The following is a 57,671-nucleotide window of genomic DNA, read 5'->3' as shown; positions in this document are numbered from 1 at the left end:
GATTACCCTCAAACTTTTACAAGAGCATGGAATGTTTGCAGAATATACACCGTTACAAGTCAAAAAAGCGTTGACGGGAAAAGCCAAAGCTGCCAAAGAGCAGGTAGCATTTATGGTAAAACAGATATTGGGGATAACGAAAGAGATTAAGCCTCTGGATATTACCGATGCAATGGCGGTAGCAATTACCCATGCGCAAAGGGTTAAATTAGAAATGAATCAAAAAAGTAAAACAAAAAAATGAATGAGCTTTCTGCTGAGGAAAACTTAGTGTTAACGTAGTCAAAGGGGCTTTGCTCCTTTGGCGTAATAAAATGAATAACATAGCGACCAACACACCAGGAGGGTCGCTAAGTCAGAAGTGTATCCAAAGAGTCTTAGAGATCCTTAATAATTTCAGATTGATGAAAGGCTTAAGCGTTTATCTCTGTTACCCCCCTAAAAAATTTCTGAATCCGAAAAAAAAAATCAAAATTTTTCAAAAATGTGTAATATTCACACTGTGAGCGTGTTGTGAATAAGTCATAGCCATTTTTACAAAAAAAGTGTTAAAAATCTTCATAATTTCAGAAATTTTTTATCTAAATATACCCTGAAATCATATTTCTTCAACCCACCTTAAACCCCCTATTTTAGGGGCCTATTACAATTTTGTCTGTATCAAAAATGAATAAAAACATTGTTATAAAAAGTTATTCACATCAATTGATAATTTTTTTCATTCAAAGCGTTGTAATTGCACTGTAACTCTAATGTAATCACATTGAAACAGATATCCCTTAATGTTTCAAAAATAAGAAACACGAATAAGTGTATTCCTTAATTAAAGGTGCATAAGATGGTTAGTACAGAATTTATTTTACGAAAAGAATACCCAAAAGTATTTCGATACCCTGCAATTATTAATAAAATGATAGTAGGAATGACACGGTTACTTCTTCATGAAAAATCGATTAATCGCTTTATGGAAATTCATCAAGAGAAAAGCGGATTGGTATTTATCGATGCGGTCCTTGAATATTTAAACGTATCGTATAAAACGATTCATCGCCAAATCGAAAATATTCCTACGATGGGTAAAGTGATTATTGTTGCGAATCATCCTTTGGGAGCATTAGACGCATTGTGTTTGATACAGATGGTCTGTTCGGTGCGTCAAGACAAAAAAGTGAAAATTGTAGCCAACCGCATGCTTGGTGAGATTACCCAGCTCAAAGAATATATGATTGGTGTGGATAACTTCAATGACAAACTCTCACGACATGCTCTTCGGCAAATTGATAATGCGCTCCAAGCTGAAGAAGCGGTCATCTTTTTCCCTTCCGGTGAAGTTTCTCGTGCGGGATTATTTGGGATAAAAGAGGGTTCATGGAAAGGGGGCTTTTTAAAGTTTGCCAAACGAAATGCTGCTCCGATTCTTCCGATCCATATTAAAGGAAAAAATAGTCTGTTGTTTTACGCTGCTTCATGGATCTATAAACCGTTGGGGGGGTTGCTTCTCAGTCATGAAATATTTGCGGCACGAAATCACGTATTTGATTTTACGATTGGAGAGATGGTGAGTGAAAAAGCACTGAGCGATTTTAACATCAGTGAAAAACGTCATGCAAAATTATTTCGTAAACATCTTCTCCGTATCGCTAAAGGAAAGCACGGTATCTATCCAACGGAGTGTTCTATCGCTCATCCTGTATCGCGTCAGGAGCTTCGAAGCGAACTCAGAAAAGGTGAACTGCTAGGGATGACAAGTGATAACAAAGAGATCTATTTGATCGAACATGAGAATGCCCCCAATATCATCAACGAAATAGGACGCTTACGTGAATACTCTTTTCGCAAAGTAGGAGAAGGGAGTGGTCATGCCCGTGACATCGACGAGTATGATCGCTATTATCATCATCTAGTGTTGTGGGATGATGAGGCGTTAGAGATCGCTGGAGCGTATCGTATCGGTGAGTGTGAGTGGATTCTTTCGTGGTTAGGCAAAGAGGGTCTTTATATGTCTGATTTGTGTGATATGAATGAACAGTTTGATGCAGTTTTGGAAGATGCCATTGAGCTTGGGCGGAGTTTTGTTCAGCCAAAATACTGGGGAAGTCGTGCACTCGATTATCTATGGCAAGGGATTGGGGCATATCTCAGCCATAATCCTCAGGTCAAATATATGATGGGGCCGGTAAGTATTTCGGGAAGTTTTCCAAAACATGCTCAAGAAGCTTTGGTCTATTTTTATACCCTTTATTTCGGTAGTGACCACACTATGGTTAGAGCAAAGTCGCCCTATAAACTCTCAGAATACGTCCAGAATGAGTTTAAAGCATTGTTTAGCGGCGAGAACTATACTGAGGACTTTAGAGTTTTAAAAGACTATCTAAAAGCATTGGACGTATCGGTTCCTACCCTCTATAAACAGTACAGTGAATTATGCGAAGAGGGTGGAGTGCAGTTTATGGATTTCGGGATTGATAGCGATTTTAACAACTGTATTGACGGGTATATTTTGGTGGATATTCGGAAAATTAAAGAGGTGAAACGACAGCGATATATTAGTAATTGTGCATAGAGTTTCGTTCGTGGTGAGCTTGTCGAACCATGAACGCACCCTTCGACAGGCTCAGGGTGAACGGATATTTTAATCAGATGTAATCCCCATCGCCTCAAAGCACTCTTGCACAAAATCTTTCTCAGATTCTATCTTATACACCTCATTCTCATACTCAAATTCAAGCGAATGTGCATGAAGAAGCAACCTCGTTGACCCCCCTATTTCTAACCGCTCTTCGGGTGACAACTCTTTTTTTATAAATCGTACTACGTCCTTTTCCTCTGGCCCATACACCGGATCACCGATTATCGGATGTTTCACGTGGAACAAATGAACTCGTATTTGGTGGGTACGTCCGGTCAATGGAGATGCCTCTACGAGCGTCATATTATGCTCAGGAAAGTAACGAATCGGTTTAATAATAGTATGGGCTGGTTTCCCTTTAGGGTCAACTTTAACCACCATACTGATAAGAAGATTCGGATGATCAATTCGAAATAGAGGTTCTTGTACATCGATAATCTCTTCTACATGACCTTTTACCATAGCAAGATATCGTTTATTTATAGCACGTGCAGAGAATAACTTTTTTAAAACAGTTTCACTTTTTTTATGTCGAGACACTAAAACCAAGCCACTCGTCTCTTGATCAATCCGGTGTGTTGCGTTAGCATCCTCACCAAACTGATGTTTGATCTCATCATTAAGGGTATACGGCGATAGACGGCTGTGCGGATGGACACTCAAACCGCTCGGTTTGTCGTAGATGGCAAAGTCGTTAGTGACAAACATCGGTTTGAATCCACGCGATAACGGCTCAAAACAGATGAACTCACAAGAGCCCTCAATGAACCCGAATTGATCGCACATGACAATGCCATTTTGAGATAAACGACCTCGGGCAATAAGACGTTGCCCTTCACTTCGCGAGAGATTTAGTTCTTCCATTAAAAATGCGAGAGCCATTTGACGAATAGGTGAATGAAGTTTTTTAGTGATGAAAGGCATATCAATTATTTCTTTTTCATCGCATCAAAACATTGAGAAATAAAATCTTCTTTTGAAATCACGTGGTAAGGAATATTGTCATAAATGAATTCAAGAGAATGGGCATGAAGTAAAAGTCGTGATGCACCCGTATTGATAAATCGCTCTTCTACGGACATCTCTCGGTCTAAAAAGCGGACGGCATCGTTTTCGTCCTGACCATAGATCGGATCACCGATGATTGGATGTTCCACGTGGAACAAATGAACCCGTATCTGATGTTGACGTCCGGTATAAGGTGAAGCCTCGACGAGAGTCGTATCGGTATCGGGAAAATACTCCAGAGGTTTTATAAAGGTACGAGACGGTTTTCCCTCAGGATGAACCCGTACGATCATGCGGATAATAGAGCTGGCATCTTCTCGACGCAGTAAAGGCTCCTCTATATCGAGCGGCTCTTTGAGATGACCTTTAACCATAGCGATATATTTCTTGGTAATTTGACGCTCTTCGAACATCATTTTTAAAGCACGTTCAGAACCTTTGTTCCGCGCCGTCAAAACCAAACCGCTTGTCTCTTGATCGATCCGATGGGTAATGTTGGCCTCATGTCCGAAACGGTGCTTGATCTCATCGTTGAGGCTATAGGGGGTGTGACGATTCTGCGGGTGGACGAGAAGACCGCTGGGTTTATCATAGACGGCAAATTCCTCTTCGACAAACGCAGGTTCTAACCCTAACGTCAAAGGTTCAAAACAAATGAAATCAAAAGTTCCTTCGATAAACCCCGCATTGTTCGCCATCACTTCACCGTTTTGAGAAAGCCTCCCTTTGGCAATTAAACGTTGTGCTTCGCTTTGGGTAATCCCTAACTCTTGCATTAAAAAACGAAATGCTTTTTGACGAGACGGGGCGTGAAGTTGCTTGGTGACAAAGGGCAATTTAATTCCTTTTTAGGGAGGGTTGGATAGACTTATATATACAGTAGAGAACGTCCCGTTCGTGGTGAGCTTGTCGAACCATGAACAGATCCTTCGACAAGCTCAGGGTGAACGGACATAAAAAAAGTCTAATTTAATTAGCGCATTTTAGCATAGAAGGAAGTTATAGCATGGTAGATCGTTACGCCAGAGAAGAGATGAAATCCAAATGGAGTATCCAAGCAAAGTATCAAGCATGGCTCGATGTTGAAAAAGCGGTAGTCGTTGCATGGAATAAATTGGGATTGATTCCTGATGAAGATGCCCAGAAGATTGTAAAAAATGCAGGATTCAGTGTTGAACGCATTGATGAGATCGAAGCGGTTACTCGCCACGATTTGATCGCGTTCACCACATCCGTTTCGGAAACACTCGGTGAAGAGAGTCGCTGGTTCCATTATGGTATGACATCATCCGATACGGTTGATACGGCTGTCGCTTTGCAAATGCGTGATTCACTGGCATTGATTATCGAAGACGTTAAAATGGTTATGGCATCGATCAAGGTTCGTGCAGAAGAACACAAGATGACATTGATGGTCGGACGCTCACACGGAATTCACGGTGAGCCGATTACGTTTGGTTTGGTGTTAGCGGTTTGGTACGATGAGATGGCACGTCATTTGACAAACTTGGAACAAACCATGGAAGTGATTTGCGTCGGTCAAGTCTCAGGCGCAATGGGGAATTTTGCTCATGCACCGTTAGAACTCGAAGAATATACCTGTGAAGCGTTAGGACTTAAATCGGCTCCTGCATCTAACCAGGTTATTCAGCGTGACCGTTATGCACGTTTAGCTTCGGCGCTTGCTTTGATGGCAAGCTCTATCGAGAAATTTGCAGTACAGGTTCGTCACTGGCAGCGTACCGAAGTGTATGAGTGTGAAGAGTTTTTTGCCAAAGGGCAAAAAGGCTCATCTGCAATGCCTCACAAACGTAATCCGATTTTGACTGAAAATATCACAGGGTTAGCCCGTATGGTTAGAGCGTATGTTATCCCTGCGATGGAAAACGTCGCGTTATGGCATGAGCGTGATATCTCTCACAGCTCTACCGAGCGTTTCTGGTTGCCGGATAGTTTTGTTACCTCAGATTTCATGCTTCACCGTTTTAACAGTGTTATCGCAAATCTCGTTGTGTATCCTGAAAACATGATGCGTAATCTCAACCTCACCGGCGGTTTGGTTTTCTCACAACGTGTTTTACTCGAACTTCCTCTCAAAGGGGTAAGCCGTGAAGATGCCTACCGTATCGTTCAACGCAACGCGATGAAAGTATGGGAAGGATTGCAGCAAGGAAACAGTGCCGTCAACGAAAAAGGGGAAAGCCTTTATTTACAATATCTATTAGCAGATGATGAGCTAAGAGAAAGTTTGAGTGAAGAGGCAATCCGCGAATGTTTTAACTTTGATTATTACACCAAAAATGTCGATAAAATTTTTGCACGGGTATTCAAATAATTATCATTAAAATAGTTTTTTTCAACATAAGAAACAATACAATATTGAGTGATTATAATACACCACATTGTCTGACTCGTTAAGAGGAAAGATCATCCAAAAGGGGGTAACCTTTTGGCATTTAAAATAGACGGATTATTAAGGGAGAGAGATGCTAACCATTGTTAAACGTAACGGACGCCGCGAACCGTTGGATATTACAAAAATTCAAAAATATACCTCTGCAGCTGTTAAAGGTCTTGTAAACGTATCGCAAAGTGAATTGGAAGTGGATGCACAAATCCAGTTTCGCGACGGTATTAACAGTAATGAGATTCAACACACACTTATTAAAACCGCAGTCGATAAGATCGATATCGATTCCCCTAATTGGACGTTTGTAGCATCTCGTCTCTTTTTATATGACCTTTATCACCGTGTAAACGGTTTTACCGGCTACGGCTCTTTACAGAGCTATTTTGAGCGTGGCGAAGCCGAAGGGCGTATCTTACTCGGTCTGAGAGATAAATTCGATTTGGCGGAGTTAGATACGTACATCGTTCCTGAACGTGATTTGGAATTTAACTACCTCGGCGTTAAAACATTGTATGACCGTTATTTGATCAAAGATCGCCAAGGCGATCCGATCGAGCTTCCTCAGCATATGTTTATGGCAGTTGCGATGTTCTTGGCACAAAATGAGAGCGATCGTCAGGGATGGGCGAAAAAGTTCTATGACATGATGTCCAAATTTGAAGTGATGATGGCAACCCCTACTCTCTCCAATGCCCGCACAAACCGTCATCAGCTTAGCTCATGTTACATCGGTTCTGCGCCGGATAATATCGAAGGTATTTTTGATGCCTATAAAGAGATGGCATTGCTTTCTAAATTCGGCGGAGGGATCGGCTGGGATTGGACGCAGGTTCGTGCTATGGGTTCATTCATCGACGGTCATAAAAATGCCGCCGGCGGAACCGTACCGTTCTTGAAAATTACCAACGACATCGCTATCGCAGTCGATCAGCTCGGAACGCGTAAAGGGGCTATCGCCGTTTATCTCGAGCCGTGGCACATGGACGTCAAAGATTTCCTCGATGTGAAGAAAAACTCAGGAGAAGAGCGCCGACGTGCTCATGACTTGTTCCCGGCGCTATGGATCAACGATATGTTTATGAAGCGTGTCGTCGAAGACGGTATCTGGACGATGTTCGATCCGTTTGATGTCAAAGAGCTCAGTGAGCTTTACGGTGATGCGTTTGAGAAGCGTTACCTCGAACTTGAACAAGATCCGAATGTGATTAAAGAGCATACCAAAGCGAAAGATCTTTGGAAAAAGATCTTGACCTCATATTTTGAGACAGGAAGTCCGTTCCTATGTTTCAAAGACAGTGCGAACCGTGCCAATCCGAATGATCATTTCGGAATTATCCGCAGTTCGAATCTTTGTACCGAAATTTTCCAAAATACGCAGCCGAATCACTATTTGATTAAAATTAAATATGAAGACGGCTCGTTTGTCACGTTCGAAGAAGATGAGATCGTTAAAGTGGACAGCGGGATCGAAAAACCGGCGAACAAAGTTACGGCACTTGATTCTCTCGGAGGACGTCCGATCTACATCGTCGAAAAAGAGAAAGTAGACGGTGCGACGGCGGTATGTAACCTCGCGTCGGTGAACCTCTCACGTGTTCACACCAAAGAGGATATCGACCGTATCGTTCCGGTTGCGATTCGTGCCCTCGATAATGTTATCGACCTGAACTTCTATCCGTTGGAAAAAGTCAAACGGACCAACCTTCGTAGCCGTGCGATCGGTTTGGGTGTTATGGGTGAAGCGCAGATGCTCGCGGAAAACCGCATCGTATGGGGGAGTCAGGAACACTTCGATAAAGTCGATGAAGTGATGGAAGCGGTGAGCTATAACGCGATTCTCGCTTCGTCGAACCTTGCGGTCGAAAAAGGGTCTTACGCCGAGTATGAGGGTTCCAAATGGAGCCGTGGAATCCTCCCGATGGATCATGCAACGGCAGAGGTGCAAAACCTCGTGGATCGCGGCGGATTGTTTGCACCGAACTATGAGTGGGACGAGCTTCGTGAAACGATTAAAAAACAGGGGATGCGTAATGGCTACCTGATGGCGATCGCTCCGACAAGCTCGATCTCGATCCTCACGGGGACAACGCAGACGATTGAGCCGATCTACAAACGCAAATGGTTTGAAGAGAATCTCTCAGGTCTTATTCCGGTCGTTGCACCGAAACTCAGTCCTGAGACGTGGGGATACTACACTCCGGCGTATGATCTCGATCAAACGATCCTCGTTAAAGCGGCGGCTATCCGTCAGAAATGGATCGATCAGGGGCAAAGTCTCAATATCTTTATTACCCTCGATCGTGCCAGCGGTAAATATCTCAACGATATCTACATGCTCGCATGGAAACTGGGTCTCAAATCGACCTACTATCTCCGCTCCCAATCACCGGAGCAAAAGCAAGATACGGCAGACCGCTCGATGGAGTGTGAAGGGTGCCAATAAAGCCCCTGAGCGCCTCAACGCTCAAAAACCTGCTCGATCGCATCGATAATGCCGCTCAGGGTGAAATTCGCTCTCTGACCCCACTCTCCCCTACTTCCATCGAAATTCGTTTCAGTGTTCAGGACATCGCACGCGGTTATGACTGGATTGATGTGCTGTTTCGTGTGGACGGCGTGAATAACGCCAAACTCGTGAGCGATAATGTTTTACGTGCTTTGGATATGAGCGAGGGGATAACGGTGGAGCTAACGCCTAACAGCGCTGCGTTAGCGATCGGCAGTTACAGCGGACGTTGTGATGAGGCGCCGTTTTATATCCTCGGAACCTCACTCGGATACGAAGAACTCCCCTTTAGCGGGTAATCACTAACGTTCGTGGTGAGCTTGTCGAACTATGAACGTTTACCCTTTGAGCGGCTCAGGGCGAACGGAATTCACTAATACATTCACACAACTCTCGATCATCGTATAAACATGCTCAAACCCTTCAAAACCGTTAAAAAAGTACGGATCGGGTACATCCGCCCCATTATGTCCATAATCGCCTAATTTCACCAAATTCTGACATCCTAATGCTTTGAGATCGCGATAGTTGGATGAATCGAGCGCGACGATCAGATCAAAGGCGTTGAAATCGGCTTTTTTCACCTGACGGGCACGAATAGGTGAAATATCGATACCGTGATTACGGGCGACGGTAACGGAGTGTTCACACGGTGCCTCTCCCACATGTGAACCCCCTGTCCCCGCTGAATCAACCGCTATAGTGTGAGCGCACTCTTCTATCAGCTTTCTCGCAACACCTTCTGCAATCGGTGAGCGGCAGATATTACCGAGACAGACGAAGAGGATCGATTTCACGCCAATTTCTCCAATAAACAGATAAAGAACCCATCAATCGTATCGGTCGGCAAAATACGGACGGCGTTTTGCATCCGTTCATCATAAATTTCTTTTCCCCAGCGCGTCAGGGGCTTTTGGACGTTATCGAAGGGCAATGTGAGGGGTATGGTCTTTAAACGGTCTCCATGGCGCTCTAAGAGGTGCTGAAGGGGGCTTTCATTCTCTTCGGGGGAAAACGAACAGGTACTATAGAGCAATTTGCCCCCCGGTTTGAGGGCATCGAACGCCGAGAGCAATAATCGGCGTTGGAGTTTGGAGGTCTCTTTGACTTTGTGGACACTCCAATAGCTCATCGATTTGGGTTCATGGGTTTTAAATCGTGCTTCGGAGGAACACGGCGCATCGAGCAAGATTCGGTCAAACATTTCAGGGCACTTTTTACCGACACTGCGGCCATCGGTCATGTAAGTGTGGGCGTTGGTTACCCCTTGGTGTTTGAGATTATCGCAGAGGCGGAAAAAACGCTCACGCTGAAGCTCTACGGCGGAGAGCCATCCGGTATTCTCCATCATACCTGCCAGCATCAGAGTTTTACCCCCGGGTGCGGCGGCGAGATCGAGGACGGTCTCTTCGGGCTTGGGTGCGAGCAACACAGGGGCGATCATCGACGAGAGGTTTTGGATGTAGAGACGCCCGTCATAAAAAGCAGAGGTTTGGGTGAGACGGAGTTTATCCTCCGGAGCGATGCGATAAACGCCCGATAAGATCTCCCACCCTACCCGCTCGTAAGGGATCCCTTCGTGTTCCAGCTCGGCTTCGAGTGCTTCAGGTGAGGTTTTTAGAGGGTTAAAACGAAACGTGACCCGCTTGGGTGCATCAAAGGTTTTGACGATCGTATCAAACCGTTCCTGCGGAACAATTTTCTCTAAACGCTCACGAAAGGCTTCCGGGAGACTCATTTGCGCACCACTCCGTTAAGTACCGGGACAAAATCGCACACTTCGAGGGTATCTTCATGGATGACACCGCCTTGCTTCGTGAAACGGGTAATCACCTGTTCGCGTCCTTTATCGATCGGAGCGATCAAGATTCCCCCCTCCGCTAACTGATGAAAGAGTTTTTGGGGGATGATGCGTGCGGATGCTGAGAACAAAATCCGGTCATAAGGTGCGTATTGTTCCCATCCGTTTTGACCATCATCGGTACGGGTGTGAATGTTTCCCAGACGCAAATGGCGAAAACGCTCTTTGGCTTCCAAAAGGAGCGATTCGATCCGCTCGATCGTAAAAACGCGGCGAAAAACGTGAGAAAGAACGGCCGCCTGATAGCCGCTTCCACATCCGATTTCGAGGACGCTGTCGCACCCTTCGGGGCTTAGATATTGGGTCATTTTTGCGACCGTCAGCGGTGAGGAGATGTACTGTTGTGCGCCGATCGGGAGCGCATCGAGACGGTAGGCGTTATGGCGCATCGCCAGTGGGACAAACTCTTCTCGATTCGTGTTGATAATAGCGGTTTTGATAACAGGGCGCAGAGGAAACTTTTTGGTAATCTCTTCAGCCATACGGGTTGTTTTAATTGCGGTTATTTTATCGATGCTCATTGTATTCCTATGTTGAGGTAGCGTCGCATGGACTCTACGGTACGGCTTTCATAATGGGATGTTAGTATTTCGGAGCCGTTATTGCGTATCTCTCCGCCAAAAGGGGTGATAATACCGCTCATGGCGCTGGTATCGGTATTATCTGCGTCAGAGGCGATAACGTAGCACTGGTTCATTACGGCGAGTGCGTTGGTAAGGATAACGAAATGCTCACTGCGCAGTTTTCCCCATTGAGCAGGGATGGCAATAATATCGCACCCTTCTAACTGTTGCCAAAGGCTCTTGAAACGGAGTTCAAAGCAGATGAGAATCCCGATTTTGATCCCCTCAAAGAGAAATGGGACGATCCCCTCTTCTCTTCCGGCTTCAAAATAGTTATGTTCGTTTCCCAGTGCGAAAAGTTTTGCTTTTGGTTGGGTGTAGAGAATTTGGGAGTTATGGAGGGCGTAGGCGATGTTGTAAAATTCCCCGCCCTTTTTGGTAATCGCGGTAAAGATCAAAAGACGATTGCCAACAGATGTGAGGAGTTTTTCGAGTGCCGTTTCGGTAAATTGTGCCGCTTCTTCAAATCGATCATACGCAAAACCGCTCAAGACTACTTCGGGAGCGACAATAACAGCATCTTGCGGGGATTGATCGATGAGTGATTCGAGACGCTCTAGATTTTTAGCAAAATCTTCACTCGTCTCAAAGCACAGCGAGACGATGGGACGGGTTTTAGAAGTCGTCAAAACTGAGACTTCCTTTGGAGTAGTTGGTTACTGTCCCCTCGAAGAAGTTGGTTTTTTGGTCGTTAAATTTAGAGAAATCATCGACCCATTTGATCGGGTTAGCAACGTTGTAGAGAGGTTTCATTCCCACAGCTGTAAGACGGTTATCGGCAAGATGTTGGATATATTGTTCCACGATTTCGTTTGTTAGCCCCAAAATTTGTCCTTGGGTAATGTATTGTCCCCATGCGACTTCCAGTGCTACTGCTTTGCGGAACATATCATAAACTTCTTCGAGCAATTCTTCCGTGAAGAGATCGCTACGCTCGCGTCGGAGGGTGTTGATGATGTTTTGGAATAAGACGAGATGGGTCACTTCATCGCGTTGGATAAAGCGGATCATCTGTGCGGAACCGAGCATTTTCCCTGAACGGGCGAGGGTGTAGATGTAGGTAAATCCGCTGTAAAAATAGATCCCTTCCAAAATCTGGTTTGCAAAACACGCTTTAACAAAAGCACTCTCTGATGGATCGTTAGCAAGATCGTTATAACGTGCGGCGATGGAGTCATTTTTGGTTTTGAGCATCATATCACGACGCCAGAGATCGTAAATCTCTTCAGAGTTTTGGCTGATCGAATCGACCATAACGGCGTAACTTTGAGAGTGAAGTGCCTCTTCAAAACTTTGGCGTACCAAAATGAGGTTTACTTCAGGGGCAGTGACGTAGGGATTCACGTTATCCATCAGGTTGTTGGTTTGGAGGCTGTCCATGAAAATGAGCTGGGAGAGAGCCTTGTCGTAGGCCGTTTTTTCCATTTCGGTGAGGTATTTGTAGTCTACCGCATCACGGGTCATGTCGACCTCTTTAGGGAACCATGTGTTGTTGAGCATCATCTCCCAGAGGTTATAGGCCCATTGATATTTGATATTATTGAGTTCGAAAATACCGGTAGGATTTCCGCCGAAAATCTGGCGATCGTTTACATGTTCGGTGGAGGTTGGATTGTAAATTTGTTTACGCTTCATTTCGGCTATCCCTGTGTACAGATAAAGTAGATGATTATGTCGAAAACTAGATTTAAGTAGGCTAAAAGTAGGGAAGATATTTTTGGAAAAACGTTTCAAGCCATTATCTGATGATATAGGTTTAGCCCTCGGTTGAAGTATTACCGCTGTTATTGACGTAAGCCGTAATGTTCTGAGAACGTTGAGCCTCTTTGGAAATGCTTTTATAATCTTGGAGTGAGAGGGCGGTAGCACTGTAACTCTCGTCGTTTTGATACATAGCGGATGATTTGATAAAAACATCTGTTTGCTCTTGTTCTGATTTGGCACCCACAATCTCAGTGCTATTTTTTTGTTGTTGATCGAGCTGTTCTTGGATATTTTGGGTTTGTTCTTTTATCATCGCAGGATCGGGGCGTCCTACTTGCATCGGTTGTGAATAAGGAGTTTGAAAGATATAGGAACTAACTTGCATCCTAAGCCTCCGTTTTTGGTCTATTTTCCACAACTTTACTCCCGAAAAACAAAAAAAATGATTAAGTTTTCGGGTTATTTTTTTCGATCCTAAAGGATTTGTTTTCTTAATCCGCTATCTTGAAAAAACATTTGTGATACAATAATTTATTATGATTTGAATGTATGATTTTTTTGGGAGAACAATATGGTTAAGCCGGCACTAAAATGGATCGGAGGAGTCGTTGCCCTATACGCTGTCATAGGGTTTTTCGCTGTTCCGTATGCAATCAAAAATATGGTTCCTGATAAGGTTTCAGAAGCTACAAAAGGGGGGATTTTTTCGGTCGAATCCGCCGCTTTCAACCCCTTTACCTTTCACCTAACGTTGAAAAATCTTGCCTTCAAAACCCCTCAAAAACATGACCTGTTCGCGCTTGGGTGTTTATCACTCAATGTAGACCCTCTCGCGTATCTTTGGCGTGGGGGATGGGTTGTTAATGAGGTTACGTTAAGTGAACCGCATATCGCGCTCCATCGTGATGAAAGAGGGGATTTTAATTTCAAATGGCTTACTGAACTGGGTAGCGATGAACCTAAAGCTGAAAAATCTTCTGAACCGATAGGGCTTATCATCAAGCACTTCGGATTAAAAAACGGGACGTTGAACTATCGCGATTATGCCGAAGGGAAAGCGTACACGCTCGATATGGGTCCTGTCGGATTTAATCTCGATAATATTGATTTACGAGATCTCTCCAGTGCGGAGGGGAAAATGCGCCTTTATGCGACAATCAATGAGGGGGGATTTATCGATCTAAGCGGTAAAGTCGATGCTCTGTCTCCGCTGAAAATCGGTGGAAGTATGGCGTTTGATTCAGGAAAACTCTATACGCCGTGGCGCTATTTTAAAGAGAAGTTTCCGATCGAAGTGGCGGATGGTTCCGCTGCATTCGGATTTGATTACCGATTTGACAGCAGTGATGTGAATGCGACCGAACTCTCAAAACTCCATTTTGAAATCGATAAACTCCGCATCATCCCCAAAGGGGAACAGCGTAATCTCTTTACCCTCTCAACGCTTCGGCTCAATGATGGGAACGTGCAGCCGCTTAAGAAGGTATTTAACGCACGTTCCCTCACACTGGGTGGAATCAATCTCTCGGCCGAGCGCTCCGGTGAGGGGAAAATCGATTGGCTGAGCTATCTTGAAGCCATTCAAAAAGCATTTCCAAAAGATGAAAACGAAACGGAGAGTGAGCCATGGACCTTTGCCCTTGGGGGTGTAGCCGTTGAAAATACCGTGGTGCAGTGGAGTGACAACGCTCCGAGAGAACCTTATCGGGCAGTGTTGAGTAATCTTCGTCTCCACAGCGGGAGTGTTTCGAGTGATACAAAAGCGCTTCTAAATCTCTCGCTTGCAACCGATGCGTTGCGGATAACCCGCCAGAGGGATGAGGCACTTGCGATGGGATTAGAGGCAATTGCAGTTGATGGGATCGAGCTTGATCGTGCCGGAAAATTTGCAACGGTTCAAAAACTCTCTCTTGACGGAGCCAGTGTCGCGCTGAAACGTCTCTCAGATGGTTCTATCGATCTTTCGCGATACGCGTATGCATCGTCCGCACCTGCAGAACGCTCGAGTGAGGCACCGTGGGGGTACCGGGTGGGTGAGATTGATCTAAGCAACGGATCGGTAGCGTTTATCGATGAGGTACCGAAACGTCGTGTCTCGCTGAATCTCGATCAACTCCATCTGAATCTCAAAGGATTTGAAAGTGACCCAACCCGTAAAAACGATCTGATTTTCTCCACCCGTATCAATCAAAAAAGCTCTTTGGAGCTTAGTGGGGGCTTGATACGCTCTTCCTTGAGCGCTCACGGGAAGGTGAACGTAAAAGCGCTGGACGTAACGTTGGTGGATCCGTATATCGAACCGAGCACCTATGCCTCCCTGCGTCGTGGAACACTCTCGGTAGCTGCTGATTATGATTATAATCCGTCTAAAACGGGTTTCAGAGGAAAAGTGGCATTGGAAGATTGGGTCGTCAATGATACCCGGGATGATTCGGTGCTGCTTGGATGGGAGAGCATCGGTGCCACACCGTTCGTCTATACTTACCCGGCCAATCAGCTGCGGATTAATCAACTGGCAATTGATGGGCTCTATACTAATGCGCTGATTGATGCGAAAAAAGTGTTGAACTACTCGACATTGAGTAAAAAGAGCGAATCGGAATCCAATGCAACGAAAACATCGGGGAATCCTTTTGGAATCGATATTGTCAAACTTCTTCTTCGCGGCAGTAGCGCCACCTTTAGCGATCTATCGCTCCCTTTGCCGTTTAAAACGTATATACACGATTTAGAAGGCTCAGTTCTTGGGATTTCAACCACAAAAGATGTCAGAACGTTTGTGAAACTGCGCGGAGGAGTCGATCAGTACGGATTAGCCAAGATCGATGGAAGTTTAAACACCAAAGCGCCCAAAAAATTCACCGATATCAAAGTAGCGTTTGATAATCTCGAACTCAAAGGGTACACTCCGTACTCGCTTGAATTTTTAGGTTACAAGATCGATGGAGGGAAACTCTTTTTGGATCTTGGGTATAAGATTGACGAAGGGAAACTAAACAGTGCCAATCGAGTTGTCATCAAACAAATCGAATTGGGAGCCGAAAAAGAGGGAGGATCGCCGTGGCCTCTGCGTTTTGTTGTGGCATTGCTCGAAGACAGTGAGGGTATCATTGATATCGATCTCCCCATCGAGGGGGATGTGAATAACCCTGACTTTAAATACGGCAAAGTAGTATGGCAGGTGATCGGAAATCTCTTTACCAAAGCGGTCACTTCACCGTTTAGACTCTTAGGCTCTATGATGGGAATCGAGAGCGATAAGCTCTCCTCTATCGATTTTGAAGCGGGTTCTGCGACTCTCTTGCCGCCGCAGGTTGAAAAACTCGATCAGATTATTACAATGCTTTCCAAACGTCCTAAATTGTCGCTCAATGTGTACGGCGGATGGGATGAGGTACAGGATACGCATGCCCTAAAAGCGAAAAAATTGGTTCAAGCGACGTTGAAACGCAATAAAGATCTGAAAATCGATTCGGTACAGGCAATCAGTCTTGAATTACTCGAAGATATGGCAGAGGAATCATTGGATAAAAAAGAGCTCAAAGCTCTCAGAGCTTCTCTCGAAGAGAAATATCCCGAAGAGGCGGCCTATGTTCGCCATTATTCTGCGGCACTCATCGAAAAGCTGATCCCTCTGCAGTCGTTGAGCTCACAAGAGCTTCAAGGTATAGCACAGCAGCGTGCACAGATAATCCGAGCTCATTTGATCAAAACTCCGGGGTTTGAAAAACGCCTATTTATCAAAGAGAGTGAAGGGATAAAAGGGGAGAATGCGGATGCCGTTCCGATACGTTTAGAGATCGTTGTTCCGTAAGATTTTGAGAATTTTGTGATTCATCCTATAATGTCATATTTACTTTAAAGAACTCTTCCGCATTAATGCGGAAAGCTTTAGGGATTGCAAGGGACATAAGTGTCCTTGCGACTTTGGCGGGCTTTGCCCGCTAACGTGTATTACTTACAGGAGTTATTATGCCGTTTTCACCCACAAAGCGAAAAGACACCCTAAGCGGTATTCTTTTTGTTGCAATATTTGCTGCTGCTGCGACGATGATCGCCGATTTGGCAGTTGTTAAAAATTTCGGGATATCCCCTCTTGTTGTGGGGATTGTTCTGGGGATATTTTTTGCCAATACCCTTCATAATCGTATCCCTTCCGTGTGGGAAGGGGGGATTACATTTTCGGGTAAAAAAATCCTCCGTTTCGCTATCGTTTTTTACGGATTCCGTATTACGTTTCAGCAAATCGCTGAAGTCGGGATGGAGGGGTTTATGGTGTCGCTTATCATGCTCGCTACTACCTTTATCCTCGGAACCTATTTGGGACAAAAGATTTTTAAAATGGATCGTGATACCTCTATGTTAACCGCTGCAGGAGCATCGGTGTGCGGTGCGGCGGCAGTTTTGGCAACCGAGCCGGTCCTCAAATCCGAAGAGCATAAAGCGGCAATTGCCGTATCGATGGTTGTACTGTTCGGAACAATCGCAATGTTTCTCTATCCTGCCCTCTACAGTGCGGGGGTGTTTGCGGGGATGGACGATAAGACGTTCGGTATCTTTGTCGGCGGGACAATCCATGAAGTGGCACAAGTTGTTGCGGTCGGTGGAGCGTATGGTAAAGATGCGGCAGATGCGGCGGTGATCGTTAAAATGACCCGTGTTATCATGATTGCACCGATGCTGATCGTACTGGGAATTTATCTCTCGTATGCCGCTAAAAAAAGCGGCAGTGTAGGGGGCGGCGTAAAGCTCGTGATTCCATGGTTCGCCGTTTATTTTGTCGGTATGGCTGGTGTCAACTCATTATTACAGCAATACTCTCTTGAGCATGTGGGAGAATCAATTGCAACATTTATCGCTTCTGCCGTTGAGAATATTAATCTGATTGATACATTCCTTTTAACCATGGCGATGACGGCGTTGGGTATGGGGACACGTTTTGCGAAATTTAAAGGGTTGGGGCTCGCTCCGCTTTATACGGCGGGAGCGATGTTCGGATGGCTTCTTGTCGGCGGATATTTTATTACGATGTGGGTAGTGGCTGCATTTTAATGAGCTTCTACTTTTCAAACAGATAATGATTGCGTAGAAGCTTTTCAATAGCTTCCGCCATCTTTTGGTAACCTTGCGCATTGGGATGGATGTAGTCACTTTTGTAGCGGTTGTCATGAAGAATATCAGCAAGAATATCCTCTTCAATTGCTAAGTGGTATGTTTCGGCTAGTTCGTCGTAAAGAGGGGGCGGTGTGAGTTGAAGAATCCCGAATTGCGGAACGGAGATTAAAATGACGTCGATATTCTGAGATTGCGCCAATCGGATCATTTGCTCCAGATTTGTACGCAGTTTTTGCATATCTTGTTTTTTAAGAATGTCATTTCCTCCGTGGCAGAGAAGCAAAATCTTTGGCTTATACTCTTGAAGTAGTGAAGGGAGCCGTTTGAGGCCCTCTCCGGAAGATTCACCCGAAATACCCCCGTTGATCACCTTACGCCCTAAAAGTTTTTCTAAACGTGCGGGGTAGCTCTCCGTGGGATCAGCTCCGTACCCGTAGGTGAGACTGTCTCCAAAAGCGAGCAGTACGGCTTCTTTTTCGATACGTTTGTTAGCTCCTTCAGGCGAACTATAATAGCGATTAAATAAGAAGCTCCCGATCAGTAATACGGCTACAATCGCATAGATTCTGTTTAATGTCATATTCAGCGCTTCCGATAGCTCAATGCTTCCAGTAAATGAGCTTTCTCTATATCTTTTTCTCCCTCTATATCGGCAATTGTCCGAGCCACTTTGAGAACACGACTCACCGCTCGAAACGATAATCCGAATCTCCCTATCGCCTGATCGATTAGCTGTTGCGTTTCATCGTTCAAAGGACAGTATCGGGCAATCTCCGCATCATTCAACGCACCGTTCAATCTCTCTTGCCCCCGCTCTTTTTGACGTAAAAAAGCTTGGCGTACTTGGGTGTGAAGCTGATGTGAGCTGATACTCGATTTATCCTCTGCACTTACGGCGTGCATTTGTACATACAGATCAATACGATCTAAAAAAGGGTCGGAGAGACGAGATTTGTAGCGGTTGATTTCGAGATCGCTGCATCGGCAGGCGGTAGTAGCGCTAAAGAGATTACCGCAAGGGCAGGGGTTCATAGCCGCTACAAAGAGGAAATTGGCATCATAAGTGACTTTGGTATTAACACGAGAGATACGGATATGACGGTCCTCTAGCGGCTCTCTGAGTGCTTCAAGGACGGTTTTCGAAAAGTGTGGAAGCTCATCGAAGAATAAAATGCCCCCATGAGCCAACCCTACCTCTCCAATCTGCGCTTTATGGGTTCCTCCGCCGAAGATACTCGCCCCTGTACTGGAGTGGTGAGGGGAGCGAAAGGGGCGTGAGGGGGTAAAGGACGGCTCTTTTCCCTCCAGTATTTCGAGTTTGGCACATTCGAGTATCTCGTTGTTATGGAGGGGTGGCATAATGTGTACGAGCCGTTTAGCGATCATTGATTTCCCGCTCCCCGGAGAACCCTCCAAGAGGAGATTATGCATTCCGGCCGCCGCTATCAGGGCAGAGCGTTTGGCGTGTTCTTGCCCTTTTATCTCTATAAAATCGAGGGGATAGTGTTGGTGAAAATAGTAGCTTTTTTCGTTGTGGATCAAGTGATCAAAATCGAAAGTACTCAGATGCGCTTTTGCTTCAGGGAGCGTGTCTGAACGCAACAGATTGAGGGTGTCGGTCAGGGTATCGACTCCGTAAAAGGTGATGTTAGGGATTTTAGAGAGTTTCGGAAGGCTCACATTGGGGACGATGGCGCGGGTGATGGCTCCTTGGTTGGCGAGGGAGAGGATGATGGGGTAGAGGAGGGTGTTTTCGGTGACACTACCATCCAGCCCGAGCTCTCCAAATACATACCATTCCGACAAATCTCCCTCAAAATTACCCAGTGCTATCAGTGCAGCGATAGGGAGATCGAAATGTGATCCCTCTTTGCGCAGATCGCTGGGGGCGAGGTTGATGGTGAGCCGTTTAGGGGGGAACGTAAAGTCATTGCTTAAAAGAGCTGATTTGACACGCTCTTTGGACTCAGTGATGGCGGTGTTTGCCATGCCGACGATACTAAAAGCAGGCAGCCCTTTGGTCGCAGTGAATTGTACTTCGACGCTCTCAGCGTCAATCCCCTCAAATGTAGCACACCGTAATTGTTTCATGGATAGTCCAGAATATTATTTAACGGATATTGTAGCAAATAGGTGAGAGCAAGCGATAAATATTGCAAAACGCAATATTTATCTAAGCGTTATTTTTTCTCTTTGAGGGCTTTTTTATACTCTTTTTCGAATTTCTTGCGGCGGTTATAGGTGAGCTTTTCGATGAAAAGTTTTCCCTCTAAATGATCAATTTCATGCTGAATGGCGATGGCTAAAAGCTCATTAGCCTCTAAGGTACATGGTTCTCCATGGCGGTTCTGATACTGTAGCATGAGGGTTTCAAAGCGTTCAACATCTTCATAAAAACCGGGGACGCTTAGACACCCCTCCTGATAGAGGACATTTCCTTTGGGATCATGAATAACGGGATTAATAATCTCAATAAGATTCTCTTTGTTTTGTTCTCCCTCTTCATCGGGGATACAGAGAATCAGTGCACGGATGGGATTGGCTACCTGAATAGCCGCTAGCCCGATACCGTTGGAGCTCATCATGGTCTCAAACATATCATCCAAAAAACGGTGGAGAAGATCGTCGAAATTGACCACTGCAGATGAGCGGACTTTGAGTTGTTTGTTCGGATAGGTAATAATCGGGAGAATCATGGGGGCCTTACTGATTGCAAACCATATAACGAGCTGAGGAATCCTGATCTGCCGCTTCCATAGCATTAAGCGTGCAAACGAGAGTTTGATCAACTCCGATAGATGCTTTGAGCTCTGCGACACCGATGGCGATGCGCAATTGAATTTCCTGCTCAGCGAGGAAAAAATTACTGGAGGCTACAAGGTCGTAAAGCCGCTCAGAAGCCCGTTTGGCACTTTCGATATCGGTATGTTTGAGGACCATTGCAAAAACGCCCTCACCGAAATGTGCAACGATATCACTGCGTCTGGAAGTTTTAAGGAGCAAGCGCGCAACGGTGCGAATCATAAGTTGCTGTGCTTTTTCGCTTTGCATCGTATTTGCCGTCTCTTGGGAGAGGCGGACAAAAATCAGGGAACTTTTGTGTTTAAACTCATCGATGAGATTACGTTCTTGCTCAAGCTTGGCAATAAGGTAGCGTTTGTTGTAGACACCGTACTGATTATCAAAAATGGTCTCATTTTCTACTTGCTTGACGATGGTAGCGGTCTCTTCATAAATGCTTTTCATGTGGGTTACTTGTTTTTTCAAGATACCGCTGAGTTTACTGACGTCGTTCCCTAAAGATGCTATGAGATCGTTCGCCCCGGCTAGTGAGGGGATGTTTTTGATCTCTTCGCCCCGTTTTTCCAAAATCTTCTCCATCAAAGAGATATTTTTGTAGAGTGTTGCACTGAGCTGTAAAATACTTTTGACCGAAGAGAAACCTTGTTTGAGGGTTTTTTCGAGGGCTATACTCTTGTCGCTTTGATCATCTTCTTCAAACTCGAGAATTGATCCGATCTGGCGGCGTAAGCTTTCGCTTTTCTCATCCAAGATACGATCAAAATAGAGGGCAAAATTATTGGGGGTCGGGGGGAGATTATCGGAGATAAGGGCGGTTAAAACTTCTTTGGAAAAAATTTCAAGATCACTGGTTGGATCACCGAGTGATCCGGCACTGATGGAGTCTCCCTCCATCGTGTTTTTTTGGCGTTGTGAGCGTTTTAGATCACCAAGACTCGCCATATTTTAGCCTTTACTTCTCTTCTTTTTCTTTTTGGATCAATACTTCATCAATGATACCATATTCTACACCTTCTGCGGCTGACATAAAATTATCACGATCGGTATCTTTTTCGAGTTTTTTGATACTTTGTCCGCAGTTCTTTGCCAAAATCTCATTGAGTTCTGCTTTCATGCGCAAAATCTCTTTGGCTTGAATCTCGATATCGGTTGCCTGACCCTGAGCGCCGCCGAGAGGTTGGTGAATCATGATACGTGCATGAGGAAGCGCATATCGTTTCCCTTTAGCCCCTGAACTGAGCAAAAATGCTCCCATTGATGCGGCTTGACCGATACAGATCGTACTCACATCAGGACGGATGTAGTTCATCGTGTCGTAAATCGCCATTCCAGAGGTGATAACCCCCCCCGGAGAGTTGATGTAGAAATAGATATCTTTTTGTGGATCTTCCGCTTCCAAAAAGAGCATCTGTGCTACGATTGAAGAGGCAACCGGATCGTTTACTTCACCGCTAAGCATGATGATACGGTCTTTGAGAAGACGTGAATAAATATCATATGAGCGCTCGCCGCGCCCCGTTTTTTCAATGACGTAAGGGATGTAGCTCATCGTGATTACTTGATTTTATCGTTAAGCAATTTACTAAGAACACGATCTTCGATCATTGCCATTTGAATCGCAGGAAGGTAGCCTGATTCTTGGTAGTGCTTGTAGACTGCCGCAGGATCTTGACCCATTTGCATTGCTTCGTAATAAATGGTTTGCATCAATTCTTGTTCGTTGACGATGATGTTTTCCGCTTTAGCTAACGCGTCTACGATAAAGGTTGCTTTAACGGCACGGCACGCATCGTCACGGAACGTTTCGCGCATTGCTTTGACTTGTTCAGCATCGTTGCGGAGCTCTTCGAGTTGCGCTTCGCTGAGTTCACGCGCTTTTTTGTTCAATGCCATATCCATCTCTTGCTCAACGATGAATTCAGGAAGATCGATTGTGAATGCCGTTACGAATGTTTCCATCAATGAAGGTTTGAGGTCGTCGTTGTACATAACGCTCATCGCTTCGGTTTCTAGTTGTTCTTTAACTTTTTCTTTGAGCATTTCAACGCTGGCATCTTCATATCCAGGAAGCATTTTTTTCGCCAATTCGTCATCGACAGTTACCGCTTCTTTCGCTTGGATTGCGTTGATTTTCACTTTGAACTGTGCCGGTTTGCCAGCAAGTTTTGCTCCGCCGTAGTTTTCAGGGAAGGTAACATCGATGGTTTTCTCCTCCCCTTTTTTCATTCCGATTACCTGCTCTTCAAATCCAGGGATAAATTGGCCGCTTCCAAGACGAAGAGAGAAATCTTCCGCTTTTCCACCTTCGAATGCTTCGCCATCAACAAAACCTTCGAAATCAAGCAATGCACTGTCACCGCTAATCAACGCACGATCTTCATCAACATTTACGAGAGGTGCTTGAGCAGATGCGAGTTCTTCGATACGGGTCATGATCGCAGCATCATCGATTGCAGGTTTTGCAACTTCAGGAACCATAGCCGCATAATCGCCGAGTTCGATAGCAGGACGGGTTGCGATGATGACTTCAACATCGATACCGTTGTCGTTTTTTTCAAATTTAGCGATTTGAGGTTCACCGATGAGTGTATCCGCAGCGATGGCCATTTCTTTAAGTCCAGCGCTTAAAAGATCACGCAATGCTTGTGCTTCCGCATCTTGAACAAGGCGTTCGCCGTATTGCTTTTTCACGGCGCTTACCGGTACTTTGCCTTTACGGAAACCGGCAACTTTTGCCTCTTTAGAGAGCTGATTAGCGATTTTTTCGATGTTAGAATCGATTGTCCCGCGAGTGATAGCCGCGTTGATTTTCGCGTTGGCTGAGTCAATTTTGTTCGTAGTAATTTGCATTGAATCCCTTTTGTTAACGTCTCATATTAGACTAAATGGTGGCAATAATATCCAAAAAGGGTTAATGCTACGCTGAATTAAAATAAAAGCAAAGTAATGATAGAGTAATAGAGATAGTTTAATGACCAATATTTTTAACGATGAGAGAACCGATGTCAAAAGAAAATGAACAACAAAACTTTGAAGAAGCGGTCAAAACGATGATTCGCTATGTCGGTGAAGACGTTAATCGAGAAGGGTTGGAAAAAACTCCAAGCCGTGTTTTGAAAGCGTATGAATTTATGTTCGGCGGGTACAAAGAAGATCCTCAAACCATTTTAAATTCGGCGATGTTCGCGAGCAGCAACGATGAGATGGTTTTAGTCAAAGATATCGAGTTTTATTCGACGTGCGAACACCATCTTCTTCCGATTATCGGACGGGCCCATGTTGCTTATATCCCGAACGGAAAAGTGGTTGGGCTCTCCAAGATCCCTCGTGTTGTCGATGTCTTTGCGCGACGGATGCAGATTCAAGAGCAGTTGACCGAGCAGATCGCCGATGCATTGATGGAAGCGGTAGAGCCTAAAGGGGTTGCGGTGGTGATCCAAGCGCGCCATATGTGCATGGAGATGCGCGGAGTGGAAAAAATCTGCTCTACAACGACATCAAGTGCGTTACGAGGATTATTTAAAAAAGATGAAAAGACCCGAATGGAGTTTTTCAGCTTGATCAACTCTTCCAGCGGGAACCGTTACTAAACCATGCCGCTCAAAGCACTTCGCGGTCGTTTAGGGGTTGAAAAATTGACGACTGTATTCGGTACGGTGACCAAAATCAGCCCCACGGTTATTGTTGCCGAGGGGTTGCATGTCAGTATCGGTGATACGGTGCTGATGGTGTCAGAGATCAGCGGTGCAGAGGCACTCGGGATGGTGAGCGAGGTAGAGCGCAACCGTTTTTTTATTACCCCTTTTCGGTTTGTGGAAGGGTTCCGAGCCGGGGATAAAGTCTATCCGAATCAAAGCGGTATGATGATCGAAGTGGGTGAGGCGTTGCTCGGACGGGTAGTCGATCCCTTTATGAATCCGATAGACGGTAAAGGTCCTGTTTCCGGGACTCATCTCGAATCGATTATTAAAGCCCCTATTGCCGCAATGAAGCGGGGGATGATCGATGAGCCCTTCAGTGTCGGTGTCAAAACGATTGACGGACTCCTCACGTGCGGAAAAGGGCAGAAACTCGGTATCTTCGCCGGAAGCGGTGTGGGGAAATCGACCCTCATGGGGATGATCGTTCGTGGTGCCGATGCGCCCATCAAGGTGGTTGCCCTTATCGGTGAGCGGGGACGTGAGGTTCCCGAATTTATCGAAAAATCTCTCGGAGGCAATCTCGAAAATACCGTCCTTGTTGTCGCAACCAGTGATGATTCGCCGTTGATGCGAAAATACGGGGCGTTTAGTGCGATGAGTGTGGCGGAATATTTTAAAGCGCAAGGGCACGATGTATTGTTCATGATGGACTCGGTAACCCGTTTTGCAATGGCACAGCGTGAAATTGGTCTTGCATTGGGCGAGCCTCCTACCTCAAAAGGGTATCCGCCATCGTCGTTGACGCTCTTGCCGCAGTTGATGGAGCGTGCCGGAAAAGAGGAAGGGAACGGTTCGATTACCGCCTTTTTCACCGTGTTGGTAGAGGGGGATGATATGAGCGATCCGATCGCCGATCAGTCACGCTCGATTCTCGACGGTCACATCGTACTCTCGCGTGAACTTACCGATTTTGGAATCTATCCACCAATCCATATTCTCAACTCTGCATCGCGTGTAATGAACGATATTATCTCGCCGGAACATTTTGCCGCAGTGCGCCGTTTTCGTCGCCTCTATACACTTTTAAAAGAGAATGAGATGCTGATCCGTATCGGAGCCTATGTCAAAGGTACCGATAAAGAGCTCGATGAGGCGATCAATAAAAAAGAGAAGATGGAAGCATTTCTATCCCAAGGTGCAAAATTCAAAAGCGATTTTAATGAGACGGTTGATCAGATGATAGCATTAATGGGGAATTGACACATACCTTAAGCCTTCCTAAACATAAAAAACCCTTAAGGTTACTATAACGTCGTTTGCACTATTATCCCAAAAGTTAAAGAAGACTAAATTAGTCTTTTATTTAGAACCCTAGTATAGGAGCATTATATGCAAGTCTATTTGGACAACAACGCGACAACGATGGTCGATCCTGCCGTCGTAGAGGCGATGGTTCCGTATTTTAGTGAGATTTACGGAAACCCGAACTCACTGCATCGTTTTGGTACCGCATCACACCCTGCGATTACAAAAGCGATTAATCAGATGTACAAAGCGATTAACGCGAGCGATAAAGATGATATTATTTTTACCTCATGCGCTACCGAATCGAACAACTGGGTCTTGAAATCGGTATGGATTGATAAGATTGTAAACGGGGATAAAAACCATATCGTTACCAGTGAAATCGAACATCCCTCCGTCCTCTCTACCTGTAGATTCCTCGAGGAACAAGGGGTCAAAGTAACCTATCTTCCGGTGAACGATCAAGGGATTGTTGAAGCCCATACGCTTCGTAGTTTCATTACCGATAAAACGGCGCTTGTCTCCATCATGTGGGCAAACAACGAAACAGGGATGATCTTCCCGATCAAAGAGATGGGTGAAATCTGTAAAGAGAAAGGGGTTCTTTTCCATACAGATGCGGTTCAGGCTGTCGGTAAAATTCCGGTTGATATGCAAGAAGTTCATGTTGATTTTTTATCAATGTCCGCCCATAAATTTCACGGTCCTAAAGGGATCGGAGCCTTGTATATCCGCAATTCGGAAGCGCTTACCCCATTGTTACACGGCGGAGAACATATGGGAGGACGCCGATCGGGTACTCTCAATGTCCCTTATATTGTAGGGATGGGAAAAGCGATCGAGCTGGCAACAGAGAATATCGCTGAAAAAATGGGTTTAATCCGTGCTAAACGTGACCGCTTGGAAGATGCGCTACTCTCAGGGCTCAGTGACGTAATGGTCGTCGGAAACCGCGAGAACCGAACACCGAATACGATTTTGATCTCCATTCGCGGGGTTGAAGGGGAGGGGATGTTGTGGGATCTGAACAATGCTCTCATCGGTGCCTCTACCGGTTCGGCCTGTGCCTCGGAAGATCTCGAAGCAAATACGGTCATGCTGGCGATCGGTGCCGATAATGAGTTAGCCCATACGGGGATTCGTTTGAGCCTCAGCCGTTTTACGACAGACGCGGAGATCGATTATGTGATCGAGCGTTTTAGAGGCGCTGTTTTAAGATTACGCGCTATTTCAAGTTCGTATGCAATTGTACAACCCACTGCCGGCGGTGAAGCAACCGCATGCGGAATACATCACTAAAGGATTCTATTATGGCAAAAAACGATTTATTGGGCGGATCTCTTTGGGATCAGTATTCTGACAAAGTAACAACATTAATGAACAACCCTAACAATCAAGGGGAGATCACTCAAGAGGAGTGTGACGCGGCAGGACACAAGCTTATTGTTGCCGATTTCGGAGCGGAGAGCTGCGGCGATGCCGTTCGTTTGTATTGGGAAGTGGACCCTGCGACTGATACGATTGTAAAATCAAAATTTAAAAGTTTTGGCTGCGGTACGGCGATTGCAAGTTCGGATATGATGGCAGAGCTCTGTATCGGAAAGACGGTACAAGAAGCGGTTAAAATTACCAATATCGATGTCGAAAAATCACTCCGTGATGACCCTGAAATACCGGCTGTTCCACCGCAAAAAATGCACTGTTCCGTTATGGCGTACGACGTTATCAAAAAAGCGGCGGGGCTTTATCTCGGCGTTGATGAGAGCAGTTTTGAAGATGAGATTATCGTGTGCGAATGTGCCCGCGTCAGTCTTGGAACACTTCGTGAAGTGATCAAGCTCAATGATCTCAAAACCATCGAGCAAGTGACCGATTACACTAAAGCGGGCGGATTCTGTAAATCGTGTATCAAACCGGGCGGACATGAAGCGCGTGAGTATTATCTTGTGGATATCCTTGCCGATGTACGCGCTGAAATGGATCAGGAAAAAATGCGCAATGCGGCAGATGCCGGAGCGCATGGTGATTTCGAAGCGATGACATTGGTTCAAAAGATCAAAGCGATTGACAGCGTAGTCGATGAGTCAATTCGTCAGTTTTTGATTATGGACGGCGGAAATATGGAGGTTATCGATATCAAAGATTCTCCTGATTATATCGACGTGTATATTCGCTATTTGGGTGCCTGTAACGGCTGTGCGAGTTCAAGTACGGGGACATTGTACGCTATTGAAGCGACGCTTAAAGAGAAACTTTCACAGAAAATCCGCGTTCTTCCAATCTAACTATTTATACTTTTCCGTTCGTGGTGAGCTTGTCGAACCATGAACTGCCCTTCAACAGGCTCAGGGCGAACGGAAAAATCTCTAAAAATTCTTATCAAACCAATCCGCTACCTGACTTCGTATCGTATGTCGCAACTGAATCCCTGCAATAAAGTTGTTGTGCTGTGCTTTGTTCAGCAAGCTCACAAGGGCATTGCGTCGTTTGGAGAGGAACGGATGGTCGATTTGTCCCGGGTCACCCATGACCACGAGGCGTGTTTCATCTCCCATGCGGGTTCCGATCAGTTTGAGAGTGGCATTGGTCATGTTTTGTGCTTCGTCGATGATTACAAATTTGCGTGAAATGGTTGTTCCCCGCATATGGGCGATATCCATGACCTCGATATTGTATTTTTTCATAAACACTTCGGTGGCGTTTTCCCGTTTCACCGAGTTAGTATTGCCGGTATACTCGACGCGTGCATCGATGGAGCGTTTGCTTTGGTGCTCAATCGTAAAGTTGACGGCAGCATAAAGGGGATACATGAAAAAGCCGAGCTTTTGCTCCTCATCCCCTTTTCGAAATCCAAGTTCCGCTTGCTGATCGTTCGAAGTCACGGTATTACGGGCATAGACGATCCCCTCTACAATTCCCTCTTCGACCAGTTCCAGCCCAGCTTGGAGGGCAACGAGGGTTTTTCCCGATCCGGTTGAACCGGAGACAACGCTAACATAGTTTTGCGGATGGGTCATCATTGCGTAATAAAACTTTTGCTCCAGATTCAGAGGACGGACAAACTCTTCGTTGAAGTGTTCCCCGAAACGTCGATCGAAATCACACCACTCGATTTGGTTATTGAAGCTGAATGCGTGACGTTGGATTCCCGTTTCATACATCTCAGAGGTGGTGCTGAGTGCCTTTTGGACAAAAGTGATTTGGTCAAAATTATGGTGTTCGACACCCTCCGGGATTGCCGGAGTCTCTTCATACTCATACGTGTAAGTAAAATCGATTTGTTCCGGTGCTTCGACACTGCTGTTGCGGATACTCTGGGTACGGATTCCCCGAATCTCGGCGGCGATGCGAAAGGACATATCATTGCTAAGGAGGGTAAGGTCGTAATCATCGGCAATCTCACCGATTTTGGCATCATTGATCCCTTTCGGCTCTGAAAAATTGTGAGATATACGGTAATTTTCACGGTGGACGATAAAGAGGTCGATGAGATTCGCCTCACCTCCGTGGAGGGAGCGATCATAATTGAGGGCTAACCGGTAGTAACGGTCATTTTTACATGCATCCATATCAACATGCTTGCGAACACACTCAGGAAGCTCTATAAAACTGATCGGCTCGCCCCATGCAGCATCAGCAAGGCGGAAAAATTCCCGAGCCTGAAAGCCCGCTTCGGAGCGCATATCGTCTTTTTTACTGTTGAGTTCAGCCAAAACGATGTTAGTGATAACGATACCGTTGTGATTTTCATCACTGATTCGTAAAATGTTGGTGGGATCATCTAAAATAACGGAAGTGTCAAGGAGATAGCAGTTTTGAGTCGTACTCAGCACAAAGAACCCTTTTTATAGGAATTCTTTATGGTAGTGAAAGAAAGCTTAAATATTTATACGTAGTAGTTTTTTACGCCGTTCATTGTTGAACCCATGTTGAGCAGTAGCATATCGGCAACGACAAGTGCCGCCATGGATTCGGCAACGACAGAACCGCGTACAGCGACGCAGGGATCATGACGACCTTTGAGAGAGACATTGATAGACTCATTATGGGTATCGATACTTTCTTGGTCGATGAAAATCGACGGGGTCGGTTTGAAGTGAACGCGCAAGATGACATCATCCCCGTTGCTCATCCCCCCTAAAATGCCACCGGAGTGATTGGTTTTAAAACCATCTGGAGTGATTGGGTCGTTATTTTGGCTGGCGAGGAGCTCTGCACTGTGAATTCCCTCGCCGATTTCAACCGCTTTGACGGCATTGATTCCCATCATTGCCTCTGCCAACACTGCATCGAGTTTGTAATAAAGCCCCTGTCCTAAGCCGATAGGAAGATGTGAAATTTTGACTGTAGCAACGCCTCCGACCGAATCATGAGCATTTTTAGCCGTTAAAATTGCCGCTTTTTGAGCCTCTTCTACGCTCGCGTCAAGGGCATAGATAGGGCTGTTTTTTGGATACGAGAAATCCAGACTTTGTGCCTCGATGCCGTGGATAGCACTGATACCGCTGGCAAACTCGATCCCCAAAGAACGGAGCATGAGTTTCGCAATCGCTCCTCCCGCAACGCGCGCCGCCGTTTCGCGTGCTGATGAGCGTCCGCCGCCGCGATAGTCGCGGAGACCGTATTTGTGAAAATAGGTAAAGTCTGCATGACCCGGACGAAAAATATCTTTGACATTGCTGTAATCACCGCTCTTTTGGTCGGTGTTGTAGATCACCATCGCTATCGGTGTTCCGGTGCTAAATCCTTCGAATACGCCGCTGAGGATCTCAACTTTATCCTCTTCTTTGCGTGCGGTAGCAAACTCGTTCTGCCCCGGTTTGCGGCGATCGAGTTCGCTTTGAATAAACGCTTCATCGATTTCGAGTCCGGCAGGGACACCGTCGAGAACACAGCCGATCGCTTTGCCGTGGGATTCGCCGAATGTTGTTATGGTAAAACGTTCACCAAACCGATTCATTTGAGCTCCTTTGACAGCATCTCAAGGGCGATTTGCGCCGCCTCTTGCTGGGCTTGTTTTTTACTTTTTCCCTGAGCGGAGGCGTATCGCTTGCCGTCGATGATAACGGCAACTTCAAACTCTTTTTTATGATCGGGGCCGTGAGCGGCGATGAGCTGATATTCGGGAGTGGTTCCGTAATGGGCTTGGGTCAGCTCTTGGAGAGAAGTTTTATAGTCTTTAAAGAGTGAATCGAGCGAAATATCAGGATGGACGTGTTCGAGGAGATCAATGGTAATCTCCTGCACTTTGCCCAAACCGGTTTCGAGGTAGATTGCCCCCATGAGTGCTTCAAACGCATTCGAGAGGAGTGAGCTTTTGGTTCGACCGCTGTTGTTCTCTTCGGCATTGGAGAGATAGATATATCCTCCAAGATCCAAGTGGAGGGCGAGAGCGGTAAAACCCTCTTCGTTGACGAGTGATGCGCGCATTTTTGAGAGTTTCCCCTCGTCGTATCCGCGAAATTTGCTATAGAGGTATTCACCGACGATGAGATCGAGTACCGCATCTCCCAAAAACTCCAAGCGCTCATTATTGTAGGGCTGTTTGTAGCTTTTATGCGTCAGCGCTTCAATAAGGAGCTCTTTGTTTTGAAATGTGTACCCTAAGCGTTCTTGCAGGGTGGTTAAGTTATCCATTAGTGATTTAATCCTTTTTTAAATTTTTCCGCTTTCATCATTTTAACACGGATTGGGAGCAAAGCCCCCCATCCTACGCTAACGCTGAGTTCTCTTCGGCAGAGAGCCTACGCACGCTTGCGTACTTCTATTTTAAAGCGTTTTTATACTTTTCCGCCTCTTCGCGGGCGATTTGGTCACATTGCTCATTTTCGGGATGACCGTTATGTCCTCGAACCCATACGCCGTTGATACGGTGGCCTCTAGAGACTTTGATATATTCTTGCCAGAGGTCGGGGTTTTTGACTTTGGCAAAGTTCCGTTTGACCCACCCCTCCAGCCACTCGTTAATCCCTCGGATCACATAGCTCGAATCGGAGATTACGGTGACGTCGCACGGTTCTTTGATCGCACGAAGACCTTCTATCACCCCGAGGAGTTCCATCCGATTATTCGTCGTATGCTCTTCCCCGCCGCTAATAATCCGTTCTTTATCGCCGTAGCGCAGAATCGCTCCAAATCCCCCCGGTCCGGGATTACCCAATGCCGAGCCATCACTGAAGAGAGTTATTTTCTTCAAACCGTTCCTTTGAGAGATTCATTATGTTTTGTACGGTATCAATCGCATGACAGTGAGGACAGCGGTGAAACGGTAAAAACGAGATTTGGTTACACGCATCACACGTATATTCAAATTCCAGTGTTGCTTTGCCTGCACCGCAGCGGCGTAATGCGATCAGGGTGTCAAGCTCGAAAATCGAGCTTCCCTCTGCCAGCTCTACTGAGCTTTTTGCACTGAAAAGCTCACGCAGATAGGTGTTGCTTGCAATTATATCCAAATCGAGATTTTCATCCCCTACACGCCACAATACATCGCTGAGCCGTTCGCTGAGGGATTGATCGAAATGTTTCCACGCCAAAAGCGGACGATACGTAAAAAGCCATTCATACACCATATACCCTAAACAGTGATGGGTTTCGTAAAATGCAATCAACCGGTGCGCTTTTTCATCGATACTGATACGGTGATCGCTAATGAGAAGTTTGCATTCCAAATAGAATTTTTCATTGATCGTTTCGGGTGAGAGTTCTTGTAGGGACTCCATGACTTCTAGCGCTTTATCGTATTGCTGAAGTTGTTCATAGATGAGGACTAAAAAATGGAGTGCTTGGGGTGTTCTGGGTGCATTGCTTAGAATTTGGAGAAAACTCTGACGGGAACGTTCTAAAAATCCTGCTTTGAAAAAACTTTTTCCTAACAGTAATAAAGCGTCTTTTTGAAAGATGGGATCACGATTTTTTGAGAGGAGGGCGTGATAGATTTCAACGCTCTTTTCATAGTTCCCTTGATGCTCAAAGCTTTGTGCCAGTAAAAGCCATGATTCGCTGGTGAGGGAGTTGCTCTGCACTTGCTCAGAGAGTTTTGCCTCTTCTTCAAGCGATTCGAATTTTCCTAAAAATGATTCGAGATCACGATGCTCTCGGGATGTTTTGTATCGTCCCCACCAGTAGCTCAAAAACGAGAGAATAAAGAGGAGGATAAAAAAAACGACAACACCAAAAAGGGGATCGCGAAATTCAATAAAAAAAGTGTCCATGACGTATTATAGCTTTTGAAAGGTTATTTCGAGAATGGTTCGTGTTTTTGGATCGATCCGGTAGTGTACTGAGGGCTCATTATCGTAAGAACAAAGGGCATTAGGGCATGTCAATGTTTTAGCTTGAGGCAATGAATCACCCAGTCCGAGGTTCCGTTTGTTTTTAACCTGCGGGTTGAGGATATGGATTGCGGCGATTTTCTTACCCGAAGCATCGGACACGATTTGGGCGATGAGTCCATCCCCCCGTTTCATTTGGTAGATGATCTCGGGGTACTGAGGGGAAATTCGACTCAGTTTTTCAAACTCAAAACCGTGCAAAGAAGTACTGATTTGCTCGAATGGGGTATCGGGATGGATCGCACCGAGACCCTCTTCACTGATGGTGAGCGGATAGGGGAGAGTGGTATTAGTGCTGTTGCATCCGATGAGCAAAAAAGCGAGGAAAAGGATACGCGTGATCAAAAGACTCTCTCCACCATCAGTTGGAGGGAGACACGTCCGTTCCATTCATTTTTATTTACTGTATAGCTGCACGACATTTTTTTATTTTCGGGGCATTCGAGTGTTCGCCGAAATGCGATCAGTTCGAGTGTTTTTGGACTCACAGCAGAGGGGCGGAGTTCGATACGGCTGTGCGATTGGTCGCTACCGAACAGTTTTACGGTTACAACATCGGCCTCACGGATCAGAAACCTCGGGCGGGGATTTCCCTCACCGTAGGGTTCGAATCGCTCCAACAGCTCTAAAAGCTGAAAATTGATCATCTCATGTTCCAGCTCACCGACGATCTCATTGTGGGGAATGAAATCAGAAGGATTAACACTTTTTGCCGCTTCATTGATTCCAAGACGAAATGCGCTTACCGTATCACTGCTCATCGAAAGTCCTGCCGCCATTTTGTGACCGCCGAATTTTTGCAGATGTTTCTCTTGGGATTTGATGAGGGTATAGAGATCGACATTACCGATGCTCCGACCGGAGCCTTTGGCAATACCGTTGTGAATACTGAGGACAATGGCAGGTTTTTGAAAATGGTTGACGAGGCGTGATGCCACGATCCCGACGACCCCTTCATTCCAGTGCTCACCGACTACGACTATGATTGAATCATCACGGTTTACGTGTACCATTGCTTCGGCGGTATTTTGCGCTTCGGTCTCTTTGCGCAAGGTATTGAGGGCGCTGAGAAGTTCGAACTGATGGTATGCCCTCTCGCTGGTGTCGGCCAAGAGAAAATCCAAAGCGATCGAAGCATCTTCGAGCCGTCCTGCCGAGTTGATACGCGGAGCGATTTGAAATGCGATATCTTCAGAGGAGACATTGGAGCGGTTTAGAAAATCACGTATAAGGAGAAACGGAGAGAGGGATGACGTTTGCATCATCTCTAACCCTGTCTTGACAATAGCACGATTAATCCCTATGAGCGGCATGACATCGGCGATAATTGCGAGAGCGAGAAAGGGAAAAAACTGACGCATATCGATGGTGAGGTTTAGTTCTTGTTTCACTAGCCCCATGAGCAGCCAACCCACTTGCGCACCGCATATCTCTTTAAACGGATAGGGACAATCGGGCTGTTTCGGGTTGATAATGGCATAAGCGTCCGGGAGGATGTCACCAGGGGTGTGATGATCGGTAATGATCAGATCGATTCCCCGTAACCTGCACACTTCTGCGGCTTCTATGGCATTGATCCCGTTGTCGACGGTAAAGATGACATCCGCATCGAGACGCTCGAGTACATTTTTAGAGACCCCATACCCATCACTAAATCGGTTCGGTATGGTAGTAATTAGAGGGTAGGGGATGAGGTCGAAAAAACGTTTGACGATTGCGGTCGAGGTGACGCCATCCACATCGTAATCGCCGACCAGAGCGATACGTTCATTGTTACGGATAGCACGAGCTAAACGCTCGGCACCTTTTTTGGCATCTTTGAGATTATTGGGGTGGGGTATATCGGAGAGTTTCTCGCTTTGCGCCTCAAAACGGTGCGCTAAAAAACTCCCTAGAGAGGTATGATCGAGAAGGGGTACTTCAGGCAGGGTTGACATGCGCGAATGTTGCTTTCACAAATCCGAGGATGGAAGCATTCGGACTTTGGAGACGAGAGGTGAATTCAGGATGAAATTGTACCCCCAAAAACCATGGATGATTTGGAATCTCAACCGCTTCGATCAAACCATGTGATTCACCGGTAACGACCATTCCCGCCGCTTCGAGTGCTGCACGATAGGTCGGATTGGCTTCGTAACGGTGACGGTGACGCTCATAAATCAGTGCTTCGTTGTTATAGGCAGTACGAAGGTTTGACCCCTCTTTCGTTTCACACGGGTATTCGCCCAGACGGAGTGTTCCTCCCATCGGCGAGTGGTGGGTTCGAAGCTGAGTTTCACCTGATTGGTCGATGAAATTATCGATTAGATAAATCATTGGATGGGTCGTTTTCGGGTTAAACTCGATGGAATTGGCATCAGCATAGCCTAAAACATTGCGTGCGTATTCGACGATGGAGAGCTGCATTCCCAAACAGATTCCCAAATACGGGATTTTATTTTCACGGGCGTAGCGAATCGCTTCGATTTTCCCTTCAACTCCACGGTTACCGAAACCGCCGGCAACGAGAACCGAATCACAGTCGCGTAACAGTGCTTCTGCCCCTTGCGTTTCGATTTTTTCACTGTCAATCCAGTTGATCGCTACGCGGGTATCGAGATGCGCTCCCGAATGGATAAGCGCTTCGATGAGCGATTTATACGACTCTTTGAGTTCCAGATATTTACCGACAAATCCGATGGTAACATGGTGTTTTGGAGAGACAATCTTTTTGACCAATGAATCCCACTGTTCCATATCGGGTTTAAGTTCTCCAAGACTGAGCTCTTTAGCGATCGGGGCAAGGATATTTTGTTGTAAAAAGCTCAATGGTACTGCATAAATGGTTTGCTCATCCATTGCTTCGATGATACTGTCCGAGCTGACGTCACAGGCGAGGGCAAGTTTCTTTTTAAAGGTTCTTGGGAGTTTTTCTTCACTACGGGCGATAATCATCTGTGGGGTGATTCCGATACGACGAAGCTCCTGCACTGAGTGCTGGGTCGGTTTGCTTTTGTGCTCACCAGCCGCTTTGATGAACGGGATGAGGGTAACATGGATGAAAAATGTCCCTTCTACCTCGTCATCGTGTTTCATGGTGCGAATCGCTTCCATAAACGGCAATCCCTCGATGTCTCCGACGGTACCGCCGAGCTCAACAACAAGAATCTCATGTCCCTCACCGGCTTTTTTAATACGATCAACAATTTCTCCGACGATATGAGGAACAACCTGAATCGTCTGCCCCAAATACCCGCCGCTGCGCTCACGTTCGATAACCGAGCTGTAGACTTGACCCGTCGTGAAGTTGCTGGTGCGTAAAAAAGATGCGTCGAGAAAACGTTCGTAGTTTCCAATGTCCAAATCCGTTTCGGCACCATCTTGGGTTACGAATACTTCACCGTGTTCCAGTGGGCTCATGGTTCCCGGGTCAACGTTGATATACGGATCGATTTTGAGCATTCCGACTTGTTTGCCGGAGTGTTTGAGTAACGCTCCGATACTGGCTGCCGTAATCCCTTTTCCGAGTGAACTGAGTACACCGCCGGTTACAAAAATATATTTGGTCATTGAATCATTCCTTAGCTATTAGCGTTTTTACGATGGGGTTAAATGGGTCGTAGTGATCCAAAACGTCGACAAATTGCCGCTCTTCTTAAGGAACGTATTATATACTTTTAAGACTTATAAAAATGTTTGACAAATTGGAAATTAGTGGAATCGGTACTTTATTACATCACAATAGCTTTGGGAATGTCGATTGTTGTCAATCTTGTCCTCAAGCGATTTGGAATTTCGCCGATTATCGGTTACATTTTGACCGGTGTGACGGTTGCGTACGGATTCGATTTACGTCACATGGCCGATTCGCATACCTTAGAGATGATTGCCGAATTCGGTGTGGTTTTTTTGATGTTTACGATCGGACTGGAAGTGTCGTTGCAACGCCTTTCAACGATGAAAACCGATGTCTTTTTTAACGGTTCGCTTCAAGTTCTTCTCTCTGCGGGCATCTTTTTTTCTTTTGCGTACGGAGTATTCGGAATTTCATTAGAAACGGCATTGATTATTTCGATGGCATTGTCGCTCTCTTCGACCGCAGTCGTTTTGAGTTATCTCAAATCGACCAAAGAGATTGCCCGTCCCTATGGCCAAAAGTCGACCGGGATTTTGATTTTTCAAGATATTGCCGTTATCCCGATCTTAATTTTGATCGGATTTTTAAGCTCAAACGGTAAAGATATCAGTGATGTATTACTTCAAACGGCGATTAGTGCGTTGGTCATTGTAGGATTGTTGTTTATCGTAGGCAAGAGAATGATGACATGGTTGCTCCATTTCTCCTCTTCGAGTGAAGTGGACGAACTGTTTATGGGTTCGGTTTTGGTTATTGTTGTGGCTTCTTCCCTGTTAGCTTCGTATGCCGGATTTACCTACTCTCTTGGGGCATTTGTCGCGGGGATGATTATTGCTGAAACCCGTTATCACCATAAAGTTGAATCCGATATCGCACCGTTTAAAGATTTATTGCTCGGAACCTTTTTTGTTACGGTCGGGATGAAGATCGATTTGGCACTGTTTGTAACCCATTTATCTGAGATTATGATAATCCTCTTGGGGGTTTTGATCGTTAAGGCGATAATTATTTATGGAGTTATCCGTATCTATTCCCAAGCCAAAATCGCATTTAAAACCGCTATTGCCCTTTCGCAGGTCGGAGAGTTCTCCTTTGCAATTTTTGCACTTGCGGGGAATAACAAGCTTATTCCCGATGAACTTTCTCAGATTTTGGTATTGGTCATTGTCTTATCGATTGTAGCTACCCCTATAATTTTGGCAAATTTGTCGAAGATCAGCAGCTATTTTTTCAAAGATATCAGCGTTACCGAAACGTTTGCCATGTTGCCCGGACGTAAAAATCATGTTATCGTCTGCGGCTACGGGGTTGTGGGAAAATTCGTGGCTAAAGCATTGAAGGCCGAGGGGGTCGATTACGTTGTTGCCGACAACAGCTATAAACACGTCGAAGAGGCGCTTCGTGATGGGCAAGAGGTCTATTTTGGGGATATGTCTAAAAGCGCTATTTTGGATAAATTGTGTACCAAAGAGTCGGTAAGTGTTATCGTCACACTCGATAATTTGGACAAAAAGAGACTTATTTGTGAAACGATTATCCGTTATGCGCCGAATGTGAAACTGGTAGTTAAAGTGATCAGTTTAGAAGAAAAGCGTGCCCTTCGAGGACTTCCCATCTCCATCACGATCGATGGAAAGAGAGAAGTGGCGGCACGCTTGGTCAGCGAAGCGCTTTATTGCGATCTTTAAGGTTTTTGTTCAGTGACGAGCCATTGAAGATAGCGTATCGACCACTCTAAATCTTCTATTGCAGTATCGACCGCTTCGAGAGGCTGATCGAGTTGGCTTTTGAGTTCTTTTAGGCGTTGTTTGAGATACTGTGCCATATGGTAGTAGGTGTTAAGAGAGGTGTCGTCTTGGGCTTTGATAATTAAATCTTCCAAAGTCGCAACCAACTCTTTTTCATTGGGGAAAATATTTCCCGCTTTACGAAGAGTTCGCTGTACCTTTTGGAGGTGCTCCATATCGACTTTGAAATTATCGGTATTGTTCATTTTTTTCCTTGGATACGCCACGCGAGCAAAGCCCACGTGGCTACGCTAACGCTGAGTTCTCTTCGGCAGAGAGCCCCCATGCACGCTTGCGTACATAATGTTAATTTCCTCGAGAACCGGGCTTGATCGCGTCTGAACCATCCGCACACAATGGGCAATTTTCCGGTGCATACATCTCAAAATCGAAATCAGCGAGGGCGAAAAGAGGTTTATCCGCAGGTAAAGCACAGTTGGTTTTACGATCCAAGGCGCTTCCGTCACGTTTGCAAAACCCACGGTTAGCGAGGGCTGCGAAACCTACCACGACACCGCCGAGGGCTTCGATAGCCTTTGCCGCTTCCATAGCAGACCCGCCGGTGGTGATGATGTCTTCACAGATGAGGACTTTCTCACCCGGAGTGATTTCAAAACCGCGACGAATCTGCATTTCACCATTGACACGCTCTGCAAAAATCGAACGTTTATCGAGTGCTGTCGCGAGGGCAAATCCTGCGATGAGTCCACCGAGTGCCGGAGCACAAACGGTATCAATTTCGATCCCATTTTTTTGAATATTAGCGGCTAGCGCATCCGCGAGAAGCTTTGCGGTGCGAGGTTGCTCCAACACTTTTGCCGATTGGAGGTAATACGCAGAGTGATTGCCCGAGCTGAGTTTAAAATGCCCTTCAAGCATTGCGCTTGCATCGAGATAGATTTGTTTGATATCCATTAGGGTTATACCGTCAAGATGTCTTGCTCTTTACTTTTGAGCAATTCTTCGATTTTGGCGATAAATTTATCGGTGATCTTTTGGACTTTATCCTGAGCCCCTTTGGACTCATCGGCGGTTACCAGTTTGTCTTTTTCGAGTACTTTGATTTTATCGTTTGCTTTTTTGCGGTCATTACGTACGGCAACTTTTGCATCTTCCGCCATTCCACGTGCTTTTTTCGCGGTATCGTGACGCTGATCTACGGTCATCGCAGGGAAGAAAAGTTTGATATCGGTTCCGTTATTGTTCGGATTGACTCCGATATCGGCTTTCATGATCGCTTTTTCGATTACTGAGAGCATCGATTTATCCCACGGAGAGATCGTAATAGTCGTAGCATCGGTAGCAAGAACACTTGCGGCTTGATCGATAGGAGTCAGCGAACCGTAGTTGTCAACGCGAACATTATCCAAGATTTTAGTGGTGACACGTCCGGTGCGGAGTGTGCGGAAGTTGCTGAGAAGATGCTCACAGCTTCCTTGCATTTTTTCTTCGCAAAATTGATACACTTCGTTTAACATGAAATTCCCCTTCGTCTTATTTGGTAATATTGGTATCGTTTACGATATCGATCGTAGGTGCGGCAACCTCAGTCGTCTCAACCATAGCGTCGACAACCGAAGCATTTTTTTGTTGAGCGTAGAAATAACCCAATGCGATTGTGTTCACCACAAAAACAAATCCGAGGAAAAAGGTCACTTTAGCCAAAAAGCTCCCCGGTCCTTTAGCCCCGAAAACTGATTCGTTAGAACCGCTGTATGCTCCCAAGCCGATGCTGGAACTTTTTTGCAAAAGTACGGCGATAGTGATCATTACTACGAGTACGATTTGCACGATGAGCAGAATACCTGTCATGTTAATCCTTAAATAATAAAAAAGTTCGCGATTATAGCACAGTGTTGATTAGAGGGTGATGAAGCTCTTTTTTAAACCGATTAGGATTAAAATACCCTTTTTACAAAAAGGAAAACGGTTATGTGCAAAAAATGTCCCCACAAGAAAAAAGTAGCCTATGCCATTGCAATCGTTGTCTCAACGGTAGCCTATTACTTTATCTTTACGCAATTTTAGATTAGCGATCAATTTTCTTTAAGAGAGTGAATAAAAATTACTATAAATGAGAGTCAAATTAATGGATACAAAACGACTGATAGTGTTTGGCGGTATTATTGTTGCAATCGTTATAGGGATGAGTTTTTTTTCTCCAAAGCCTCAGAAAAAGGAGAGTACAGGCGACGTTAAAGCGGTTGTCTCTGTCAGTACCTTCTCTCTGTTCGAAGTTGCCAATGCTGTTGCCGGTGATGCTCTTGATATCCGTTCCATTGTTCCATTGGGGAGCGATGCTCATATGTTTTCTCCTAATCCGACTCAGGTTGCCGAGATTTCAGGTGCGGCGTTGTTTATCTATAACGGTGCAGGATTTGAGACATGGGCCGAAAATCTGATAAACACCCTCCCTGAAACGACGCAGGTTATCGACATGAGCCACTATATGACTTTGATGAAAAGCAAAGAAGATCACCACGATGAAGCAGAACATGAGGGGGAAGAGACTCATGATCACGGAGCGTCTGATCCTCACTATTGGCTCGATATCGACAATATGATCAAAATGACCCAAACATTGGATACACAATTCTCAAAACTTGCCCCTCTCAAAGCGGAGTATTTTCATCACAATGCACGTGCCTATATTACCGAACTCCAAAAACTCAAATTAGAATACACAACAGGCTTGGCGGAGTGTAAAAATCGTGCCCTTATCTCAAATCACGACGCATTCGGTTATTTGGCAAATGCCAATAAATTGGAAAATGTGTCTGTTATCGGATTGTCCAGTGATGAGCAGCCGAGCGCACAGACGGTAGCCCATGTGGTCGAAGTAGTTAAAAAATACGGGATGAAAACGATCTTTTTTGAAGAGATGATCAACGATAACGTCTCTCAAACCATTGCACGCGAAACGGGGGCGAAGGCTCTCTCCCTCCAACCGCTGGAAAATATTAGCCAAGATGAGTTAAAATCGCATCAAACGTATCTCTCGATAATGCGAGAGAACCTAAAAAAATTACGTGAAGCTATGGAGTGCCGTTGAAATTTTCCCCGAGTCTTTTCGAAGTGAACAGCCTCAATTTTGAGAGACAGGGCAATCTTGTCCTCAAAGGGGCAACATTTCAAATTCTGCCGGGGGAATATTGTGCCATTATCGGCCCTAACGGCGGAGGGAAAACAACCCTTGTCCGTCTTTTGTTGGGTCTCGAAAAACCGACATCTGGTGCGATTAAACTTTTCGGAATGGCTCAAAATCGTTTCCGAGACTGGAACCGTATCGGCTATGTTCCTCAGCGTTCCGCTCTGGTGGACAGCACTTTTCCGGCAACGGTGCGTGAAGTGGTCGGGATGGGTCGATACGCCGTGAGGGGAATTTTGGGATTTGAATCGGACGAAGATAAAGCCTCGATTAGTGAGGCGATGGAGTTGATGGGGGTGCAGGATTTATCGGATCGTCTGATCGGTAACCTCTCCGGCGGTCAGCGCCAGCGAGTGATGATCGCTCGCGCACTTGCTTCTAACCCGGATGTATTGATTGTTGATGAGCCCAATACGGGGGTTGATGTTGAATCCCAGCACCGTTTCTACGAACTGCTCCGTACCCTTAACCGTACCAAAAAAATGTCTATCCTCTTTATTACTCACGATATCGGAGTAATTGCCGAGGATATTACCCGTGTCTTGTTTGTCAACCAAACACTGCTCGTTTCCAAAAATCCTGCTGAAATGATCCGATGTGATGAGATGAGCCGACTCTACGGCACACCGGCACACGTTGTATGTCATAATCATTGAAGGGGGTAACGAATGTTGGAAATGTTTAATTACCCCTTTATGCAGCGGGCGTTTATCGCGGGATTGATGATAGCGGTTTTAGCGGCACTCAGCGGTTCTTTTATCGTTCTTCGCCGTTATTCATTGCTCAGCGAAACTTTGGCACACGTATCGTTAGTCGGTGTGGCAATAGGGTTATTATTTGGGATGAGCCCGTTGTGGATAGCGGTTGTTGCATCACTGCTTGCATCATGGATGATCGAATATCTGCGCAGTGTCCATGGGATGTATTCGGATTCAATACTTGCTATATTTCTATCAGGCTCACTTGCCCTTGCCATTGTTATTGTCTCGCTGGCAGGATCGTTTAATGCCTCCCTTTTTAGCTATCTTTTTGGCTCCATCCTCTCAGTAAGCACTCAGGATTTGTGGGTGATGGGGATTTTCGGCTCCTTGGCGATGGCACTGCTGCTCACTTTCTTCAAAGAACTCTATTTTATCGCTTTTGATGAGGATGTTGCCCGTGCAGGGGGTATCCGTGTGACGTTACTAAACTTTATGCTCGTGAGTGTTATAGCCGTGATTATCGCCCTATCGATTCGGGTGGTTGGGACGCTTCTTATCGGCGCATTGATGGTGATTCCTCCGGTTGCCGCAATCCGTTTCGGCATGGGTTTTTATCCGACCACGCTCCTTTCTATCGCGATAGCCCTCATTTCGGTGGTGATCGGACTCGGTGCTTCGTATCTTTTTTCACTTCCCAGCGGTGCCGCTATTGTCTTATGTCTTCTTGTTATCTTTATCATTGCCTTGGTGGTTAATCGTCGATGAGTAGTGCGTGTCATGAGTTTTCCCGCTACGCTGCAGAATATGGCAGTCGTAATGTAATTCAACGCCTCGTTGCCAAAAAACTGATTGCCTCCACCCCTAATCAGCCAAAGCAGATAGTGGATTTGGGATGCGGGAACGGAACCCTTTATTCGCTGATTGATTGGGAGGTTGAACATTTTGTCGGCATCGATTTTTCCGCACAGATGTTAGAACATCACCCCTTATCACCCAATGTTGAGTTGATCTTGGGCGATTTTAACGATCCGGCATTATTTGAAACGTTAAGTGCTGAGTGCTTTGAGCATATTTACTCCGCTTCAGCATTGCAGTGGGCGGATGATCTGGAGAGGGTGTTAAAATCGCTAGCATCGCTCAACACCCCCATGTCGCTGGCTATTTTCACCTCAGGAACCTTTAAAACCCTTCACGAATGTGCGGGGGTTACTCCGTTGTTACGCTCTAGCGATGAGGTCATAGCTATGGCTGAAAAATATATGGACGCACGATTTGAAGTACTTCATACAACGTTGGAGTTTGATTCGGTACGGGAGATGTTTCGCTATATCAAACGAAGCGGAGTGAGTGGTGGGCGTCGCGTTCTTAACTATGCACAAACAAAGCAGTTAATGGAATTTTATCCGCTTAATTATTTAGAATTTGAAGTATTATTTATTTTAAAAAGTTAATCTTTTTTTAGTCTTATCCGTTATACTATAACCTCATAATTAGTGGAGGATATACAAATGCACGGTATAGAAAAATATGATAATCTCAAAGATGTTATTCCAAAGCTTCAAAGCGTTTTGGCGGAAGCGATTCAGTCGGAATTTTTAGAGATTAAAAAGATTGACAAAGAGTGTGAAAAATTTATTACCTTAGCAGAACATATTCCTGAGCTCTCACGGGCAGAGTATGTTATTTTTTCTCACCATATCAAAAAAAATGAACATAAAAATGAGATTTTCGTATTTATCGATGCTGAAGGAGGGATTGTCCGCCACGTAAGTGGGCGTGAGATGGAACTGTATGGTCTTTTGGAGCCGTGTGCTACTTTGCACGTATCCGATGAGTACCAAAAACAACAAGAACATGCTTAATCGGATGAGTGTCGTCACTGATTCAGAAACGTATTTTTTCTCCACCCACCATTTTTAAAACACCTTTGGCCGCGAATACTCCACTGGCAAAACATCCGGTTAAGAGATAACCACCGGTTGGTGCATCCCAATCGAGCATTTCACCTGCACAAAAGATATTCGGAAGAGCGTGTAGCATAAGATCCTCGTCCAGTGCTTCACGCATCACCCCTCCTGCCGTGCTAATGGCTTCCTCTATGGGTTGCATTCCCATGAGGGTAATGGGATATTTCTTTACATATGCCGCAACGCTGAGGGGGTCAGACCATCGATTTTTGGCTAACCCTTCACGAATGAGTGCCGCTTTAACCCCCTCCAAACCCGCTTTGCGCCATGTGTTGTCAAGTGATTGTTTTGTAGATGAGGTGAGTCGTGATACCAAAGCAGCTTCACTTATATGAGGCAAAAGGTCTAAATAGAGGATTGCCGAGCCATGCGCCATCATTTCTTCGCGTAATGGACGCGACAGCGCATAGACCAATCCCCCCTCAATACCGTAGGTTGTTAAAACAGCTTCGGAGGAACTGATACTCTCTTCGGCTCCTTTAACCCATCCCGAGATATTTTTTAACGCTTTCCCTAAATGGGGCTGCAAGAAGGGGGACCATGTTGATTTAAATCCACAGTTTGAGGGCAGTAGCGGATTAATAGGTATTCCTTGAGCCGCTAAAATGCTTACCCATGCTCCATCCGAACCTAAGCTGGCCCAGCTTCCGCCGCCCAAAGCTAAAATCGTTGCATCGGCTTTTACGACTGCTTCACCCTCCGGGCACTCAAATACTAAAGAGCCTTCATCACTAAAGCCTTTCCAATAATGGCGACAATGAACACGAACGCCCCGTTTTTTTAACGAAGAGAGCCACCGCCGTAACAGCGGTGCGGCTTTCATCTCGGTGGGGAAAACTCTCCCCGATGTCCCGACGAACGAATCGACCCCCAAACTCTCCATCCATCCTCTAATCATAGTAGCATCAAATGCTCTAATCATAGGCTTCAGCCAATCGCTTTGATCATAGCGACCGATAAAATCATCCATCGGTTCGCTGTGGGTAATATTTAACCCACCCTTGCCCGCCATGAGGAATTTCCGACCTACAGAAGGTTTCGCCTCGTAAATATCGACACTTATCCCTGCTGCAGATAAAACATCCGCTGCCATCAATCCGGCGGGTCCTGCTCCGATAATGACGATTCGTTTAGGTTTCAACGAGACCCGTTACTGTGGTCTAAAAGGTTTTTCTTTTCTAATGTATAGAGTTCGTAGCGGATATTCTTAAATCGCTCGCTCAAAGCAGGTTCCACTATCTTATACAGCTCTTCTAAAACCCTTGAAGATTCCTGAGCTCTTTTATAGTTAGCTATTAGTATGGATCGTAGATCGGTACGGTTCATTTCGCTTTGCATTGTTGGACGCAAGACATCATTAACGCTGTCGCGTGAGGCGAGGAGTGCTTCGAGAGGTTCGATCCGGCATTGATGGCGGAGATTTTTGAGTGAAGTGGAGAGTTCCTTGTCATTGTGAACATAGCGCGCTATATCCTCAATCACACGGATACCCTCTTTGAGACGGTTTATATTGGCATCCACCACCCGGAGAAGTTCCGGGGGAAGTTGATTATTCGTCATTGCTTCCGAAAATTCCGAAGAGTTGGAGCAATGCGGTAAAGATATTGAGAAAATCGAGATACAACGCAAGGGCACCGTCGATAGGAGTCTCGTAGTTTCCATTCATAATGTTCTGCGTATCATAAATAACCATGATGCTAAACAGTATTACAACCACGCCTGAAATAGCAACGTGCAAGATTGGATTACCAAGGAAGATATTTAAAATTGAAAAACCAATAATCACCAACATTGCAATCATTAACGGTTTACCGTAACTGGTAAAGTCTTTAGTAGTTTTGATAGCATAAAAACTCATAGCACCAAAAACGACAGAGGTCATGGCAAACGCATTACCGATAATGGTCGCTCCGCCATTCATCCCTAGTGTGCGTGCCAATAATGGTGCTAACATCAAACCGGTCATAAAGACAAACCCAAACATAACCGCTAAATTAATACCGGGTTTATGTTTGACAAAATGTAAACCGATGAGGAAACCGATTTCCAAAGCAAACAAAGGCCAAAAATAATTAGCGATTGCTCCAGCTAGAGGAACACCAACGTATGCACCGACTGCGCCTGCCATCATTGAAGCGGCGAACAGTTTATACGTATCTTTAACAAACGAAACGATCTGCGCCTCACTGCGGTGAGCGCTCTCGTAACCAAAAGCACCTTCTCGTGCGTATTCGCGATCATATAAAGCCATAGCTTTTTCCTTATAAGGGATTTTACAAAAGTGATTATACAAGAGTTTGATTAACCGTTCATTTGATTATAAAGATAAATAGAGGAGTTTAGAGGGAGAAAATGGGTAGAAATGTTACATTTTTAAGGGTTCAAAATAGAAAATAAAAACTTTTTGACATATTTTGCCTATTTGCTCGAAAACCTCTTGACATCTAAGACTAAATCCCCTATAATTCCCGTCCACAAACGATGAGACGCTTCGAAAAGAAGGGTTAAGTTTGAGTTTGCGATCATTGAAAACTAAGTAGGTCAAACGGTTCGAGACGGTGTCTTCGAGACGTTGACCTTATGTCAACACAATACAACAACCGTCTATTTACTTTGATTGGGTTAACCAATCACCAAAAAGTAAAATAGATAACAATTTATGAAGCCAATGATTTTAACATCTTGGGTCATAGGATTGGACAAACCAATTATGGAGAGTTTGATCCTGGCTCAGAGTGAACGCTGGCGGCGTGCCTAACACATGCAAGTCGAACGATGATGGAGAGCTTGCTCTCCTGATTAGTGGCGCACGGGTGAGTATACCATAGATAATGTACCTCTTAGTTCGGGATAGCCACTGGAAACGGTGATTAATACCGGATACTCCTTCTTACTTTAAGGTAAGTCGGGAAAGTTTTTTCGCTAAGAGATCAGTCTATGTCCTATCAGCTAGTTGGTGAGGTAATGGCTCACCAAGGCTATGACGGGTATCTGGTTTGAGAGGATGATCAGACACACTGGAACTGAGACACGGTCCAGACTCCTACGGGAGGCAGCAGTGAGGAATATTGCACAATGGAGGAAACTCTGATGCAGCAACGCCGCGTGGAGGATGACGCATTTCGGTGTGTAAACTCCTTTTAAGAGGGAAGATAATGACGGTACCTCTTGAATAAGCACCGGCTAACTCCGTGCCAGCAGCCGCGGTAATACGGAGGGTGCAAGCGTTACTCGGAATCACTGGGCGTAAAGGGTGCGTAGGCTGGCTTCTAAGTCAGATGTGAAATCCAATGGCTTAACCATTGAACTGCATTTGAAACTGGGAGCCTAGAGTTCAGAAGGGGCAGATGGAATTAGTGGTGTAGGGGTAAAATCCGTAGATATCACTAGGAATATCAAAAGCGAAGGCGATCTGCTGGGATGATACTGACGCTGAGGCACGAAAGCGTGGGGAGCAAACAGGATTAGATACCCTGGTAGTCCACGCCCTAAACGATGAATGCTAGTCGTCGGGGAGCTCGTCTCTTCGGTGATGCACTTAACAGATTAAGCATTCCGCCTGGGGAGTACGGTCGCAAGATTAAAACTCAAAGGAATAGACGGGGACCCGCACAAGTGGTGGAGCATGTGGTTTAATTCGAAGATACACGAAGAACCTTACCTGGCCTTGACATGGTAGGAACCCTTAAGAGATTAGGGGGTGCTAGCTTGCTAGAACCTACACACAGGTGCTGCACGGCTGTCGTCAGCTCGTGTCGTGAGATGTTGGGTTAAGTCCCGCAACGAGCGCAACCCTCGTCGTTAGTTGCTAACAGTTCGGCTGAGCACTCTAACGAGACTGCCTTCGTAAGGAGGAGGAAGGTGAGGACGACGTCAAGTCATCATGGCCCTTACGGCCAGGGCTACACACGTGCTACAATGGGGCGTACAAAGAGCTGCAATACCGCGAGGTGGAGCCAATCTCTTAAAGCGTCTCTCAGTTCGGATTGTTCTCTGCAACTCGAGAACATGAAGCTGGAATCACTAGTAATCGTAGATCAGCTATGCTACGGTGAATACGTTCCCGGGTCTTGTACTCACCGCCCGTCACACCATGGGAGTTGATTTCACCCGAAATCGGGATGCCAAACTGGCTACCGCTTACGGTGGAATTAGCGACTGGGGTGAAGTCGTAACAAGGTAACCGTAGGAGAACCTGCGGTTGGATCACCTCCTTTCTAAGAGTAACGACGAATCCTTCATTGGATTGCGTCATCTTAAAAAATCTCACAGAAGTATTGTCTTGACCGTTTACCTACTTAGTTTTCAGTGATCCATGTTATTTGACATAATACATATGGGTTTGTAGCTCAGCTGGTTAGAGCACACCCCTGATAAGGGTGAGGTCGATGGTTCGAGTCCATTCAAACCCACCAGATTTTAAGACATAAGCATAAAGCTTTCGGCTTCACGTACTAGAGTACGCTTTGCCTCACCTTTATACTTCTTTCTCAAAATCACGATCACTTATCTGGGGAATTAGCTCAGCTGGGAGAGCGCCTGCTTTGCACGCAGGAGGTCAGCGGTTCGATCCCGCTATTCTCCACCAGATCTAGATCAGAATACAAAGTCTGATTCAAGTACTTAATTTAGAGTATTTGAATTAGACTTTAAAAGTCTAATGTTATTTGAATTATTATTGTTAAGTCGTCAACTAAATATGTTTGACATAGAGAAATCTATGAGAAACAAATTTAACATAATACAAAGAGATTTGTATTACGTAACTACAAACACATTTCACCGTCTTATTCTTAATAAGGCGGTGAGCGCAAATTAGAAAAAGATATTAAGGGCCATAGGTGGATGCCTTGGCTGGTAGAGGCGATGAAGGACGTATTAGGCTGCGATAAGCCTCGGGGAGCTGCCAAAGAGCTTTGATCCGGGGATTTCCGAATGGGGCAACCCAACATATCGAGAGGTATGTTACCCTACGGGGGGCGAACTCAGGGAAGTGAAACATCTCAGTACCTGAAGGAATATAAATCAAACGAGATTCCCAAAGTAGCGGCGAGCGAAATGGGATTAGGACAAACCGATTGCTTGCAATCGGGGTTGCGGACTGCATACGGCATTGCGAGTCGATAGAAGAATGAGTTGGAAAGCTCGACCATAGAGGGTGATAGTCCCGTACTTGAAATTGACAGACAGCTAGCAGGATCCAGAGTAGGTCGGGACACGTGTTATCTTGACTGAAGCCGGGGGGACCACCCTCCAATCCTAAATACTACTACCAGACCGATAGCGAACTAGTACCGTAAGGGAAAGGTGAAAAGAACTGCGGTGAGCAGAGTGAAATAGAACCTGAAACCTATGGCTTACAATCATTCGGAGCCCTATTCTTTATGAAGGGTGACGGACTGCCTTTTGCATAATGAGCCTGCGAGTTGTGGTGTCTGGCAAGGTTAACCTCACGGGAAGCCGTAGCGAAAGCGAGTCTTAATAGGGCGAATTAGTCAGATGCTGCAGACCCGAAACTAAGTGATCTATCCATGAGCAGGTTGAAGCTGGTGTAAGAGCCAGTGGAGGACCGAACCGGTGGGTGTTGAAAAACCCTCGGATGACTTGTGGATAGGGGTGAAAGGCCAATCAAACTTAGTGATAGCTGGTTCTCTCCGAAATATATTTAGGTATAGCCTCGAGTCGTAACATGAAGGGGTAGAGCACTGACAGGGCTAGGGCTGCTTACCGCGGTACCAAACCCTTTCAAACTCCGAATACTTCATGCGTAATCTCGGGAGTCAGGCGGTGGGTGATAAAATCAATCGTCAAGAGGGGAACAACCCAGACTAACAGCTAAGGTCCCAAAGTCGTATCTGAGTGGAAAAAGATGTGGAGTTGCTGAGACAATCAGGAAGTTGGCTTAGAAGCAGCCATCCTTTAAAGAAAGCGTAACAGCTCACTGATCTAGCGATTCTGCGCTGAAAATATAACGGGGCTAAGATACGCACCGAAGCTTTAGATTCGTATTTATACGAGTGGTAGGAGAGCGTTCCAAACAGCGTTGAAGGTATACCGGTGAGGAGTGCTGGAGCGTTTGGAAGTGAGCATGCAGGCATGAGTAGCGATAAAAGCAGTGAGAATCTGCTTCGCCGTAAACCCAAGGTTTCCTACGCGATGCTCGTCATCGTAGGGTTAGTCGGGACCTAAGTCGAGTCCGAAAGGGGTAGACGATGGCAAGTTGGTTAATATTCCAACACCGACAATTGTTCGTTTGAGTGATGGGGGGACGCATAGGGCTAATCGAGCTCACTGATGGAATAGTGGGTCGAAGGACGTAGGCTGAAACATAGGCAAATCCGTGTTTCATTAGGCCGAGATCTTACAGGCCGAGCAAAATCTTCGGATTGCGCTTGGAATCGATGATGCCGTCGTGCCAAGAAAAGCCTCTAAACGAGAACAATTGTCGCCCGTACCGTAAACCGACACAGGTGGGTGAGATGAGTATTCTAAGGCGCGTGGAAGAACCCTGGTTAAGGAACTCTGCAAACTAGCACCGTATCTTCGGTATAAGGTGTGCCCTAAGTATGTGAAGGAGCTAGCCTCTGGAGCAGAACCGGGTCGCAGCAAAGTGTCCCTCCCGACTGTTTACCAAAAACACAGCACTCTGCTAACTCGTAAGAGGATGTATAGGGTGTGACGCCTGCCCGGTGCTCGAATGTTAAAAGGATGTGTCAGCGCAAGCGAAGCATTGAATTGAAGCACGAGTAAACGGCGGCCGTAACTATAACGGTCCTAAGGTAGCGAAATTCCTTGTCGGTTAAATACCGACCTGCATGAATGGCGTAACGAGATGGGAGCTGTCTCAACCAGGGATCCAGTGAAATTGTAGTGGAGGTGAAAATTCCTCCTACCCGCGGAAAGACGGAAAGACCCCGTGCACCTTTACTATAGCTTGACATTGCTATTGGGATACTTTTGTGCAGGATAGGTGGGAGCTGTTGATGCTGTGACGCTAGTTGCAGTGGAGGCAATCTTGAGATACCACCCTTGAGTATTCTGATAGCTAACTCGCATGCGTTATCCGCATGGAGGACACTGTCTGGTGGGTAGTTTGACTGGGGCGGTCGCCTCCTAAAAAGTAACGGAGGCTTACAAAGTTCGGCTCAGAAGGGTTGGAAATCCTTCGTAGAGTATAATGGCATAAGCCGGACTGACTGTAAGACAGACAAGTCGAGCAGAGTCGAAAGACGGTCATAGTGATCCGGTGGTTCTGTGTGGAAGGGCCATCGCTCAAAGGATAAAAGGTACGCCGGGGATAACAGGCTGATCTCCCCCAAGAGCTCACATCGACGGGGAGGTTTGGCACCTCGATGTCGGCTCATCGCATCCTGGGGCTGGAGCAGGTCCCAAGGGTATGGCTGTTCGCCATTTAAAGCGGTACGCGAGCTGGGTTCAGAACGTCGTGAGACAGTTCGGTCCCTATCTTCCGTGGGCGCAGGAGAGTTGAGGAGAGCTGACCCTAGTACGAGAGGACCGGGTTGGACGTACCACTGGTGTACCAGTTGTTCTGCCAAGAGCATCGCTGGGTAGCTACGTACGGATGTGATAACCGCTGAAAGCATCTAAGCGGGAAGCCAACTCCAAGATGAACTCTCCCTGAAGTTCCCTTGAAGACTACAAGGTTAATAGGCCAGGTGTGTAAGAGCAGTAATGCTTTCAGCTGACTGGTACTAATAGAACGTTCGTCTTTATCTATGCTCACCGCCTTATTAAGCATAAATGGTGGAATGTGCATGCAGTTACGTGTCTGACGACTTAACAATAAGAATACATCTAACAAATGCTCTCAGAAGCAATGACACTTCGGTGTCCTTCCTTCTGAGTGCTCAGGTGGCTATAGAGAGGGGGAAACGCCCGGTCCCATTCCGAACCCGGAAGCTAAGACCCTCATCGCTCATAATACTGCATCTTTCAGGTGTGGAAACGTAGGTCGCCGCCTGGCCTCAGATTTTTCTCCTTTTTTTAACTCCCTTACATTTCATTCCATAATCATTTTTCTGAATCATTAATTATTTCAACTAATCAAGAATCCATATTTCCCTTCACAATATCTATCACAAATATTTTAATTATCACAAAATTGTCACTCTCCATGTTACTGTAAGAAACAGAGCTACGAAATTGTTTTAGGAACAAAAAGAATTGTTTTTTCTCTCTAGTGTTATATTCCCAGTTATAACGGCATAATCAGCCCAATATGACGATTTATTGGTATAAGATAATCCTATTAATCCGTCGTATTACAAGTATGATCGAAAATATAATTTTTTTTTATAGTGTGATATATTTGTGTTAAGTTTAATTTAATTTTTTCGCCCCTATAATGGTGTTGTTTACGAATCGTTTACCGATTCAATTTCAAACTTATCTAGGAGAATTAATGAAACGTTCAATTAAATTGGCAGTTGCAGCAGCAGTTGCATTGACATCAACAGCGGCATTCGCTACAAATGGGGATAACTTGATAGGCTTTAGTGCAAAATCACGTGCTATGGGTGGAACAGGTATTGCAAACTTTAACGGAGCTGATGCGGCACTGACTAACCCGGCGCTTCTTGCTAAAACGAAAACAAATAATTCGTTTTCGTTTGCAGGTACAGTCTTTAATTCGGATGTAAAAGTTGAGTCAACTGCCGGAAATGCTAGCAATCCGGCTATTGGAGTTAGCAAAACAAGTGATGAAGGTATTAGTATGATACCTGCTATTGCTCTTTCTCATAGAATTAATGATGACGTTGTATTCGGACTTGGTATGTACGGAACTGCAGGTATGGGTACAGACTGGAGAGGAAGTACCGGGTTAGACAATATGTTGGGTCAAGTAGATTTATATAATATGAGAAGTTCTTTAATGCTCATGCAGTTTGCTCCGGCATTAGCGTATGGTAACGACACGTTTGGTGTCGGTGTTACTGCGATTGTTCAGTATGGCGCATTGAGTATAGATTATGACACAAGTGACGCTACTCATGTAGGTAGCGGTACTTCAAATGATTTTGGACTAGGATATGATATCGGTGCCTACTACAATCCTGTCAAAGAATTGACAATCGGTCTTAATTATAAGTCTGCAATTGATATGGAATATAAAAATCAAATCTCTGATGCAGCAGCAGCATTTGGTTATGGAACTAATCCTCTAGCGTTACCTGGAAAGTCAGATCATCTTGAACAACCAGCAGAGTATGGTATTGGAGTTGCGTACAATATGGGTGCTATGACCTATACTATGGATGTCAAAGAAATTAAATGGTCTGATGCAAAAGGGTATAAAGATTTTGGTTGGGATGATCAAACGGTGTACGCTCTGGGTGTGAAATACAGTGCAGATGATTTTTGGTTGGGTGCCGGTTTTAACTATGGGGAAAATCCTATTCCAAACAATACAAATGCTACTAATGTTACAGGAGGTTTTGCTCCCAATACAGATGGTGACACTATGAATCTTTTCAACTATGCAATGTTCCCTGCAACGGTTGAGTCTGCGTATACGATAGGTGGAGGATATTCATTGGACAAGACTATGTCGATTGACGCAGCATTTACATACACTCCGGAAGTATCTGATACTGTCAGTGCGGCAACAGTTGGAGCAGGTAATGTAACTACTAAACATTCTCAAAACGCGTTAACAGTAGCGCTTAATTTCGATTTCTAGGAAATTATCTTTCTCTCCTTCTCGGGAGAGATTCACAATCCATTCACCTTTCCAAGCTATAATAAGAGACCAAAACAGTTGGGTTGTTATTATCGTTTATTTGATGGCTTTGTGATAGAATACCCCTTTTAAAAAAGGGCATATCACAGCTCAAAAGCGATTACTAAGAGGAGAATCATATGTTTAATAGACTATTACTGGGTGCGGCAGCACTTTCACTGGCCGCTTCAATGGCGTTTGGAGCCCAAGGGGCAAAATTCTATATCGGAGAAGGCGATAAAGAAAAAGCATACATGGATATGGTCAATAATAAAATCACGACTATCGGATTTGTATTGTCTGATCCGCATGAACGTATTAACGATGCGTATAAAACGAAATACGGCGGGACAAATCTTGATAATCTCGGATTTTTCTCGGTCACTAAAGATGCGGCAGTGGGACCATTGCTTATGAAAGAGCCGAGTCTGGGTGGATTCAGTCCATTTAATCTCCATGTTTATAAAAAACAGAGTGAAGATAAAACCTATGTAGGTCACATCACACCGGAAACTATGCTTGATATTACCGGTGTTAAAGATGCTGATGTACGTGCTAAATTTATCGCAACGTTTCCTGAACTCGATGCGATGATCGAAAAAGAGATCGGATCTAAAGTTCAGATCGTAGAATACAGTGCTCTTCCGGCGAAACCTATGATGACATTTGAGCTTACGTTTGAGCGTGGTGCGAGTTTGGATGCTTTCATCGCTGATTTCCAAGGTAAATTTGAAGAAGTATTTGAAGCCAATCAATATATCATTGCAGGATATAAAGATATTAAAGGCTCAATGAACGATGCAAATATTGAATTTGGCCGTTTTGATGCATATTGGGTTTATTCTCTCTGTCATTTTAAATTCTCGGAAGGGATTTTTAACCAAGGCCGTCCGGATGCAGGTGCTTTAGCACCATGTTCAATGTACATGTATGTTGAAAAAGGGTCAAATAAATTGATGATCGGTATGCCGCGTCTTGCGACTTGGACAGCGGTTATGGGGATTAAAGATCAAAAAATGAACGATTCAATCACGGCGCTTGACAAAGAGATTGTAAAAATTATGACTGAATTGGGAGCAAAAGAGCTATGAAAAAATTCTATACACTACTCATGAGTGCACTTGTTATCGGATTTTGCGGCTGCGCGGGAACTTCTCCTGAAGCCGAAGCAGGCGTAAAAGTTGAAAAAGTGGTTGCAACCTATAAAATTGCTTCGTACGTAACGGTAGATGAGGCAAAAGCAAAACTTTCTGCTGGTGGTTTTGATGTAGTCGGTACGTATAAAACCGATTCGGGAACATCTGTGCTTTATACCAATGCCGCAATGAAAGCAATGGCAAATAAACCATCACGCGGCCTTGCAGCGGTAGGACGTATTTTGGTGGATGATGAGCGTAAACAAATCAGTATCGCCAATCCGGTTTATTTCGGAAAAGCATTTATGCAAAAAGAGTATAACCACGCAGTTGCGTCGGCAACACTTGCTTCACTCGGAAAAGCATTTGGCCCATTAAAAGAGTCAACCGACAAATGGGAATTTGATGGATTAGCGGGATACCACTTTATGGTTGGAATGCCGTATTATGAAGATATGAGTGTTGTGGGTGAAGGTTCTACCGCTGATCTGGTAGCGAAAGCACAAAAAGCCAAAGGGACCACGGCCGTTGTAAAACTCGGGGATGACCGTTATGTTGCTTTTGTTGATTTAGAACGCCGCACAAACGGATTTGTAAAAAAAATCGGAACTCAAAACGGACAATTGCTTCCGTGGGCAGTATTGATTGAAGATGGTAAAGCAAAAGCACTCAGTGCGAAATATTTTATCGCGATCAGTTATCCGTTGCTTACAATGACTGAATTTATGACGATTGCAACCGTACCGGGTGCGATTGAAAATGATTTGAAGAAGATTTTTAAATAAATCTACCTTGTCACCCTGAACTTGATTCAGGGTCTGAGAGATGCCGAATCAAGTTCGGCATGACTGCTTTTTTATACTTTAAACTTCACCGCTTTCAACATATTCTCTACAATTTCACGATAATAACTTTTCAATTCATCGCTTCCCAAAACAACCGGCGGTTCACCGTTATCGCTCCCTTCACGGATGTCCATATTGAGAGGAATCTGCCCTAATAAGGGGATGTTATAACGCTCCGCTAATCGTGCACCGCCGCCGCTTCCGAAAATATCATAACGTGTTCCGGTATCAGGAGCCACAAAATAGCTCATGTTTTCGACCAAACCTGCCATCGGGACATGGATGTCTTGGAACATTCGGATAGCGCGGCTGACGTCATCACTGGCTACGAGTTGTGGAGTAGTAACGATTACCCCCGCAGTGATAGGAAGTTCTTGCGCCATGGTGAGTTGGATATCTCCCGTTCCCGGAGGCATATCGATCACCATAAAATCAAGTTCTCCCCACTTTACGTCTTCAAGAAACTGGATGAGTGCGGAGACTGCAACGGATGAACGCCAAACGAGTGGAGTATCAGAGGTAGGGGTAGTGAGGGCGACACTCATAATTTTGAGGCCGTAGTTTTCACTCGGGATGATTTTATTATCATCACTCCAGCGGATTTTTTCCAAATCGGTGTTCGTGAGACGGGGAACGTTAGGGCCATAAACATCGGCGTCCAAAATACCTACACGGTATCCTTTTTGAGCCAGAGCAATGGCGAGATTGACGCTCACGGTACTTTTACCGACTCCCCCCTTACCGCTTGTAACCGCAATAACATTTGCTGCATAAGGTGCACGGTTATTCGGGTTGGCACTGTTTCCGTAGTTGGTGTCTTTTTGTATTTGAGCTTTTTTTGTGATATTGAGGGTGGCAAATTGTTCACTAAAAGAGGATTCAATGGCTGATTTTACGGTGAGATACGAGTCGTCACTAACGGTTAGAAGCTCGATATCTGCATGAGTGCCGGTTACTTTGACTTCGGAAATCAGTTTGAGTTCACCGAGGCTGCGGCTAAGGCCCGGATACGGGAGAGACTGGAGTGCATCGGTTAATTCTTTAGTGTTCATACGGATTTCCTCTCGCTTCACGAGCCAACAGGGCTTTTGTTCCGTTGGCTTTTTGTGCTAGTTTCGCCAGTGCGGCTCGCGACGACGGGTATTCTAGGCTTAAACGATGGCATGTATTAATACGTTCGTCAATCAGAGTGTTTAACGATGCGATAACTCCTTGAAGTGTACCGATTTTGTTCGATTCATTGAGTAAATCTTTGATAAGCATCTCACGTGAATGCATTCGAAGTTCTAATCCGTTAGCGTTGCCAATAGCAATGAAATCGGTTGCGCTGAGATAAAGACCTGAGAAAAAAGTGTTTAGAAAATGGTTCTCTAAGGTCATAAATTGGCTGCGTTCTTCAAAATGGCGTTTTTTCATTCACGCTCTCCCAAATTGGCATGTGCCGCTTTGACAACATCGGGATCGTTATCGCCCAGAAGGGTCGTGATAATCTCTTTAGGAGCTGAACGGTTTTCAGCCAAACGCATCCGAACCATTTTATCGTTATCATCACATAAAATTTTGAGCAATTTAGGAGGGGTGTTCGGATTGCCTGAAAGACCGTCACGGACAATTTTTTCATCGCTAAAGAATTTTTCCAATACATCACTCGGTGTTGAAGGGTTAGCAGCAACAAGCGCACGTACGAGATTGATAGAATCGGTTGAGAGATGGCGAAGCACTTCAACCGGCGTATGCGGGTTTTTGGCAACGGCCCAGCGTGCTCCCATATCAACGGGGTTACTAGCGATATCA

52 protein-coding genes, 2 tRNA genes and 3 rRNA genes (2 of these 57 only partly in view) are annotated in these 57,671 nt (G+C 45.4%); 25 read left to right on the top strand and 32 right to left on the bottom strand.

The annotated features are described in order from the left end of the window. Together ruvC and B649_RS11975 are read left to right on the top strand one after the other, a co-directional pair. A protein-coding gene (gene ruvC, locus B649_RS11980) for a crossover junction endodeoxyribonuclease RuvC (protein WP_015654785.1) crosses the window boundary here: on the top strand, positions 1 to 244 show its 3' portion. It extends 257 nt beyond the left edge of the window; the window shows 244 of its 501 coding nt (coding positions 258-501); its start codon lies off the left edge, out of view; its stop codon occupies positions 242 to 244. 678 nt (positions 245 to 922) lie between these two features. Continuing rightward, entirely contained in the window at positions 923 to 2,563 is a 1,641-nt protein-coding gene (locus B649_RS11975; protein ID WP_291750909.1) for a lysophospholipid acyltransferase family protein, read from the top strand. Positions 2,564 to 2,632: 69 nt separating this feature from the next. Here B649_RS11975 and B649_RS11970 read toward each other — a convergent pair whose 3' ends face one another. Both B649_RS11970 and B649_RS11965 read right to left on the bottom strand, forming a co-directional pair. Continuing rightward, the gene (locus B649_RS11970; RefSeq protein WP_015654783.1) at positions 2,633 to 3,553 is read right to left on the bottom strand and encodes a pseudouridine synthase; all 921 of its coding nucleotides are present in this window, start codon (positions 3,551 to 3,553) and stop codon (positions 2,633 to 2,635) included. 5 nt (positions 3,554 to 3,558) lie between these two features. Then, positions 3,559 to 4,473 (bottom strand): RluA family pseudouridine synthase, encoded by a 915-nt coding sequence (locus B649_RS11965; RefSeq protein ID WP_015654782.1) that lies wholly within the window; start codon positions 4,471 to 4,473, stop codon positions 3,559 to 3,561. 170 nt (positions 4,474 to 4,643) lie between these two features. On the opposite strand from B649_RS11965, the gene purB reads away from it, so the two are divergent. The 3 genes from purB (at position 4,644) to B649_RS11950 (ending at position 8,852) form a co-directional block, all read left to right on the top strand. After that, positions 4,644 to 5,972, top strand: coding sequence for an adenylosuccinate lyase (purB, locus tag B649_RS11960; RefSeq protein WP_015654781.1), 1,329 nt, complete (start codon positions 4,644 to 4,646; stop codon positions 5,970 to 5,972). Positions 5,973 to 6,123: 151 nt separating this feature from the next. Continuing rightward, on the top strand, positions 6,124 to 8,490 hold the full coding sequence (locus B649_RS11955; protein WP_015654780.1) for a ribonucleoside-diphosphate reductase subunit alpha: 2,367 nt from the start codon (positions 6,124 to 6,126) through the stop codon (positions 8,488 to 8,490). Beyond that, positions 8,481 to 8,852 carry a hypothetical protein gene (locus B649_RS11950; protein ID WP_015654779.1) on the top strand — a complete coding sequence of 124 codons (372 nt, stop codon included), beginning with the start codon at positions 8,481 to 8,483 and terminating at the stop codon, positions 8,850 to 8,852. Before B649_RS11955 ends, B649_RS11950 begins: the two co-directional genes overlap by 10 nt. A 39-nt stretch (positions 8,853 to 8,891) precedes the next feature. On the opposite strand, the gene B649_RS11945 is transcribed toward B649_RS11950, so the two are convergent. The 6 genes from B649_RS11945 to B649_RS11920 form a co-directional block, all read right to left on the bottom strand. Then, positions 8,892 to 9,350 (bottom strand): low molecular weight protein-tyrosine-phosphatase, encoded by a 459-nt coding sequence (locus B649_RS11945; protein WP_015654778.1) that lies wholly within the window; start codon positions 9,348 to 9,350, stop codon positions 8,892 to 8,894. Then, the gene (locus B649_RS11940; protein ID WP_015654777.1) at positions 9,347 to 10,291 is read right to left on the bottom strand and encodes an RsmB/NOP family class I SAM-dependent RNA methyltransferase; all 945 of its coding nucleotides are present in this window, start codon (positions 10,289 to 10,291) and stop codon (positions 9,347 to 9,349) included. The genes B649_RS11945 and B649_RS11940 overlap by 4 nt, the downstream gene beginning before the upstream one ends. Beyond that, complete coding sequence (locus B649_RS11935) at positions 10,288 to 10,935, bottom strand: protein-L-isoaspartate(D-aspartate) O-methyltransferase (RefSeq protein WP_015654776.1); 648 nt, start codon at positions 10,933 to 10,935, stop codon at positions 10,288 to 10,290. Before B649_RS11935 ends, B649_RS11940 begins: the two co-directional genes overlap by 4 nt. Continuing rightward, a complete protein-coding gene (locus B649_RS11930) occupies positions 10,932 to 11,666 on the bottom strand; it encodes a carbon-nitrogen hydrolase family protein (RefSeq protein ID WP_015654775.1) in 735 nt (244 codons plus the stop codon). Before B649_RS11930 ends, B649_RS11935 begins: the two co-directional genes overlap by 4 nt. After that, positions 11,653 to 12,672: a ribonucleotide-diphosphate reductase subunit beta gene (locus B649_RS11925; protein ID WP_015654774.1), complete on the bottom strand. Its 1,020-nt coding sequence runs from the start codon at positions 12,670 to 12,672 to the stop codon at positions 11,653 to 11,655. The genes B649_RS11930 and B649_RS11925 overlap by 14 nt, the downstream gene beginning before the upstream one ends. A gap of 121 nt (positions 12,673 to 12,793) precedes the next feature. Next, on the bottom strand, positions 12,794 to 13,126 hold the full coding sequence (locus tag B649_RS11920; RefSeq protein WP_015654773.1) for a hypothetical protein: 333 nt from the start codon (positions 13,124 to 13,126) through the stop codon (positions 12,794 to 12,796). A gap of 186 nt (positions 13,127 to 13,312) precedes the next feature. On the opposite strand from B649_RS11920, the gene B649_RS11915 reads away from it, so the two are divergent. After that, positions 13,313 to 16,555, top strand: a complete 3,243-nt coding sequence (locus tag B649_RS11915; RefSeq protein ID WP_015654772.1) for a DUF748 domain-containing protein — start codon at positions 13,313 to 13,315, stop codon at positions 16,553 to 16,555. A gap of 158 nt (positions 16,556 to 16,713) precedes the next feature. Beyond that, entirely contained in the window at positions 16,714 to 17,793 is a 1,080-nt protein-coding gene (locus tag B649_RS11910; protein WP_015654771.1) for a YeiH family protein, read from the top strand. Between the two features lie 7 nt (positions 17,794 to 17,800). Here B649_RS11910 and B649_RS11905 read toward each other — a convergent pair whose 3' ends face one another. The 6 genes from B649_RS11905 to tig all read right to left on the bottom strand — a co-directional run bounded on the left by B649_RS11905 (position 17,801) and on the right by tig (position 23,508). Beyond that, complete coding sequence (locus B649_RS11905) at positions 17,801 to 18,436, bottom strand: arylesterase (protein ID WP_015654770.1); 636 nt, start codon at positions 18,434 to 18,436, stop codon at positions 17,801 to 17,803. A 2-nt stretch (positions 18,437 to 18,438) separates the two neighbouring features. Continuing rightward, positions 18,439 to 19,947 (bottom strand): YifB family Mg chelatase-like AAA ATPase, encoded by a 1,509-nt coding sequence (locus B649_RS11900; RefSeq protein ID WP_015654769.1) that lies wholly within the window; start codon positions 19,945 to 19,947, stop codon positions 18,439 to 18,441. An 89-nt stretch (positions 19,948 to 20,036) separates the two neighbouring features. Further along, complete coding sequence (def, locus tag B649_RS11895) at positions 20,037 to 20,552, bottom strand: peptide deformylase (RefSeq protein WP_015654768.1); 516 nt, start codon at positions 20,550 to 20,552, stop codon at positions 20,037 to 20,039. 7 nt (positions 20,553 to 20,559) lie between these two features. Beyond that, on the bottom strand, positions 20,560 to 21,600 hold the full coding sequence (locus tag B649_RS11890) for a diguanylate cyclase (RefSeq protein ID WP_015654767.1): 1,041 nt from the start codon (positions 21,598 to 21,600) through the stop codon (positions 20,560 to 20,562). Positions 21,601 to 21,610: 10 nt separating this feature from the next. Next, on the bottom strand, positions 21,611 to 22,207 hold the full coding sequence (gene clpP / locus B649_RS11885; RefSeq protein WP_015654766.1) for an ATP-dependent Clp endopeptidase proteolytic subunit ClpP: 597 nt from the start codon (positions 22,205 to 22,207) through the stop codon (positions 21,611 to 21,613). Between the two features lie 5 nt (positions 22,208 to 22,212). Continuing rightward, positions 22,213 to 23,508 carry a trigger factor gene (gene tig, locus B649_RS11880; RefSeq protein WP_015654765.1) on the bottom strand — a complete coding sequence of 432 codons (1,296 nt, stop codon included), beginning with the start codon at positions 23,506 to 23,508 and terminating at the stop codon, positions 22,213 to 22,215. Positions 23,509 to 23,660: 152 nt separating this feature from the next. Here tig and folE point away from each other — a divergent pair, with 152 nt between their 5' ends. The 4 genes from folE to B649_RS11860 all read left to right on the top strand — a co-directional run bounded on the left by folE (position 23,661) and on the right by B649_RS11860 (position 27,889). Next, complete coding sequence (gene folE, locus B649_RS11875) at positions 23,661 to 24,248, top strand: GTP cyclohydrolase I FolE (RefSeq protein ID WP_015654764.1); 588 nt, start codon at positions 23,661 to 23,663, stop codon at positions 24,246 to 24,248. A gap of 3 nt (positions 24,249 to 24,251) precedes the next feature. Beyond that, positions 24,252 to 25,559 (top strand): flagellar protein export ATPase FliI, encoded by a 1,308-nt coding sequence (gene fliI / locus B649_RS11870; RefSeq protein ID WP_015654763.1) that lies wholly within the window; start codon positions 24,252 to 24,254, stop codon positions 25,557 to 25,559. Between the two features lie 129 nt (positions 25,560 to 25,688). Then, positions 25,689 to 26,903, top strand: a complete 1,215-nt coding sequence (locus B649_RS11865; protein ID WP_015654762.1) for a NifS family cysteine desulfurase — start codon at positions 25,689 to 25,691, stop codon at positions 26,901 to 26,903. A gap of 11 nt (positions 26,904 to 26,914) precedes the next feature. Then, on the top strand, positions 26,915 to 27,889 hold the full coding sequence (locus B649_RS11860; protein WP_015654761.1) for an iron-sulfur cluster assembly scaffold protein: 975 nt from the start codon (positions 26,915 to 26,917) through the stop codon (positions 27,887 to 27,889). Between the two features lie 81 nt (positions 27,890 to 27,970). Here B649_RS11860 and B649_RS11855 read toward each other — a convergent pair whose 3' ends face one another. The 8 genes from B649_RS11855 to B649_RS11820 form a co-directional block, all read right to left on the bottom strand. Beyond that, entirely contained in the window at positions 27,971 to 29,437 is a 1,467-nt protein-coding gene (locus B649_RS11855) for a PhoH family protein (protein ID WP_015654760.1), read from the bottom strand. 53 nt (positions 29,438 to 29,490) lie between these two features. Then, positions 29,491 to 30,564, bottom strand: a complete 1,074-nt coding sequence (gene aroC, locus B649_RS11850; RefSeq protein ID WP_015654759.1) for a chorismate synthase — start codon at positions 30,562 to 30,564, stop codon at positions 29,491 to 29,493. After that, entirely contained in the window at positions 30,561 to 31,241 is a 681-nt protein-coding gene (gene rnc, locus B649_RS11845) for a ribonuclease III (RefSeq protein WP_015654758.1), read from the bottom strand. Before rnc ends, aroC begins: the two co-directional genes overlap by 4 nt. Positions 31,242 to 31,368: 127 nt before the next feature. After that, a complete protein-coding gene (gene rnhA, locus B649_RS11840; protein WP_015654757.1) occupies positions 31,369 to 31,800 on the bottom strand; it encodes a ribonuclease HI in 432 nt (143 codons plus the stop codon). Beyond that, positions 31,775 to 32,818: a tetratricopeptide repeat protein gene (locus B649_RS11835; protein ID WP_015654756.1), complete on the bottom strand. Its 1,044-nt coding sequence runs from the start codon at positions 32,816 to 32,818 to the stop codon at positions 31,775 to 31,777. The genes rnhA and B649_RS11835 overlap by 26 nt, the downstream gene beginning before the upstream one ends. A gap of 6 nt (positions 32,819 to 32,824) precedes the next feature. After that, the gene (locus B649_RS11830) at positions 32,825 to 33,283 is read right to left on the bottom strand and encodes a hypothetical protein (protein WP_015654755.1); all 459 of its coding nucleotides are present in this window, start codon (positions 33,281 to 33,283) and stop codon (positions 32,825 to 32,827) included. Beyond that, positions 33,280 to 34,875 (bottom strand): single-stranded-DNA-specific exonuclease RecJ, encoded by a 1,596-nt coding sequence (gene recJ, locus B649_RS11825; protein WP_015654754.1) that lies wholly within the window; start codon positions 34,873 to 34,875, stop codon positions 33,280 to 33,282. Before recJ ends, B649_RS11830 begins: the two co-directional genes overlap by 4 nt. Next, positions 34,859 to 36,487 (bottom strand): CTP synthase, encoded by a 1,629-nt coding sequence (locus tag B649_RS11820; RefSeq protein WP_015654753.1) that lies wholly within the window; start codon positions 36,485 to 36,487, stop codon positions 34,859 to 34,861. Before B649_RS11820 ends, recJ begins: the two co-directional genes overlap by 17 nt. Positions 36,488 to 36,613: 126 nt before the next feature. On the opposite strand from B649_RS11820, the gene B649_RS11815 reads away from it, so the two are divergent. Further along, positions 36,614 to 38,242, top strand: coding sequence for a cation:proton antiporter (locus B649_RS11815; protein ID WP_291750908.1), 1,629 nt, complete (start codon positions 36,614 to 36,616; stop codon positions 38,240 to 38,242). Here the strand turns inward: B649_RS11815 and B649_RS11810 are convergent. The 4 genes from B649_RS11810 to secG all read right to left on the bottom strand — a co-directional run bounded on the left by B649_RS11810 (position 38,239) and on the right by secG (position 40,153). Then, complete coding sequence (locus B649_RS11810; protein ID WP_015654751.1) at positions 38,239 to 38,547, bottom strand: hypothetical protein; 309 nt, start codon at positions 38,545 to 38,547, stop codon at positions 38,239 to 38,241. The genes B649_RS11815 and B649_RS11810 overlap by 4 nt on opposite strands. 100 nt (positions 38,548 to 38,647) lie before the next feature. Further along, positions 38,648 to 39,256, bottom strand: a complete 609-nt coding sequence (gene pyrE / locus B649_RS11805; protein ID WP_015654750.1) for an orotate phosphoribosyltransferase — start codon at positions 39,254 to 39,256, stop codon at positions 38,648 to 38,650. Positions 39,257 to 39,261: 5 nt separating this feature from the next. Beyond that, a complete protein-coding gene (gene frr / locus B649_RS11800) occupies positions 39,262 to 39,819 on the bottom strand; it encodes a ribosome recycling factor (protein WP_015654749.1) in 558 nt (185 codons plus the stop codon). A gap of 16 nt (positions 39,820 to 39,835) precedes the next feature. Next, complete coding sequence (gene secG, locus B649_RS11795) at positions 39,836 to 40,153, bottom strand: preprotein translocase subunit SecG (protein WP_015654748.1); 318 nt, start codon at positions 40,151 to 40,153, stop codon at positions 39,836 to 39,838. A 277-nt stretch (positions 40,154 to 40,430) separates the two neighbouring features. Here secG and B649_RS11790 point away from each other — a divergent pair, with 277 nt between their 5' ends. From B649_RS11790 to B649_RS11770, 5 genes are read left to right on the top strand one after another with little or no spacing between them, the layout of a single operon-like run. Further along, a complete protein-coding gene (locus B649_RS11790; protein WP_015654747.1) occupies positions 40,431 to 41,393 on the top strand; it encodes a zinc ABC transporter substrate-binding protein in 963 nt (320 codons plus the stop codon). Beyond that, positions 41,384 to 42,145 carry a metal ABC transporter ATP-binding protein gene (locus B649_RS11785; RefSeq protein ID WP_291750907.1) on the top strand — a complete coding sequence of 254 codons (762 nt, stop codon included), beginning with the start codon at positions 41,384 to 41,386 and terminating at the stop codon, positions 42,143 to 42,145. Before B649_RS11790 ends, B649_RS11785 begins: the two co-directional genes overlap by 10 nt. Positions 42,146 to 42,157: 12 nt before the next feature. Further along, on the top strand, positions 42,158 to 42,955 hold the full coding sequence (locus B649_RS11780) for a metal ABC transporter permease (protein WP_015654745.1): 798 nt from the start codon (positions 42,158 to 42,160) through the stop codon (positions 42,953 to 42,955). After that, the gene (locus tag B649_RS11775) at positions 42,952 to 43,641 is read left to right on the top strand and encodes a methyltransferase domain-containing protein (RefSeq protein WP_015654744.1); all 690 of its coding nucleotides are present in this window, start codon (positions 42,952 to 42,954) and stop codon (positions 43,639 to 43,641) included. Before B649_RS11780 ends, B649_RS11775 begins: the two co-directional genes overlap by 4 nt. A gap of 57 nt (positions 43,642 to 43,698) precedes the next feature. Beyond that, positions 43,699 to 44,052 carry a hypothetical protein gene (locus tag B649_RS11770; RefSeq protein ID WP_015654743.1) on the top strand — a complete coding sequence of 118 codons (354 nt, stop codon included), beginning with the start codon at positions 43,699 to 43,701 and terminating at the stop codon, positions 44,050 to 44,052. Positions 44,053 to 44,074: 22 nt separating this feature from the next. Here the strand turns inward: B649_RS11770 and B649_RS11765 are convergent, their stop codons facing one another. The 3 genes from B649_RS11765 to B649_RS11755 are packed head-to-tail and all read right to left on the bottom strand — an operon-like array spanning position 44,075 to position 46,408. Then, complete coding sequence (locus tag B649_RS11765) at positions 44,075 to 45,298, bottom strand: TIGR03862 family flavoprotein (RefSeq protein ID WP_015654742.1); 1,224 nt, start codon at positions 45,296 to 45,298, stop codon at positions 44,075 to 44,077. Beyond that, positions 45,295 to 45,717: a hypothetical protein gene (locus B649_RS11760; protein WP_015654741.1), complete on the bottom strand. Its 423-nt coding sequence runs from the start codon at positions 45,715 to 45,717 to the stop codon at positions 45,295 to 45,297. Before B649_RS11760 ends, B649_RS11765 begins: the two co-directional genes overlap by 4 nt. Further along, positions 45,707 to 46,408 (bottom strand): Bax inhibitor-1/YccA family protein, encoded by a 702-nt coding sequence (locus B649_RS11755; protein ID WP_015654740.1) that lies wholly within the window; start codon positions 46,406 to 46,408, stop codon positions 45,707 to 45,709. Before B649_RS11755 ends, B649_RS11760 begins: the two co-directional genes overlap by 11 nt. Before the next feature lie 456 nt (positions 46,409 to 46,864). On the opposite strand from B649_RS11755, the gene B649_RS11750 reads away from it, so the two are divergent. From B649_RS11750 to B649_RS11715, 8 genes are all read left to right on the top strand, one after another. Beyond that, positions 46,865 to 48,374: ribosomal RNA gene (locus B649_RS11750) — 16S ribosomal RNA — on the top strand. Positions 48,375 to 48,495: 121 nt separating this feature from the next. Next, positions 48,496 to 48,572 (top strand) — tRNA-Ile (locus B649_RS11745). A 97-nt stretch (positions 48,573 to 48,669) separates the two neighbouring features. Beyond that, positions 48,670 to 48,745 (top strand) — tRNA-Ala (locus tag B649_RS11740). Positions 48,746 to 48,975: 230 nt separating this feature from the next. Then, a 23S ribosomal RNA gene (locus tag B649_RS11735) occupies positions 48,976 to 51,894 on the top strand. Between the two features lie 131 nt (positions 51,895 to 52,025). Further along, positions 52,026 to 52,141: ribosomal RNA gene (rrf, locus tag B649_RS11730) — 5S ribosomal RNA — on the top strand. Together the 16S, 23S and 5S rRNA genes with 2 tRNA genes alongside form the textbook arrangement of a ribosomal RNA operon. A 438-nt stretch (positions 52,142 to 52,579) precedes the next feature. Beyond that, the gene (locus B649_RS11725) at positions 52,580 to 53,857 is read left to right on the top strand and encodes an outer membrane protein transport protein (RefSeq protein WP_015654739.1); all 1,278 of its coding nucleotides are present in this window, start codon (positions 52,580 to 52,582) and stop codon (positions 53,855 to 53,857) included. A 179-nt stretch (positions 53,858 to 54,036) separates the two neighbouring features. Further along, positions 54,037 to 54,987 carry a hypothetical protein gene (locus tag B649_RS11720; RefSeq protein ID WP_015654738.1) on the top strand — a complete coding sequence of 317 codons (951 nt, stop codon included), beginning with the start codon at positions 54,037 to 54,039 and terminating at the stop codon, positions 54,985 to 54,987. After that, positions 54,984 to 55,817, top strand: coding sequence for a hypothetical protein (locus B649_RS11715; protein WP_015654737.1), 834 nt, complete (start codon positions 54,984 to 54,986; stop codon positions 55,815 to 55,817). The genes B649_RS11720 and B649_RS11715 overlap by 4 nt, the downstream gene beginning before the upstream one ends. Positions 55,818 to 55,888: 71 nt before the next feature. Here the strand turns inward: B649_RS11715 and B649_RS11710 are convergent, their stop codons facing one another. The 3 genes in view from B649_RS11710 to B649_RS11700 are tightly spaced (each overlapping or abutting the next) and all read right to left on the bottom strand, a layout consistent with a single transcriptional unit that may run on beyond the window. Then, the gene (locus tag B649_RS11710) at positions 55,889 to 56,929 is read right to left on the bottom strand and encodes an Mrp/NBP35 family ATP-binding protein (RefSeq protein ID WP_015654736.1); all 1,041 of its coding nucleotides are present in this window, start codon (positions 56,927 to 56,929) and stop codon (positions 55,889 to 55,891) included. Further along, entirely contained in the window at positions 56,919 to 57,293 is a 375-nt protein-coding gene (locus B649_RS11705) for a hypothetical protein (protein WP_015654735.1), read from the bottom strand. The genes B649_RS11710 and B649_RS11705 overlap by 11 nt, the downstream gene beginning before the upstream one ends. Then, positions 57,290 to 57,671 carry the 3' portion of a hypothetical protein gene (locus B649_RS11700; protein ID WP_015654734.1) on the bottom strand. The gene runs 224 nt beyond the window's last position, so the window shows 382 of its 606 coding nt (coding positions 225-606); its start codon lies beyond the right edge, outside the window; the stop codon is at positions 57,290 to 57,292. The genes B649_RS11705 and B649_RS11700 overlap by 4 nt, the downstream gene beginning before the upstream one ends.

The sequence above is a fragment of the Candidatus Sulfuricurvum sp. RIFRC-1 genome (assembly GCF_000310245.1).
Lineage (GTDB): Bacteria > Campylobacterota > Campylobacteria > Campylobacterales > Sulfurimonadaceae > Sulfuricurvum.
The sequence above is the reverse complement of the archived record's forward strand: the minus strand, read 5'-3'. Positions and strand labels throughout refer to the sequence as shown.

Coding starts and splice junctions, on each gene's coding strand:
- aroC (WP_015654759.1), bottom strand. CDS start 30,564: ATGAATCGGTTTGGTGAACGTTTTACCATAACAACATTCGGCGAATCC.
- B649_RS11710 (WP_015654736.1), bottom strand. CDS start 56,929: ATGAACACTAAAGAATTAACCGATGCACTCCAGTCTCTCCCGTATCCG.
- purB (WP_015654781.1), top strand. CDS start 4,644: ATGGTAGATCGTTACGCCAGAGAAGAGATGAAATCCAAATGGAGTATC.
- B649_RS11715 (WP_015654737.1), top strand. CDS start 54,984: ATGAAAAAATTCTATACACTACTCATGAGTGCACTTGTTATCGGATTT.
- B649_RS11760 (WP_015654741.1), bottom strand. CDS start 45,717: ATGACGAATAATCAACTTCCCCCGGAACTTCTCCGGGTGGTGGATGCC.
- B649_RS11780 (WP_015654745.1), top strand. CDS start 42,158: ATGTTGGAAATGTTTAATTACCCCTTTATGCAGCGGGCGTTTATCGCG.
- rnc (WP_015654758.1), bottom strand. CDS start 31,241: ATGGATAACTTAACCACCCTGCAAGAACGCTTAGGGTACACATTTCAA.
- def (WP_015654768.1), bottom strand. CDS start 20,552: ATGATTCTCCCGATTATTACCTATCCGAACAAACAACTCAAAGTCCGC.
- B649_RS11790 (WP_015654747.1), top strand. CDS start 40,431: ATGGATACAAAACGACTGATAGTGTTTGGCGGTATTATTGTTGCAATC.
- B649_RS11905 (WP_015654770.1), bottom strand. CDS start 18,436: ATGACATTAAACAGAATCTATGCGATTGTAGCCGTATTACTGATCGGG.
- fliI (WP_015654763.1), top strand. CDS start 24,252: ATGCCGCTCAAAGCACTTCGCGGTCGTTTAGGGGTTGAAAAATTGACG.
- B649_RS11720 (WP_015654738.1), top strand. CDS start 54,037: ATGTTTAATAGACTATTACTGGGTGCGGCAGCACTTTCACTGGCCGCT.
- recJ (WP_015654754.1), bottom strand. CDS start 34,875: ATGTCAACCCTGCCTGAAGTACCCCTTCTCGATCATACCTCTCTAGGG.
- B649_RS11920 (WP_015654773.1), bottom strand. CDS start 13,126: ATGCAAGTTAGTTCCTATATCTTTCAAACTCCTTATTCACAACCGATG.
- B649_RS11865 (WP_015654762.1), top strand. CDS start 25,689: ATGCAAGTCTATTTGGACAACAACGCGACAACGATGGTCGATCCTGCC.
- pyrE (WP_015654750.1), bottom strand. CDS start 39,256: ATGGATATCAAACAAATCTATCTCGATGCAAGCGCAATGCTTGAAGGG.
- B649_RS11970 (WP_015654783.1), bottom strand. CDS start 3,553: ATGCCTTTCATCACTAAAAAACTTCATTCACCTATTCGTCAAATGGCT.
- B649_RS11910 (WP_015654771.1), top strand. CDS start 16,714: ATGCCGTTTTCACCCACAAAGCGAAAAGACACCCTAAGCGGTATTCTT.
- B649_RS11770 (WP_015654743.1), top strand. CDS start 43,699: ATGCACGGTATAGAAAAATATGATAATCTCAAAGATGTTATTCCAAAG.
- tig (WP_015654765.1), bottom strand. CDS start 23,508: ATGCAAATTACTACGAACAAAATTGACTCAGCCAACGCGAAAATCAAC.
- B649_RS11835 (WP_015654756.1), bottom strand. CDS start 32,818: ATGGACACTTTTTTTATTGAATTTCGCGATCCCCTTTTTGGTGTTGTC.
- secG (WP_015654748.1), bottom strand. CDS start 40,153: ATGACAGGTATTCTGCTCATCGTGCAAATCGTACTCGTAGTAATGATC.
- frr (WP_015654749.1), bottom strand. CDS start 39,819: ATGTTAAACGAAGTGTATCAATTTTGCGAAGAAAAAATGCAAGGAAGC.
- B649_RS11860 (WP_015654761.1), top strand. CDS start 26,915: ATGGCAAAAAACGATTTATTGGGCGGATCTCTTTGGGATCAGTATTCT.
- B649_RS11810 (WP_015654751.1), bottom strand. CDS start 38,547: ATGAACAATACCGATAATTTCAAAGTCGATATGGAGCACCTCCAAAAG.
- B649_RS11915 (WP_015654772.1), top strand. CDS start 13,313: ATGGTTAAGCCGGCACTAAAATGGATCGGAGGAGTCGTTGCCCTATAC.
- B649_RS11975 (WP_291750909.1), top strand. CDS start 923: ATGACACGGTTACTTCTTCATGAAAAATCGATTAATCGCTTTATGGAA.
- folE (WP_015654764.1), top strand. CDS start 23,661: ATGTCAAAAGAAAATGAACAACAAAACTTTGAAGAAGCGGTCAAAACG.
- B649_RS11725 (WP_015654739.1), top strand. CDS start 52,580: ATGAAACGTTCAATTAAATTGGCAGTTGCAGCAGCAGTTGCATTGACA.
- clpP (WP_015654766.1), bottom strand. CDS start 22,207: ATGAGCTACATCCCTTACGTCATTGAAAAAACGGGGCGCGGCGAGCGC.
- B649_RS11775 (WP_015654744.1), top strand. CDS start 42,952: ATGAGTAGTGCGTGTCATGAGTTTTCCCGCTACGCTGCAGAATATGGC.
- B649_RS11955 (WP_015654780.1), top strand. CDS start 6,124: ATGCTAACCATTGTTAAACGTAACGGACGCCGCGAACCGTTGGATATT.
- B649_RS11890 (WP_015654767.1), bottom strand. CDS start 21,600: ATGGCGAGTCTTGGTGATCTAAAACGCTCACAACGCCAAAAAAACACG.
- B649_RS11940 (WP_015654777.1), bottom strand. CDS start 10,291: ATGAGTCTCCCGGAAGCCTTTCGTGAGCGTTTAGAGAAAATTGTTCCG.
- B649_RS11755 (WP_015654740.1), bottom strand. CDS start 46,408: ATGGCTTTATATGATCGCGAATACGCACGAGAAGGTGCTTTTGGTTAC.
- B649_RS11925 (WP_015654774.1), bottom strand. CDS start 12,672: ATGAAGCGTAAACAAATTTACAATCCAACCTCCACCGAACATGTAAAC.
- B649_RS11900 (WP_015654769.1), bottom strand. CDS start 19,947: ATGAAACAATTACGGTGTGCTACATTTGAGGGGATTGACGCTGAGAGC.
- B649_RS11820 (WP_015654753.1), bottom strand. CDS start 36,487: ATGACCAAATATATTTTTGTAACCGGCGGTGTACTCAGTTCACTCGGA.
- B649_RS11705 (WP_015654735.1), bottom strand. CDS start 57,293: ATGAAAAAACGCCATTTTGAAGAACGCAGCCAATTTATGACCTTAGAG.
- B649_RS11935 (WP_015654776.1), bottom strand. CDS start 10,935: ATGAGCATCGATAAAATAACCGCAATTAAAACAACCCGTATGGCTGAA.